The organism is Leptotrichia sp. oral taxon 221 (assembly GCF_018128245.1).
In the GTDB taxonomy this organism is placed as follows: Bacteria; Fusobacteriota; Fusobacteriia; order Fusobacteriales; family Leptotrichiaceae; genus JABCPH02.
Genome location: NZ_CP072378.1, coordinates 1,903,157 through 1,960,827, shown reverse-complemented (window position 1 = coordinate 1,960,827; position 57,671 = coordinate 1,903,157). Strand labels below are relative to the sequence as shown.

At 28.8% G+C, this 57,671-nt stretch carries 60 protein-coding genes, 6 tRNA genes and 1 pseudogene (2 of these 67 running past the window's edge); 63 read left to right on the top strand and 4 right to left on the bottom strand.

Annotation, left to right across the window (positions count from 1 at the left end; genetic code table 11):
* The 17 genes from J4863_RS08875 to J4863_RS08795 form a co-directional block, all read left to right on the top strand.
* Positions 1-442, top strand: partial view of an acetate/propionate family kinase gene (locus J4863_RS08875; protein ID WP_211618366.1) — the 3' portion only. The gene continues 755 nt to the left of window position 1, outside the view; only the last 442 of its 1,197 coding nucleotides appear in the window; its start codon lies beyond the left edge, outside the window; it ends in the stop codon at positions 440-442.
* A gap of 82 nt (positions 443-524) precedes the next feature.
* Positions 525-947: a flavodoxin domain-containing protein gene (locus J4863_RS08870; protein ID WP_211618365.1), complete on the top strand. Its 423-nt coding sequence runs from the start codon at positions 525-527 to the stop codon at positions 945-947.
* A gap of 164 nt (positions 948-1,111) precedes the next feature.
* On the top strand, positions 1,112-1,735 hold the full coding sequence (locus J4863_RS08865; protein WP_211618364.1) for a DUF445 domain-containing protein: 624 nt from the start codon (positions 1,112-1,114) through the stop codon (positions 1,733-1,735).
* Between the two features lie 102 nt (positions 1,736-1,837).
* The gene (ruvB, locus tag J4863_RS08860) at positions 1,838-2,839 is read left to right on the top strand and encodes a Holliday junction branch migration DNA helicase RuvB (protein ID WP_211618363.1); all 1,002 of its coding nucleotides are present in this window, start codon (positions 1,838-1,840) and stop codon (positions 2,837-2,839) included.
* Between the two features lie 50 nt (positions 2,840-2,889).
* A complete protein-coding gene (locus J4863_RS08855; protein ID WP_211618362.1) occupies positions 2,890-3,597 on the top strand; it encodes a 16S rRNA (uracil(1498)-N(3))-methyltransferase in 708 nt (235 codons plus the stop codon).
* Between the two features lie 94 nt (positions 3,598-3,691).
* Positions 3,692-4,039 (top strand): ribosome silencing factor, encoded by a 348-nt coding sequence (gene rsfS / locus J4863_RS08850; protein WP_211618361.1) that lies wholly within the window; start codon positions 3,692-3,694, stop codon positions 4,037-4,039.
* 30 nt (positions 4,040-4,069) lie between these two features.
* Entirely contained in the window at positions 4,070-6,052 is a 1,983-nt protein-coding gene (gene mrdA, locus J4863_RS08845) for a penicillin-binding protein 2 (protein ID WP_211618360.1), read from the top strand.
* A 73-nt stretch (positions 6,053-6,125) separates the two neighbouring features.
* Entirely contained in the window at positions 6,126-8,012 is a 1,887-nt protein-coding gene (locus tag J4863_RS08840; RefSeq protein ID WP_305798604.1) for a ribonuclease J, read from the top strand.
* A 3-nt stretch (positions 8,013-8,015) separates the two neighbouring features.
* Positions 8,016-8,348 (top strand): ribosome assembly RNA-binding protein YhbY, encoded by a 333-nt coding sequence (gene yhbY, locus J4863_RS08835; RefSeq protein ID WP_211618359.1) that lies wholly within the window; start codon positions 8,016-8,018, stop codon positions 8,346-8,348.
* Entirely contained in the window at positions 8,348-8,809 is a 462-nt protein-coding gene (locus J4863_RS08830; protein ID WP_211618358.1) for a divergent PAP2 family protein, read from the top strand. The genes yhbY and J4863_RS08830 overlap by 1 nt, the downstream gene beginning before the upstream one ends.
* 181 nt (positions 8,810-8,990) lie before the next feature.
* On the top strand, positions 8,991-9,734 hold the full coding sequence (locus J4863_RS08825; protein WP_211618357.1) for a TlyA family RNA methyltransferase: 744 nt from the start codon (positions 8,991-8,993) through the stop codon (positions 9,732-9,734).
* A 36-nt stretch (positions 9,735-9,770) separates the two neighbouring features.
* Positions 9,771-11,117, top strand: a complete 1,347-nt coding sequence (locus tag J4863_RS08820) for a S41 family peptidase (protein ID WP_211618356.1) — start codon at positions 9,771-9,773, stop codon at positions 11,115-11,117.
* 95 nt (positions 11,118-11,212) lie between these two features.
* The gene (rsmI, locus tag J4863_RS08815; protein WP_211618355.1) at positions 11,213-11,875 is read left to right on the top strand and encodes a 16S rRNA (cytidine(1402)-2'-O)-methyltransferase; all 663 of its coding nucleotides are present in this window, start codon (positions 11,213-11,215) and stop codon (positions 11,873-11,875) included.
* An 83-nt stretch (positions 11,876-11,958) separates the two neighbouring features.
* Complete coding sequence (ylqF, locus tag J4863_RS08810) at positions 11,959-12,837, top strand: ribosome biogenesis GTPase YlqF (protein WP_211618354.1); 879 nt, start codon at positions 11,959-11,961, stop codon at positions 12,835-12,837.
* Positions 12,838-12,840: 3 nt separating this feature from the next.
* Positions 12,841-14,103, top strand: coding sequence for a glycosyltransferase (locus tag J4863_RS08805; RefSeq protein ID WP_211618353.1), 1,263 nt, complete (start codon positions 12,841-12,843; stop codon positions 14,101-14,103).
* Positions 14,006-15,028: a glycosyltransferase family 4 protein gene (locus tag J4863_RS08800; RefSeq protein WP_211618352.1), complete on the top strand. Its 1,023-nt coding sequence runs from the start codon at positions 14,006-14,008 to the stop codon at positions 15,026-15,028. The genes J4863_RS08805 and J4863_RS08800 overlap by 98 nt, the downstream gene beginning before the upstream one ends.
* A gap of 25 nt (positions 15,029-15,053) precedes the next feature.
* Positions 15,054-15,698, top strand: coding sequence for a hypothetical protein (locus J4863_RS08795; RefSeq protein ID WP_211618351.1), 645 nt, complete (start codon positions 15,054-15,056; stop codon positions 15,696-15,698).
* Positions 15,699-16,019: 321 nt separating this feature from the next.
* Here the strand turns inward: J4863_RS08795 and J4863_RS08790 are convergent, their stop codons facing one another.
* Both J4863_RS08790 and J4863_RS08785 read right to left on the bottom strand, forming a co-directional pair.
* Positions 16,020-17,228, bottom strand: coding sequence for a MalY/PatB family protein (locus tag J4863_RS08790; protein WP_211618350.1), 1,209 nt, complete (start codon positions 17,226-17,228; stop codon positions 16,020-16,022).
* A 30-nt stretch (positions 17,229-17,258) separates the two neighbouring features.
* Positions 17,259-18,233 (bottom strand): type I phosphomannose isomerase catalytic subunit, encoded by a 975-nt coding sequence (locus J4863_RS08785; RefSeq protein ID WP_211618349.1) that lies wholly within the window; start codon positions 18,231-18,233, stop codon positions 17,259-17,261.
* A 172-nt stretch (positions 18,234-18,405) separates the two neighbouring features.
* Between J4863_RS08785 and J4863_RS08780 the strand changes: the two genes are divergently transcribed.
* The 8 genes and pseudogenes from J4863_RS08780 (at position 18,406) to J4863_RS08745 (ending at position 24,974) form a co-directional block, all read left to right on the top strand.
* Positions 18,406-18,552, top strand: a complete 147-nt coding sequence (locus J4863_RS08780) for a hypothetical protein (protein ID WP_211618348.1) — start codon at positions 18,406-18,408, stop codon at positions 18,550-18,552.
* 103 nt (positions 18,553-18,655) lie between these two features.
* Positions 18,656-20,089: a glycoside hydrolase family 1 protein gene (locus tag J4863_RS08775; RefSeq protein WP_211618347.1), complete on the top strand. Its 1,434-nt coding sequence runs from the start codon at positions 18,656-18,658 to the stop codon at positions 20,087-20,089.
* Positions 20,090-20,249: 160 nt separating this feature from the next.
* Positions 20,250-21,176 (top strand): cation:dicarboxylate symporter family transporter, encoded by a 927-nt coding sequence (locus tag J4863_RS08770; RefSeq protein ID WP_211618346.1) that lies wholly within the window; start codon positions 20,250-20,252, stop codon positions 21,174-21,176.
* 151 nt (positions 21,177-21,327) lie between these two features.
* Positions 21,328-22,425 carry an RNA-guided endonuclease TnpB family protein gene (locus J4863_RS08765; RefSeq protein ID WP_211618345.1) on the top strand — a complete coding sequence of 366 codons (1,098 nt, stop codon included), beginning with the start codon at positions 21,328-21,330 and terminating at the stop codon, positions 22,423-22,425.
* Between the two features lie 112 nt (positions 22,426-22,537).
* Positions 22,538-22,828 (top strand): annotated as a pseudogene (locus tag J4863_RS08760) (cation:dicarboxylate symporter family transporter); the annotation flags it as partial.
* 182 nt (positions 22,829-23,010) lie between these two features.
* On the top strand, positions 23,011-23,640 hold the full coding sequence (locus tag J4863_RS08755) for an adenylate kinase (protein WP_211618344.1): 630 nt from the start codon (positions 23,011-23,013) through the stop codon (positions 23,638-23,640).
* 15 nt (positions 23,641-23,655) lie between these two features.
* Complete coding sequence (gene map, locus J4863_RS08750; RefSeq protein ID WP_211618343.1) at positions 23,656-24,429, top strand: type I methionyl aminopeptidase; 774 nt, start codon at positions 23,656-23,658, stop codon at positions 24,427-24,429.
* A gap of 164 nt (positions 24,430-24,593) precedes the next feature.
* Positions 24,594-24,974 (top strand): DUF1304 domain-containing protein, encoded by a 381-nt coding sequence (locus J4863_RS08745; RefSeq protein WP_211618342.1) that lies wholly within the window; start codon positions 24,594-24,596, stop codon positions 24,972-24,974.
* Positions 24,975-25,132: 158 nt separating this feature from the next.
* Here the strand turns inward: J4863_RS08745 and J4863_RS08740 are convergent, their stop codons facing one another.
* Positions 25,133-26,515, bottom strand: coding sequence for an MATE family efflux transporter (locus J4863_RS08740; RefSeq protein ID WP_211618341.1), 1,383 nt, complete (start codon positions 26,513-26,515; stop codon positions 25,133-25,135).
* Between the two features lie 205 nt (positions 26,516-26,720).
* Here J4863_RS08740 and J4863_RS08735 point away from each other — a divergent pair, with 205 nt between their 5' ends.
* The 18 genes from J4863_RS08735 (at position 26,721) to J4863_RS08650 (ending at position 38,793) form a co-directional block, all read left to right on the top strand.
* Positions 26,721-27,449 (top strand): bifunctional 2-polyprenyl-6-hydroxyphenol methylase/3-demethylubiquinol 3-O-methyltransferase UbiG, encoded by a 729-nt coding sequence (locus tag J4863_RS08735; protein WP_249111522.1) that lies wholly within the window; start codon positions 26,721-26,723, stop codon positions 27,447-27,449.
* A gap of 250 nt (positions 27,450-27,699) precedes the next feature.
* A complete protein-coding gene (gene infA / locus J4863_RS08730) occupies positions 27,700-27,918 on the top strand; it encodes a translation initiation factor IF-1 (protein WP_006807623.1) in 219 nt (72 codons plus the stop codon).
* A gap of 26 nt (positions 27,919-27,944) precedes the next feature.
* Positions 27,945-28,058 (top strand): 50S ribosomal protein L36, encoded by a 114-nt coding sequence (rpmJ, locus tag J4863_RS08725; protein WP_015770204.1) that lies wholly within the window; start codon positions 27,945-27,947, stop codon positions 28,056-28,058.
* Between the two features lie 179 nt (positions 28,059-28,237).
* On the top strand, positions 28,238-28,603 hold the full coding sequence (rpsM, locus tag J4863_RS08720; RefSeq protein ID WP_211618340.1) for a 30S ribosomal protein S13: 366 nt from the start codon (positions 28,238-28,240) through the stop codon (positions 28,601-28,603).
* A 23-nt stretch (positions 28,604-28,626) separates the two neighbouring features.
* Positions 28,627-29,016, top strand: a complete 390-nt coding sequence (rpsK, locus tag J4863_RS08715) for a 30S ribosomal protein S11 (RefSeq protein ID WP_211618339.1) — start codon at positions 28,627-28,629, stop codon at positions 29,014-29,016.
* Between the two features lie 28 nt (positions 29,017-29,044).
* Complete coding sequence (gene rpsD / locus J4863_RS08710; protein WP_211618338.1) at positions 29,045-29,632, top strand: 30S ribosomal protein S4; 588 nt, start codon at positions 29,045-29,047, stop codon at positions 29,630-29,632.
* Between the two features lie 30 nt (positions 29,633-29,662).
* Entirely contained in the window at positions 29,663-30,631 is a 969-nt protein-coding gene (locus tag J4863_RS08705; RefSeq protein ID WP_211618337.1) for a DNA-directed RNA polymerase subunit alpha, read from the top strand.
* 31 nt (positions 30,632-30,662) lie between these two features.
* Positions 30,663-31,037, top strand: a complete 375-nt coding sequence (rplQ, locus tag J4863_RS08700; protein ID WP_211618336.1) for a 50S ribosomal protein L17 — start codon at positions 30,663-30,665, stop codon at positions 31,035-31,037.
* Positions 31,038-31,159: 122 nt separating this feature from the next.
* Positions 31,160-31,236: transfer RNA gene (locus tag J4863_RS08695), tRNA-Arg, on the top strand.
* A 45-nt stretch (positions 31,237-31,281) separates the two neighbouring features.
* Positions 31,282-31,965 (top strand): DNA repair protein RadC, encoded by a 684-nt coding sequence (radC, locus tag J4863_RS08690; protein WP_211618335.1) that lies wholly within the window; start codon positions 31,282-31,284, stop codon positions 31,963-31,965.
* Positions 31,966-32,048: 83 nt separating this feature from the next.
* Complete coding sequence (locus tag J4863_RS08685) at positions 32,049-33,863, top strand: DUF2207 domain-containing protein (protein WP_211618334.1); 1,815 nt, start codon at positions 32,049-32,051, stop codon at positions 33,861-33,863.
* 45 nt (positions 33,864-33,908) lie between these two features.
* Entirely contained in the window at positions 33,909-34,460 is a 552-nt protein-coding gene (locus tag J4863_RS08680) for a LemA family protein (RefSeq protein ID WP_211618333.1), read from the top strand.
* A gap of 85 nt (positions 34,461-34,545) precedes the next feature.
* Positions 34,546-35,148, top strand: a complete 603-nt coding sequence (locus tag J4863_RS08675) for an IS607 family transposase (protein WP_211618332.1) — start codon at positions 34,546-34,548, stop codon at positions 35,146-35,148.
* Positions 35,135-36,316 (top strand): RNA-guided endonuclease TnpB family protein, encoded by a 1,182-nt coding sequence (locus J4863_RS08670; protein WP_211618331.1) that lies wholly within the window; start codon positions 35,135-35,137, stop codon positions 36,314-36,316. The genes J4863_RS08675 and J4863_RS08670 overlap by 14 nt, the downstream gene beginning before the upstream one ends.
* Before the next feature lie 230 nt (positions 36,317-36,546).
* Positions 36,547-37,062, top strand: coding sequence for a PSP1 domain-containing protein (gene ricT, locus J4863_RS08665; protein WP_211618330.1), 516 nt, complete (start codon positions 36,547-36,549; stop codon positions 37,060-37,062).
* Between the two features lie 11 nt (positions 37,063-37,073).
* Positions 37,074-37,736, top strand: coding sequence for a tRNA1(Val) (adenine(37)-N6)-methyltransferase (locus J4863_RS08660; protein WP_211618329.1), 663 nt, complete (start codon positions 37,074-37,076; stop codon positions 37,734-37,736).
* A gap of 109 nt (positions 37,737-37,845) precedes the next feature.
* A complete protein-coding gene (locus J4863_RS08655) occupies positions 37,846-38,313 on the top strand; it encodes a thioredoxin family protein (protein WP_211618328.1) in 468 nt (155 codons plus the stop codon).
* Positions 38,314-38,430: 117 nt separating this feature from the next.
* Positions 38,431-38,793, top strand: coding sequence for a response regulator (locus J4863_RS08650; RefSeq protein ID WP_211618327.1), 363 nt, complete (start codon positions 38,431-38,433; stop codon positions 38,791-38,793).
* A 100-nt stretch (positions 38,794-38,893) separates the two neighbouring features.
* On the opposite strand, the gene sppA is transcribed toward J4863_RS08650, so the two are convergent.
* Positions 38,894-40,678 carry a signal peptide peptidase SppA gene (gene sppA / locus J4863_RS08645; RefSeq protein ID WP_211618326.1) on the bottom strand — a complete coding sequence of 595 codons (1,785 nt, stop codon included), beginning with the start codon at positions 40,676-40,678 and terminating at the stop codon, positions 38,894-38,896.
* A 209-nt stretch (positions 40,679-40,887) separates the two neighbouring features.
* Here sppA and J4863_RS08640 point away from each other — a divergent pair, with 209 nt between their 5' ends.
* From J4863_RS08640 to J4863_RS08545, 20 genes are all read left to right on the top strand, one after another.
* Entirely contained in the window at positions 40,888-41,436 is a 549-nt protein-coding gene (locus J4863_RS08640) for a hypothetical protein (protein ID WP_211618325.1), read from the top strand.
* A 410-nt stretch (positions 41,437-41,846) separates the two neighbouring features.
* Positions 41,847-41,921: transfer RNA gene (locus J4863_RS08635), tRNA-Glu, on the top strand.
* A gap of 10 nt (positions 41,922-41,931) precedes the next feature.
* A tRNA-Val gene (locus tag J4863_RS08630) sits at positions 41,932-42,007 on the top strand.
* Positions 42,008-42,011: 4 nt separating this feature from the next.
* A tRNA-Asp gene (locus tag J4863_RS08625) sits at positions 42,012-42,088 on the top strand.
* 37 nt (positions 42,089-42,125) lie between these two features.
* A tRNA-Thr gene (locus tag J4863_RS08620) sits at positions 42,126-42,201 on the top strand.
* Between the two features lie 15 nt (positions 42,202-42,216).
* Positions 42,217-42,301, top strand: a tRNA-Tyr gene (locus J4863_RS08615).
* A 177-nt stretch (positions 42,302-42,478) separates the two neighbouring features.
* A complete protein-coding gene (locus J4863_RS08610; protein WP_211618324.1) occupies positions 42,479-42,838 on the top strand; it encodes a YbaB/EbfC family nucleoid-associated protein in 360 nt (119 codons plus the stop codon).
* A gap of 296 nt (positions 42,839-43,134) precedes the next feature.
* Positions 43,135-44,853 (top strand): phospho-sugar mutase, encoded by a 1,719-nt coding sequence (locus J4863_RS08605; protein ID WP_178937141.1) that lies wholly within the window; start codon positions 43,135-43,137, stop codon positions 44,851-44,853.
* A gap of 321 nt (positions 44,854-45,174) precedes the next feature.
* Entirely contained in the window at positions 45,175-46,761 is a 1,587-nt protein-coding gene (locus J4863_RS08600) for a PAS domain-containing protein (protein WP_211618323.1), read from the top strand.
* 276 nt (positions 46,762-47,037) lie between these two features.
* The gene (locus J4863_RS08595) at positions 47,038-47,664 is read left to right on the top strand and encodes a MotA/TolQ/ExbB proton channel family protein (protein ID WP_211618322.1); all 627 of its coding nucleotides are present in this window, start codon (positions 47,038-47,040) and stop codon (positions 47,662-47,664) included.
* Between the two features lie 28 nt (positions 47,665-47,692).
* Positions 47,693-48,112: a biopolymer transporter ExbD gene (locus tag J4863_RS08590; RefSeq protein WP_211618321.1), complete on the top strand. Its 420-nt coding sequence runs from the start codon at positions 47,693-47,695 to the stop codon at positions 48,110-48,112.
* Between the two features lie 58 nt (positions 48,113-48,170).
* Entirely contained in the window at positions 48,171-50,246 is a 2,076-nt protein-coding gene (locus J4863_RS08585) for a TonB-dependent receptor (RefSeq protein WP_249111521.1), read from the top strand.
* Positions 50,247-50,298: 52 nt separating this feature from the next.
* On the top strand, positions 50,299-51,366 hold the full coding sequence (locus tag J4863_RS08580) for a TonB family protein (RefSeq protein ID WP_211618320.1): 1,068 nt from the start codon (positions 50,299-50,301) through the stop codon (positions 51,364-51,366).
* Between the two features lie 157 nt (positions 51,367-51,523).
* Positions 51,524-52,693: a radical SAM family heme chaperone HemW gene (gene hemW / locus J4863_RS08575; RefSeq protein WP_211618319.1), complete on the top strand. Its 1,170-nt coding sequence runs from the start codon at positions 51,524-51,526 to the stop codon at positions 52,691-52,693.
* A 72-nt stretch (positions 52,694-52,765) separates the two neighbouring features.
* Positions 52,766-53,458, top strand: a complete 693-nt coding sequence (locus tag J4863_RS08570) for a YggS family pyridoxal phosphate-dependent enzyme (RefSeq protein WP_211619362.1) — start codon at positions 52,766-52,768, stop codon at positions 53,456-53,458.
* 12 nt (positions 53,459-53,470) lie between these two features.
* A complete protein-coding gene (locus tag J4863_RS08565) occupies positions 53,471-54,001 on the top strand; it encodes a cell division protein SepF (RefSeq protein WP_314045755.1) in 531 nt (176 codons plus the stop codon).
* 177 nt (positions 54,002-54,178) lie between these two features.
* Complete coding sequence (locus J4863_RS08560; protein ID WP_371815590.1) at positions 54,179-55,366, top strand: RIP metalloprotease; 1,188 nt, start codon at positions 54,179-54,181, stop codon at positions 55,364-55,366.
* A 228-nt stretch (positions 55,367-55,594) separates the two neighbouring features.
* Positions 55,595-56,692 carry an RNA-guided endonuclease TnpB family protein gene (locus J4863_RS08555; protein WP_211618318.1) on the top strand — a complete coding sequence of 366 codons (1,098 nt, stop codon included), beginning with the start codon at positions 55,595-55,597 and terminating at the stop codon, positions 56,690-56,692.
* Between the two features lie 337 nt (positions 56,693-57,029).
* A complete protein-coding gene (locus tag J4863_RS08550; RefSeq protein WP_211618317.1) occupies positions 57,030-57,629 on the top strand; it encodes a TetR/AcrR family transcriptional regulator in 600 nt (199 codons plus the stop codon).
* Between the two features lie 17 nt (positions 57,630-57,646).
* Positions 57,647-57,671 carry the 5' end (the start) of a TolC family protein gene (locus tag J4863_RS08545; protein WP_211618316.1) on the top strand. Its footprint extends 1,244 nt past the window's final position, so the window shows 25 of its 1,269 coding nt (coding positions 1-25); it begins with the start codon at positions 57,647-57,649; its stop codon lies off the right edge, out of view.

The following is a 57,671-nucleotide window of genomic DNA, read 5'->3' as shown; positions in this document are numbered from 1 at the left end:
TGTAATGGAAAAAAGAGGACTTGATTTAAAGGGAATCGATACGAGAATGAACAAACAATCAGGAATTAAAGGAATTTTTGGACCAAGTTCTGATTTTAGAGATTTAGCGTCTGAAATGGAAAAAGGAAATGAAAGAGCAATATTAGCATATGATATGTTCTGTTACAAAATAAAATCTTACATTGGAGCGTATGTAGCAGCTATGAATGGTATAGATGCTATTGCCTTCACAGGTGGAATCGGAGAAAATGCATTTTATGTAAGAAGAGATATTTGTAATGATTTAACATTTTTAGGAATCAAATTAGATGATGAAAAAGCTGGAGAATGGTTGCCAGGAAATGTTGAAATTACGACAAAAGATTCTAAAGTTAAAGTTTATAAAATTGAGACAGCAGAAGAATTGGTAATTGCAAGAGATACTTATAGATTAACAAAATAATTTATTTTAAAATTTAAAAGAAAAAATTGGATTTGAAAAAAATTAAAATTTAGGTTATTCAAATTCAAGGAAAGGACGAAAATTGGCAAAATTAAGTATTATTTATTATAGTGGATCAGGGAATACAGAACAAATGGCTGATTTAATTGGAGAAGGTGCAGAAAGTGCTGGAGTAGAAGTAGTGAAAAGTCAAGTTGAAGCAGCAGAAGAATCTTTAGCAGAAGCAGATTTTGTTGCACTTGGATCACCATCAACAGGATCAGAAGAAGTGGCGCCAGAAATAGTTGAGTATATCGAAAGAGTAAAAGACAAATTAGTTGGAAAGAAAATAGGTGTTTTCGGATCGTATGACTGGGGATTTGGTGAATGGATAAATATGTGGATTGAAGAATTGAAAAACGAAAATATTGAAGTAGTTGGCGAAGGTTGCATAGTTCATTTGACTCCAGATGATGATGAAAAAATCGAAAAATGTAAAAATTATGGAATTGAAATTGTAAAATAAAAATATAAAAAAGGTTAGATTAATAAGGGCAAAATCTGACCTTTTTTCAAATGTAAAAACAAATATTTAGATTGAAAAAAATGGTCAAATATGATACCATATAATGAATATTTATGAATTTATCAGAAAACTTTGATAAGTGACGAGGATAATTGGAGGGAAGATTGAAACATTTGATATTACAATTTTTAATGATGGTAGCAGTTGGGACATTGATAGGTTGGTTTACTAATTATTTAGCAATAAAATTATTATTTAGACCTTACAAAGAAATGAATTTTTTCTTTTTTAAAATACAAGGTTTAATTCCAAAAAGAAGAGATGAGATTTCTGAAAATATTGCAGATGTTGTTGAAAAAGAATTAATTTCTGTAGACGATATTGAGAATAAGTTGAAAGAAGTTGAATTTGATGATGGAATGATTGAGAAAGTACTAGATAAATTGGTTGAAGAAAAATTGAAAAAAAGTATTTTGGAAAAAAATCCATTATTGAAGATGATTATTAACGATTCTATGGTTGATAAAATAAAAAAATATTTTAAAAATATGATATTGGAAAACAAAGATGAAATTTTGAGTGAAATGATAAAAATTGGTAAGGAAAAAATTGATTTTAAAGAAATTATTTTGGAAAAAATGAAGAATTTTTCTTTGGAAGAAATCGAGAAAATTATTCTTTCAATATCGAAAAATGAGTTAAAACATATAGAAATAATCGGTGGAGTTTTAGGTGGATTAATAGCAGTGTTCCAATTTTTGTTTATGGTGTTATTGAAACAAATATAGGAAAAATGAATTGATAAAAGGTAAATCAATCTGGAAATTGAGAAATTAATATAAATTTTTAGGTTTAGATTTTAGGTGTTATATAAAAAATGAGGTGTAAAAATGAATGAAGATAGAATATTGGAGTCAGCAGAGTTAAAAGAGGACAATATTCAAAAAAATTTGCGTCCAAAGACGTTTAGTGATTATATTGGGCAAGAAAATTTAAAAGAAAAAATGAATATTTTTATAAAGGCTGCAAAGATGAGAAATGATTCGATGGATCATATTTTGCTATATGGACCTCCAGGACTTGGGAAAACGACGTTGGCAGGGGTTATTGCAACAGAAATGGGAGCTAATTTGAAAATAACGACTGGTCCAGTGTTGGAAAAATCAGGAGATTTAGCGGCTATTTTGACATCTTTGGAAGAAAATGATATTCTATTTATAGATGAGATTCATCGATTAAATACTTCTGTGGAAGAAATTTTGTATCCAGCGATGGAAGATGGAGAATTGGATATTTTGATTGGGAAAGGTCCATCAGCTAGAAGCATTCGTATTGAATTGCCGAAATTTACTTTGATTGGTGCGACAACTAAGGCAGGACAGTTGAGTACGCCATTAAGAGATAGATTTGGTGTGACGCATAAAATGGAATATTACAAAATTGAAGAATTGAAGGAAATTATTCGTCGTGGAGCGAATATTTTGGATATTTCGTATGATGAAGAAGGAATAACAGAGATTGCGAAAAGAAGTAGAGGAACACCGAGAATTGCGAATAGACTTTTGAAGAGAGCTAGGGATTTTGCATTGGTTGAAGGTGTGGGAATTCTAGATAAAAAGAGTGTTGATGGGATATTAAGTCTTTTGGCAGTCGATGAAAAAGGATTAGATGAATTAGATAGAAAAATTTTGAAATCAATAGTAAGTGTTTATAACGGAGGTCCTGTGGGAATTGAAACGTTGTCATTGCTGTTAGGTGAAGATAGAAGGACAGTGGAAGAGGTTTATGAGCCTTATTTAGTGAAAATTGGGTTTATAAAAAGAACACCACGTGGAAGAGTTGTTACAGAATTAGGTTATAATCATTTAGGATTGGAAAAAATATTAGAATAGAAATTTTAGAAAAATAAAGTTGTAAAATGAGTAAATAAGGTAGGTTGAGATTGTTAACGGTTATAGCGGAAAAAGATAATATAAGCAAAAATGAGATTTTAATAAATGATAAATCAGATTGTAATCATATACAAAATGTTTTTAGGCTTAAAGTTGGCGATGAATTAAGAGTTGTCGATGGAGAAAGAGAATATTTGACAAAAATTTTAGATATTTCTAAAAAAGAAGTTTTGCTAGAAATATTGGAAGAGAAGGAAGATGAGTATTCTCTAGGAGTTGAGATTGATATTGCGTTGGGAATTTTGAAAAATGATAAAATGAATTTGGCAATACAAAAACTAACTGAAATTGGAATAAATGAAATAATTCCGTTACAAACAGAAAGAGTTGTCGTAAAAATTAATGAGAAAAAAGACAAATGGGATACGATTGTAAGGGAAACATTAAAGCAATGTCGAGGAGTAAAATTTACAAAAATATCGCCTGTAAAAAAATTGAAAGAAATTGATTACGAAAAATATGAGAAAGTGATTTTTGCTTATGAAAATAGCGATGAAGCGAAATCAGTTGTTAATTTGATAAATGAAAATTGTAAGAAAATATTGTATGTGATTGGACCTGAAGGTGGAATTACTGAATCAGAAGTTGAATTTTTAAAGGAAGTAGGAGCTGTGGAAGTGAGTTTAGGAAAAAGAATTTTGAGAGCAGAAACAGCGGCTATTGTATTAGGAGGAGTGATTGCGAATAGCTTTTTATAAATAAGTAAGTAAAAATGCTTTTTATTAAGCAATAGAGATAAAATTCACAAATAAAAAATTATGTATAAAATATTAAGAAAGGAAAAGTGAGAGAATGAGTTTAACAACAAATTATGGAAAAGAAGTATCTTCAATTATTGATATTATTGAAGACAAAAAAGGACAAGACATTAAAGTTTACGATATGAGAGGAAAATCGCCATTTTTCGATTATTCGATTGTGTGTACAGGTAGTTCGTCTAGAAATATTGAGGCAATAGCTACTGATATTAAAAAAAGTTTGGAAAATATAAGAAATGTGAAAGGATTAGATGAATGTAACTGGGTTTTAATCGATTCAGGAGACATTATCATTAGTATTTTTAGTAAAGATGCTAGAGAATACTATCAATTAGATAGCTTTTATGAAGGTGTAAATAACCACGACGACGAAGAATTTTAAGAAATGTAATTTTTAAGGAAGAGGACGGAAATGAGAGAATTAGATAAAGAGGAGAAAAATCCCCGATATATTGCATTTATTGCCGTAGTGGGTATAGCTTTTTTAATTTTAGTTTCAAAACTATTCACATTACAAGTCTTGAATGCGGCGGTGTACGAGGAGAGAGCTTTACAAAATAGAATTAGAACAAATATTGTAAAGGCGACAAGAGGACAAATTTTTGATAGAGAAGGAAAATTATTAGCAAAAAATATTACTGGTTATCAATTGATTCATACAGATACGAAACCATTGACACCAAAAGATATGGAAATTTTGAATCAGCTTAAAAATATGAATGAGCAACAAATTTCTGAAAGATTGTCGACTGAAAGAAAACCTGTGGCTGAAAAATTATATGATACGATAATGGATGTTAAAAAAATAAGTGCAGTTACGGGATACACTCCAGATTATCTTTTAGATAGATTTTTTAAACAACAAAGAGTTGGTACTGATAAAAAAATATTGGTTATAGAAGATTTGGATAAAAATGTTGCGTTGAAAGCGATTGAAAAATTGAATAACACTGATAGAATTGATATTGTTGAATATAATAAGAGATTTTATCCTGAAAATAATATTGCTTCTAATGTAATTGGGTATGTAAAACCGATTAACGAGAAAGAATATAAAGATCTTAAGGATGAAGGTTATCAAAACAACGATTTGATTGGGAAAAAAGGTGTCGAAAAAAGTTATGATAAAGAAATGAAAGGTCAAGACGGAATGGAAAATGTCGAAGTTGACGCGAAAGGAAACACTGTAAGACAAGTAAATTCGACAGAAAGTACAGCAGGGAAAAACGTTTATTTATCAATTGATTTAGATTTACAAAAATATATGACAGATGCTTTTTCTGGGAAAAGTGGAGCTTTTATCGCAATGGAAGCTAAAACTGGGAAAATTATTACATTTGTAAGTAGTCCAGAAATTGACTTGAATTTATTGAGTTCTAGAATTTCTGATAGCGATTGGAATGCTTTGGCAAAATCTTCATCGAAACCACTTGTAAATAAAGGAATTGCAGGATTATACCCTCCAGGATCAACATTTAAAGCAGTAACAGGAAGTGCTATATTAGAATCTGGAGTGTCACCTTATGCGACAGTAAATTCAACAGGACAATATAAATATGGGAAAGTTATTTTTAGAGATTCACATAAATACGGACATGGTATAACAAATTTTGCTAAATCAATAGAAGAATCAGTAAATACTTACTATTACGTATTTTCTCAAAAAGTAAAAATTCAAAATATTATAAAATATGCTAAAGAATTTGGAATTGGTGAAAAAACAGGTGTAGATATTCCTGGGGAATTAGCAGGAACATTGCCAAGTCCTGAATGGAAAAAGAAAAGATTTAAAAAGGCAAAAGATCAAACTTGGTTGCCTGGAGATTTGATTAATATGTCGATTGGACAAGGTTACGTTTTAGCAACGCCTATGCAAATTGCGAGTGTTTATCAAACAATAGCTAATAACGGTGTAAAAATGAAACCGACTGTTGTAGACAGATTTGTAAGTTACAATGGAAAAGTGGAAGAAAATAAACCACAAGTTGCTAAAAAATTGAATATTAGTGCAAAAACATTGAAATTAGTAAAAGATGCTTTGAGATTACCAGTTGTTGGATATGGTGGAACAGCTAAATTGTTGAGAATAGATGGATATCCAGTTTCAGCTAAAACAGGTACAGCACAAAATACAGGGTTTAGCGATAACCACTCATGGATCGCAGGATTTTTCCCATCAGATAATCCTCAAATTGTATTCGTTTCATTAGTAGAAGGAGGAGGTTACGGAGGAGTAGCTTCTGGAGAAATGGCAAGAAAATTTATCTTGAAATATAGAGAAAAATATGTGTTGAAAAAAAATGTTAATGACGATGGAAGTAAAAAAGACGGTAAAGATGGAAAAAATAATGATAAAAAAGATGATAAAAATAAAAAAGTAGTAGCGAAAAATTAAAATTAATTGAAAAATTTAGATTTTTGTAGAAATAGATAATTTAAAATAAGAGAAAAGAAGGAGGAGCTAAATAATGTCAGATGAAAAGAAAAAAGGGGCAGAAAAATCAGAAAGTCCTTTTAAAAGAAATTTTTCTAAAAATTCTGCCAAAGTAAATAGAGTTAAGGCAGCTGCGAAAAGGAAAAGAATGAATAATGACGAACATTTAGGTGATACAGTAAATTCTAAATATTTACTGAATAAAAAGACGAAACATCACAATAATAATAGGAACGAGAAGTTTGATGCGAGAAAGAAAGATGATAAAATGTATATTATTCCACTTGGTGGGATAGAAGAAATTGGGAAAAATATGACTGCGTTTCAATATAAAGATGAGATAGTTATTGTGGATGCAGGATTAACATTCCCAGAAGATGAGCATTTGGGGATAGATGTGATTATTCCAGATTTTGCTTATTTGGAAAGTAATAGAGATAAAATTAAGGCGTTATTGTTGACGCATGGGCATGAGGATCATATTGGAGCGATACCTTATTTGTATCAAAAATTAGGTTCAGAAGATATTCCTATGTATGGTGGTAGATTGACGCTAGAATTGGCAAAAGCTAAATTTGAGAGAAAAGATGCAAAATTACCAAAAGAAAAAATTATAAAAGGAAGAAGTATTTTGAAAATTTCAAAATATTTTACAGTTGAATTTATAAGTGTAACACATAGTATTGCAGATTGTTATGCAATTTGTATAAAAACTCCAGCTGGAACGATTTTACATTCGGGAGATTTCAAAGTGGATTTAACACCGATTGATGGAGAAGGATTTGATTTTGGAAGATTGGCACAATTGGGAGAAGAAGGAGTAGATTTATTGTTATCAGATAGTACGAATGCATTGATACCAGGATTTACACCATCAGAAAGAACAGTTGGAGAAAGTTTGAAAGAAGAGTTTTCTAAAGCAAAAGGAAGAATTATTTTAGCGGCATTTGCTTCGCATGTACACAGATTACAGCAAATTATTAATATCGCAGAAAAACATGGTAGAAAAATTGCGATTGATGGAAGAAGTATGGTAAAAATATTTGAAATTTGTTCAAATTTAGGATATTTAAAAATTCCTAGAGGAATTATGGTTGATATAAATCGTGTTGAATCATTACCAGCAAACCAAGTGTTAATTATTTGTACAGGAACTCAAGGGGAGCCACTTGCAGCATTGTCGAGAATAGCGAATGGTTCACATAAACATATTTCGTTGAGAGAAGGGGATACAGTTGTGATTTCAGCTACACCAATTCCTGGAAATGAAAAAGCGGCTTATAAAAATATTAATCAATTGATGAAGAGAAATGCAAATGTCGTTTTTGAAAAAGTAGTAGGAATCCACGTTTCTGGACATGGATGCCAAGAAGAACAAAAATTAATGTTAAATCTTGTAAAACCAAAATTCTTTATGCCAGTTCATGGGGAATATATGATGCTTAAAAAACATAAAGAATTAGCTGAAGCAGTTGGAATACCTTCAAACAATATTTTATTAGCAGAAAATGGAATGAAATTAGAGTTGACAAACTCAAAATTTAGATCGGTTGGAAGAGTACCAAGTGGAGCAACTTTAATTGATGGATTTGGAATTGGAGATATTGGTAATGCAGTATTGAAAGATAGACAAAATTTAGCAGATGATGGAATAGTAATAATTTCGGTTTCTCAATATAAAACTGGTAAATTTAGTAGACAAGTTGAGCTAGTAACTAGAGGATTTGTATACAATAAAGATGCAGAAAGTTTATTGGCTGAAACTAAAGAATTGATAAAATTAGAATTAGAAAACATGGAAAGTCAAGAAATAAAAGAAATTGGTAAAGTAAAACAAAAATTAAAAATAAAAGTGGGAGAATTTTTAAATAAGAAAACAGATAGAGAACCAATAATTCTTCCAATAATTATGGAGGTTTAATAAATGCAACTTTCAAGTAAAGAAAGAGCTTTTTTGAAAAAATTGGCACATAATTTAGATCCAATTGTGAGAATTGGAAAAGATGGAATAGATGAAAATGTATTAAAAAGTATTTCTGATGTTATAAATAAAAGGGAATTAATAAAAGTAAAAATTTTACAAAATTCTACAGTTGAAGTGGAAAGAGAATTGGGGACAGAAATTGCTAATAAAACTCAATCAGTTTTTGTGGATAGTATCGGTAAGATTTTGATTTTATTTAAGCCAAGTAAAGCGAAGGATGCTAAAATAACACCAGAGTTTAATGAATTTAAAAAGAAAAAGAGAGGAAAATAATGAGTGGTGGAATTGTCTTTGGAAATAGATTACTTGATGTAGCTTTAATTTCTTGTTTTGCAGCACAATTCTATAAAGTTTTCTCTCCCCTTTTTCGAGGGAAAAAGATACAGTGGATTAGGCTTCTAGAAACAGGAGGAATGCCTAGTTCACATGCCTCAACAGTAGTGTCGCTAGTAACAGGAGTATTTATACTAAAAGGAGCAAGTTCTATAGAATTTGCGATTTCGATGGTTTTTGCTTCAATTGTACTTTATGATGCAACTGGTGTTAGAAGACAAGCTGGGAAACACGCTAAGGCGTTGAATATGCTTATTGAAAGTATTGAAAGAAGAGATGGAATAGAAATAATAAACGAACAATTTAAGGAATTTTTAGGACACACTCCAATTGAAGTTTTAGTAGGAAGTATTTTAGGTATAATTATTGGGTTACTATTTAAAGGATATATTTTAGGATAAAAATTAAATAATAAAAAATAAATAGAAATATAAGATATATGATTTATCATAAAGGATATATTTCTTAATAAATAAGTGAGAATCTTTTTTCTTCTTTCAAGAATTTCAAATAAATAAATTTTGAATAGAAGAAATTGAAATAATAAGAGATTTTTAAATTATAGATAGAGGAAATTTGAGTATGAAAAAAAGGTTAGATTTAATACTTGTAGAAAGAGGATTGTTTGAAACTAGAGAAAAGGCTAAACGAGAAATCATGGTCGGAAATGTAATTGTGAACGAACAAGCAGTTACAAAAGCAGGGACAAACTTTAAAGATGATGAAAAATTAAATATAAGAATAAAAAACAAATTAAGGTATGTGAGCCGTGGTGGATTAAAGTTGGAGAAAGCCATTAAAGAGTGGGAATTAGACTTTAATGATAAATTAGTTTTGGATATTGGAGCTTCTACAGGTGGATTTACAGATTGTGCCTTGCAAAATGGTGCAAAAAGAGTTTATAGTGTCGATGTTGGGACAAATCAGTTGGATTGGAAATTGAGAAATGATGACAGAGTTGTTTCGATAGAAGAGACTCATATAAAGGACTTAACACCAGAAAATATTGAAAACAATAAAGTTGACTATATTGTAATTGACGTATCTTTTATTTCTTTAACAAAAGTTATTCCTTATTTTGAGAAATTTTTAAAAGAAAATGGAAAAGCTGTAATGCTAGTAAAACCACAATTTGAAGTGGGTAGAGAGAAAATAGGACGAAATGGTGTTGTTCAAGAAGAAGAATATCACGATGAGGCTATTAAAAAAATTATTGCTTTTTCAAAAGAATGTGGTTACGAATTAGTAGGCGTTAAAGATTCGCCAATAAAGGGAGCGAAAGGAAATAGCGAATTTTTAATGTTAGTAACAAACAAAAAATGTTAATTTTAAGAAAAAGAGTCGTAAAATAAGGAGGAAACGATGAAAAAAAGTAAATTGCTTCAAGCGGTATTGGGAGTTATCTTAGCAGGAGCACCATTATTTGCAGCAACAACTGTAATAAAATCAGCTGTAAATGATAAAAATGTGAGCGCAGGATATTCAAAAGATTCAATAGAATTGAATAGAATAGTAGATGTAATTAATATTATTGAAACTAATTTTGTTGGAACGAAAACAAATAAAAATGATAAAGGTGAAAAAACAGCAGAAAACGTTGCAACACCAAGTAAAGAAGAGTTGTATAAAGGAGCTGTAGAAGGTGTTGTTAGAAAATTAGATGATCCTTATTCTGAATATTTATCAACAGAAGATTTGAAAGATTTTGCTGAAGATATGGATGGAGAATATGTCGGTGTTGGAATGAGTGTAAGTAAGAAAAAAGGAGAGCCATTAGAAGTTGCATCACCATTTATTGGAAGTCCAGCTGAAAAAGTTGGTATGAGAATAAAAGATAAAATTACCAAAGTTGATGGAAAAGATATATTGCCATTGACAGCTACTGAAACTGTAAAATTATTAAAAGGTAAGGAAAATACAAAAGTAGAAGTAGAAGTTGTAAGAGAAGGTAGAAAAGAACCTTTCAAAGTTACTATGACAAGAGCTAAAATTAAACTTGAAATGGTTGAAAGCAAAATGCTTGAAAATAAAATTGGTTATGTGAGTCTTTTGAGATTTGGAAATAATGTTGGGACAGAAGTTGAAAAAGCTATAAAAGATTTAAAAGCAAAAGGAATGAGAGGGTTGATTTTTGATTTAAGATCTAATCCAGGTGGTTCGTTACAAGAAGCTCAAGATATTACTTCATTATTTGTAAAAGATAATTTGATTGTTTATTTGAAATATAAAGATGGAAGAAGAAAAGATTATAACAGAACTTTACCGTATTTAGGAGATTTCCCATTAATAGTATTGACAAATGAAGGAAGTGCTTCAGCTTCTGAAATTGTTACAGGTGCATTAAAAGATTATAAGAGAGCGACTATTATTGGAGAAAATACATTTGGTAAAGGAATTGTTCAACAAGTTATACCATTGAGAACAAATGATGCTATAAAATTAACTATTGCTCAATATTTCACACCGAAAGGGAACTATATTCATGGAAAAGGTATTGCGCCTGATATAAAAGTGGATATGGAAGAATTATTGACATTAAAAGGTTATGCAAATGATAGTGAACAAGCTATAAAAAATAGACAAAAAGAGATTGAAGATATCTTAATAAAAGATAAAGGTGCAGAAGAAGCTAAAAAAATTATTGCAGCTGGAGATGTTCAAATGAAAAGAGCTATCCAAGAAATGAATAAAAAATTAGGTATAAAATAGTAATTAATTGGATAAATTGTCTTGAATTTAAGAAAGAATTTTTTTGGTTCAAGACAGTTTTTTTTTAAAGAATAAATTAGAAAATGGGAGAAATTATGTTTTATGTTGTTGGTACGCCAATAGGAAATTTAGAGGATATAACGTTTAGGGCCTTGAGAACGTTGAAAGAGGTCGATTACATTTTTGCAGAAGATACTCGTGTTACAAAAAAATTATTGAAATTTTATGAGATTGATAAAATTGTGTACCAGTATCACGAGCATAATAAACTTCATCAAATTCAGAATATTGTTAATTTGTTGAAGGATGAAAAGCAAATTGCGTTGGTAACTGATGCGGGAACGCCTTGTATATCAGATCCTGGATATGAGCTTGTAAATGAAGTCTTGAAAGAAGGAATTAAGGTTGTTGGAATTCCTGGGGCTTCTTCGATAGTTACAGGTGCAAGTGTATCAGGATTGGATATGAGAAGAATGGCATATGAAGGATTTTTGCCAAAGAAAAAAGGAAGACAAACTTTGTTTAATAAACTAAAAGAGGAAGAAAGAACAATCGTAATTCTTGAATCACCAAATCGAATTTTGAAAACATTGAAAGACATACGAGAATATTTAGGTGAAAGATACGTTGTAATTACTCGTGAACTTACAAAAGTGTACGAAGAAATTATACGAGGCGATGTTTCAGAAATAATTGAAAGACTTGAAGAAAAACCTATAAAAGGGGAAATTGTTTTGTTTATTAGAGCAAAAGATTAGTGGAAATCTTATTTTAAAAGCATTTTTTATTATTTTTTGTAATAATAAAAACTAGAAGAAATTTTATTGAAAGAGAGAAAATTATGAATATAAACTGGTATCCAGGCCATATGAAAAAAACTAAGGAACTAATTGTAGAAAATTTAAAAATAATAGATATCGTAATAGAAATTCTGGATGCGAGAATACCGTTATCAAGTAAAAATCCTGATATTTCAAAGTTAGCGAATGGAAAACAGAAAATTGTGATTCTGAATAAGATTGATTTAATTGATGCAAAAGAGTTGAAAAAATGGGAAAGTTATTTCTTGGAAAATCATATTTCAGATTATTTTGTAGCTTTGAGCGTGGAAAAAGGGACGAATTTTAATGAATTGAGAAAAATAACAGATAGAATTTATAACGAAAAATTGGAGAAAGTTAAGAAAAAAGGTTTGAGAAAAACTTCTGTAAGAGCGATGATTGTTGGGATTCCAAATGTTGGAAAATCGAAATTTATTAATAAATTTGTGAATAAAAATAAAGCGAGAGTAGGAAATACGCCAGGATTTACGAAGGGGAAACAGTGGATAAAAATAGACGATAAGCTAGAATTATTAGATACCCCAGGAGTTTTATGGCCTAAATTTGAGGATGAAAAAGTGGCGTTTAATTTGTCGATAACTGGATCGATTAAAGATAATGTGTTACCATTGGAGCAAGTAGCATTGAAATTTATTGATAGATTGAAAGAGTTGGAAAAATTAGAGAATTTGATAAAATCGTATACTTTGAGTGAAACTGTGACGAAAGAAGAAATTTATAAATTGGAAGATCACAAAATTTTAGAAATTTTAGAAAAGAGACTGGGAGTGACAAAACAAGATGAACATAATTATGAAATTATTTCCAGAAGACTTTTAAAAGATTATAGAATGGGAAAAATTGGGAAATTCTTTTTAGAATTGCCAGAAGGAGAGTGAGATATGAGAGTTGGGATATTTACTGATACGTATAGACCGCAAGTAAATGGAGTTGTTAGCTCGATTACAACTTTAGAGCAACAGCTGAGAAAAAGAGGACATAAGGTTTATATCATAACGACAACTGATCCAGATGCACCGACTGTCGAGCCAAATGTGTTGAGAATTCCAAGCGTGGAGTTTAAGCCGGCACCACAGTATAGATTGGGATTGATGTATTCGCCGAAAATTGTTAAGAAGATAAAAAAATTGGAGTTGGATATCATTCATTCGCAGACGGAATGGGGAGTTGGAACTTTTTCGAGATTTGTGGCAACAAAATTGCATATACCATTGGTTCACACTTATCACACGTTGTATGAATACTATACACACTACATTTTTAGAGGACATATGGTAGCTCAAGCAAAAAAAATTGCAGCTGCGATAAGTAAATTTTATTGTGATAAATGTAACGCTTTGATTGTTCCAACAAGAAAAGTTGAAGATATTTTGTATTCGTATGATGTTGAAAAGGAAATGAATGTCATTCCAACGGGACTTGATATTAAGAAATTTTATCGAGAAAATTATACAGATGAAGATAGAGAGTTTATCAAGGAAAATTATAAAATAAAAGACACTGACTTTTTGTGTGTTTACATTGGAAGAGTGGCTGAAGAAAAAAGTATTGATTTATTGATTGAGATGTTTGCAAAAATTGATGATCCTAATTATAAATTTATGATTGTTGGGAAAAGTTTTGGAGATATTGGGGATAAATTGAAGGAACAGGCTGAAAGTTTGGGAATTTTGGATAGAGTGATTTTTGTTGGAGAGGTTCCGCACGAGAATGTTCCGATTTACTATCAAATTGGAGATGTATTTTTGAATGCGAGTATTTCTGAAACACAAGGATTGACTTTTGTTGAGGCGATGGCGGCAGAAGTGCCTGTTAATGCGAGATATGATTTGAATTTGGAAGACTTATTAGTAAAAAATGAAGCAGGACTTGTTTATAAAAATGAGGAAGAATTTATTGCTAATTTAAAAAAATTGAAAGAAGATAAAGAATTTAAAGATAAAATAATAAAAAATGCTTTTAAAGTTTCACAAGATTATACATCTGAAAAATTTGGTGAAAGGGTGGAAGCAGTATATAAAAAAACGATAGAGGAGTATGATGTAGATGAAAGTTTTACTATTTTCAGAGGGGAAAAATTTATTCAGCAAATCCGGCGTTGGGCAAGCCCTAAATCATCAAAAAGAAGCCCTTGGAGCAAATAATGTTGAATTTACTTTGGATGAAAAAGATGATTATGATTTAGCGCATATAAATACGATTGGATTAAAATCTTTTCAAGTGTTGCGACAAGCGAAAAAAAGAGGGATACCAGTAATTTACCACACGCATACAACTTACGAAGATTTTAGAGGAAGTGTGAAATTTAGTAATCAAATTGCACCGATTATAAAATTTTGGACAAAAATATTATACAATAGTGCAGATTATTTGATTTCTCCGAGCGAGTATACAAAAAATTTAATTAAAACGAAGTATTTGAGAAAAGATAAGGAAATACGGGTAATTTCAAATGGTGTCGATACGAAGAATTTTTGTAAAAATGAAGAATTGAAAAATAAATTTTTGGAAGAATATAAGATTGATAAGCCGTTGGTGATTACAGCAGGATTGCCGTTTGAGAGAAAAGGTATCCAAGATTTTATGAAACTTGCAGAAAAAAGGAAAGATTATCAATTTATGTGGTTTGGTTCGTCGAGTATAAAATCGATGTTGCCGAAAAAAATTCAGCATATAATTGAAAATCCGCCTAAAAATATGATTTTTCCTGGATATGTTGAGAAAGATATGTTGATTGGAGCATTTAGTGCTGCAAAAGCCTTTTTGTTTATGACATATGAGGAGAATGAAGGGATTGTTGTGTTGGAAGCGTTGTCTGCTCAATTGCCAATAGTTGTCAGAGATATTCCTGTTTATAATAAATGGCTAAAAGATGGAGTTAACTGTTTTAAAGCTAAGAATAATACAGGATTTATAGAAAAATTGAGAAAAGTTGTTAATGGTGAAGTGGAAAATTTAGATGAAATCGTGAAAAATGCGTATGAACTTGCAAAAGAAAGAGATTTGACAGAAATTGGTAAGAAATATAAAGAATATTATGAATATGTGTTAGAAAATTTTGGAAAATAAATATAGAATAAAAAGGAGAAAATTTATGAAAAAAATTGTAGTTTCACTATTTCTAATGGTTGCGATGTTAAGTTTTTCGGCTAAAAAGAGTAGTGCAGAAAATGAGATTAGAGCTAGTTTCGATAGATTTATGCAAGATTTAAAATCAGAAAAAGGAATAGACGATACAGATAAGTTAACTCAGAGTGATATTGATGAAGCAATAAATGAAATGCCGAAGGAGTTAAGAGGTTTTGTTAAAGAGATGTCACCAGCATTATTACAATTAGATCAAAATAGTGATTTGAAAAATTTTTACAAGAAAGCATATGATAAAATGAGTTATAATATAACAAAAGTTACTCAAAAAGGGAATGAAGGTATTGTGGAAGTATTTGTGAAAATGCCTGATTTTAATTCCTATAGTGGTGAAATTGAAAAGTCTTTTGAATCAAAATTTGGAAATTTAGATAAAAATACAAAACTAAAAGATGTTTTTGGGAATATTATGGATACGACAGTTAAAGAGTTTAGTAAAATTTTAGATAGAAAAGATTTAAAATACACTCAAGAAAATATGAAAATTTATTTTGAAAAAGTTGATGGAGAATGGGTTCCGCAAATGGATTTTAAAAAGAATAAAGATCTAATGAAAATAATGTCATTCAATTTATCAAATGATTTATTTTAAGAAATTTTTTTAAAGAAATTGTAGAGATATGTAAAAATTTTTGTGTAAACCTCTAAATAATATGTAGTAAAAAAACTATATATCATTTGGAGGTTTTTATTATGGCTAAAAAGGAAATTGACAACGAAATTAAAAGAGAGTGTCCTGAAAATGACACTCTCAATAAATTTTTAATTTTTAAAAATCTTCTAAATTTATAGAGAGTGTAAAATTTTTGTCGTAAATAGAATAGCAAAGTACTGAATTTACTAGATTTATCTATTAGTTTACACAAAATTCTGGACACTCTCAATTTACTTTATAATAAAAATTATTTTGAGATTATTTACTTTCTAACTCATTACAAGCTGTTTCCAATTGTTTTAACGCTCTTTCCAATACACTTCTCGGACAAGCAGTGTTAATACGCATAAATCCATTCGAACCATGATTAAATGCACGACAAGAATTTAATCCTATTTTTGCCTTTTGATAAATAAATTTTTCCAATTCATCTTGATTCAAATTATATTTTTCCATCAATTCACGGCAATCTAGCCAAACTAAGTAAGTAGCTTGTGGAACATTAGGCTTAATTAACGGAATATTTTTTTTCATAAAATCATTTAAGAAAAGAATATTTTTTTCCAAATAGTCGATTAATTGAATTAAATAATCTTCACCTTCTGTATAAGCAGCAATAGTTGCAACCAAATTAAAAGGATTATTTCTGTGAACTTCCAAATCTTTCCAAAATCTATCAAATCTCGTTTTATTTTCGATATTATTGAATACAATTGTTGCAGATTGTAAACCAGCTAAATTAAAGGCTTTCCCAGTAGCAGTACAAGTTATCGTATTTTGTCTAATTTCCTCTGAAACACTTGCCATTGGAATATGTTGGTTTCCCCAAAGAGTCAAATCAGCGTGAATTTCATCAGAAATAACAGGTACATTATATTTTATACACAAATTTCCAATCGCTTTCAATTCTTCACGACTCCAAACATGTCCCAAAGGATTATGCGGATTACAAAAGATAAATAATTTTGGATGTTGCTTCAATTTTTCTTCCAAATCTTCCAAATCAACAGTGAAAACTCCATTTTTTTCTTTAAATTTATTTTCTAAAATAATTCTTTTGTTGTCAGTACTAATATCGTAAAATTCCGAATAAACAGGGGGCTGAATCAAAATAGTATCCCCTTCTTTAGAAAATAATTTTATCAACGATCCAAGCGTGGGCACAACACCAATACTAAAGCTCAAAAGCTCTTTTCTAGGCTCCCATCCAAATCTTTTCTTTTGCCAGTTAATAAAAGATTCAAAATATTCATCAGGACGATAAACATACCCAAAAATTCCGTGCTGAGCCTTTTTTTCAAGTGCATCAATAATGGGTTGAGCAGTTTTAAAATCCATATCCGCAATCCACAAAGGAATGAAGTCTTCAGGCTCTTTCCTATGCTCAAATCCAAATCTAGCCAATTCATTATATTTAACAGAATGATTATTTTTTCTATCAATAATTTCATCAAAGTTGTATTTCATAATATCACACCTTTCATTTTTTGTAGAGTTTTATTCAATAATAGTTCTCAAAATCTCCAATTCTCCATTCAATTTAACCTCAATATTTACAGGCACTAACAAACTTTCTCCCTTTTGAATTTCAAGCGAAATAATTTCCCCATTTTCATTTTTATGAGAAATAGTACCTTTCCCCTCTAAAATAGAGTAAATAATCATACTCTCATGACAAACATCATCAAAATTTCCAGAAACTTTAATTCTATCAATCGAATAATATTTTTTCCTAATAATCGTTTTTCTAGTTTCATTACCAACGAAATTTGTATGAGTAATTATAGGTTTTTGATTAAAATCAATAACTTCTGCGGCATCATCCAAATGCAATTCTCTTTTTTTACCATTTTGAATTCTATCAAAATCATAAATTCTATAAGTTATATCAGAATTTTCCTGAATTTCAGCAAAAATTACACTTCCCTTCAAAGAAGCATGAACCATTCCAGGCACAATATCAATTAAATCGCCCTTTTTCACAGTAATTTCATTAAATAATCCCTCAAAATTATTTTCTTTTGTTTTTCTCAAAAATTCCTCTTTCGTAACGCCTTCTTTCATACCCATAATCAAAGTAGCATCATCACTAGCTTCCATAATAAACCAAGATTCACTCTTTCCTAATTCATTATGTTTTTTTAACGCAACTTCATCACTAGGATGAACTTGAATAGAAAGTCGATCATTAACATCTAAATATTTTATCAATAATGGAAATCTATCTTTGTAATTTTGGTAAGGTTTTTCACCAACTAATTTATCTTTGTATTCGGAATAAATTTCTTGTAAAGTTTTTCCCGCAAGAGGCCCATTTTCAACAATTCCCATTCCATTTGGATGTGCTGAAACTTCCCAAGATTCTCCGATATTTTTATCTTTAGGCAATTGCATATTTAATTTTTCCTCAAACGCACGACCGCCCCAAACTTTTTCAATAAAAACTTTTTTAAAACGCATTGGATACAACATAATTATTCTCCTTAACTTTTTTTAAAATTGTTAAGTAAATAATATCATTTTAGCAGTAAAAAGACAAGTAGGGATATTTAAATTTTGGGTTATTGATAAATTTGAAAAAATAGTATAACTTTCTTATAAATGGATTGTTACTGTTAGGCAGGCAAAACCTTGGTTAATAAATATGATTATTTTTTCGTGTTTAATGTTAGAAATTGACATTGATGAAATTAAGAAAGCTGGATATGTATTGACAGAATATTTAGACGTACTTGAAATGAAAAAGAAAAATGTTGAATTTGGAGATGAATTAATTACAATTGTTAAGTAATTAGGTAGTTTTAAAAGTAAAATTCAAAAAATTTTGATATTTTATTAAAAATGATTTAAAATAAAAAAGGTTAGAATTAAAATAAATGATTAGGAGGAGAAAAATGGCTAATAAAAGATTTCCAGAAGGATTTTTATGGGGAGGAGCTACTGCTGCAAATCAGCTTGAAGGAGCATATAACGAAGATGGAAAAGGGTTATCAGTACAAGATGTAACTCCAAAAGGTGGAGCAAATGTTGGTGGAGAAGTGTTGATTACGAAAGAGCCGACAGAAGATAATTTGAAATTAAAAGGAATTGATTTTTATCACAGATATAAAGAAGATATAGCTTTGTTTGCAGAAATGGGATTTAAAGTATTTAGACTTTCAATTGCTTGGAGTAGAATTTTTCCAAAAGGAGATGAATCGGAACCAAATGAAGAAGGACTAAAATTTTATGATGATGTATTTGATGAAATGGCAAAATATGGGATTGAACCACTTGTAACATTGTCACATTATGAAACACCACTTCATTTGGCAAGAGAATATAATGGATGGACAAATAGAAAATTAATTGAATTTTTTGAAAGATATGCTCGTACAGTGTTTGAAAGATATAAAGATAAGGTAAAATACTGGTTGACATTTAATGAGATAAATTCTGTTTTACACGCTCCATTTATGAGTGGAGGAATTCCAACTGATGGAGAAGTGAAACCTACTAAACAGGAATTGTATCAAGCAGTTCACAATGAATTAGTGGCTTCTGCACTAGCTACAAAAGTTGGACATGAAATTAATCCAGATTTCAAAATTGGATGTATGATTCTATCAATGCCAGCTTATCCAATGACATCGCATCCACTTGATACATTAGCAGTAAGACAATTTGAGAGAGAAAATTATTTATTTGCTGATGTGCATGTGAAAGGAAAATATCCAGCATATGCAAGAAGATATTTTAAAGAAAATAATATAAATATTGAATTTGCTGAAGGTGATGAAAAATTATTAGCTGAAAATCCAGTTGATTTTGTATCGTTCTCGTATTATGTGAGTGTTGCTGCAGCACATAATCCGCAAGATTATCAAGGTGGAAAAGGTAACTTGCTAGGTGGATTGAAAAATCCATATTTAGAATCAAGTGAATGGGGTTGGCAAGTTGATCCAGTTGGACTTAGAATTGTATTGAATGATTTTTATGACAGATACCAAATTCCATTATTTATCGTAGAAAACGGACTTGGAGCAAAAGATGTTTTAGTTGATGGACCTAATGGCCCAACAGTTGAAGATGATTATAGAATTGATTATTTGAGAAGACATTTGGAACAAGTGAGAGAAGCGATTGAAGACGGAGTAGAAGTGCTAGGATATACTTCTTGGGGTTGTATTGATTTAGTTTCTGCATCAACAGCTCAAATGAGTAAAAGATACGGATATATTTATGTAGACAGAAATGATGATGGAACTGGTTCATTAAATCGTTATAAAAAGAAATCATTTGACTGGTATAAAAAGGTAATTGCAAGTAATGGAGAAGATTTAGATTAATGTTTTTTGAATAACAGGGTGGTAATTTTATCATCCTGTTTTTTAAATTTTTTTCAAAAAAAACTCATATAAGTTTTAGGATAAAATATTGAGATTTTATGATATAATTTATTTAAGAAAAAATTTTAAAATTAATAAAAATAATTTGAAGGGAGAAAAAATGAAAAAATTTAAAATAGGATTGGTATCGAGGCTTTTGATTGCGATAGTTCTTGGTATTGGAGCAGGATTAGTTTTGCCAGAACCGATTATTAGGATAGCAGTAACTTTTTCAGGACTGTTTAGTAAATATTTAACATTCATTATACCGTTAATGATTATTGGATTTGTAGTAATTGGAATTGCAGATTTAACACAAGGTGCAGGGAAATTGTTAGGAATCACAACACTTATTGCATACACTTCAACAGTTGTCGCTGGATCACTTGCCTACATAATGGCATCGACAGTCTTTCCACACATCATTGACGGAAGTGTTTTAATAAAAATTGGAAATCCAGAAGAAAACATGCTAAAACCTTTTTTTGAAATAAGTTTGCCACCGTTATTAGATGTAACTTCAGCCGTTGTATTTTCGTTCATAATGGGACTAGCAATAAGCTGGTTACGAACAACAGGATATCAAAAAGGTGAAACAATTTATCAATTATTCTCTGATTTTTCAGAAATAATAGTAAAAGTTTTGTCAACATCAATTATTCCAATTTTGCCACTTTACATTTTTGGAACTTTTGCGAATATGGCTCATAGTGGAAGTGTTTTCACGGTAATGTCAATATTTATTAAAGTTTTTATTTGTGTATTATTGTTGCATATTGCATATTTAATAGCGCTTTTTGTAGGAGCAGGTGCGATTGGAAAGAAAAATCCAATAAAATTATTGAAAAATCAAATTCCTGGCTATATCACAGCTTTAGGAACACAATCATCAGCCGCAACAATTCCTGTAAATGTGGAATGTGCAAGAAATAATGGTGTTTCAGAGCAAATAAGAGATTTTGTCGTACCACTTTGTGCAACAATTCATATGGCAGGAAGTATTATCACAATAACAAGCTGTGTTACCGCCGTTTTAACAAAAAGATAGCAAGAAGTCTCCGACTTCTATAAGTGGGAGATGAATTGCTTTTTTTGTAAAAAAAATTGAAAAAAGGATATGCCTATGATACAATTTTTGTATAAAATATCGAAGAGAAATAATTAAAAATGATATTCAAAATCAAAAGGAGGTGTAATTTATGAAATATAATTTAGCATTCAAATACAGAATTTATCCAAATAAGGAGCAGGAATTATTGATAAATAAGACTTTTGGATGTGTCCGTTTTGTTTACAATACGATTTTATATATTGCTAATAAAATTTATGAAGAAACTGGAAAAAATAAAATAATTACACCTGCCAGTTTGAAAAGTGAAAACCAATTTTTAAAAGAAGTGGACAGTTTGGCACTTTCAAATGCTCAATTGAATGTGAGACGATCGTTTACGAATTTTTTTCAAAAGAGAGCAAAGTTTCCAAAGTTCAAATCTAAAAAGAAAAGTGTTAAAAGTTACACGACAAATTGTGTGAATAATTCGATAAGAATTGAGGAAAACAAATATTTGGTTTTGCCAAAATTGAAAAGAATAAAATTAAAATATCATAGAGAAATACCGAAGGATTACAAGATAAAGTCGGCAACATTGACAAACAGCAATGGAAATTATTATGTTTCTATTTTGACGGAATTTGAAAAAGAAATTCAAAAAATGCCAAGTAGCAATAAAATAATTGGACTTGATTTTTCAATGTCTGAATTATTTGTCAGCTCTGAAAACCAAAGGGCTGATTATCCAAGATATTTTAAGATGTTGGAGAAAAAATTAAAAAAATTACAAAAATCCTTATCAAGGAAAGTAAAATTTTCTAAAAATTGGTATAATCAAAAAGCGAAAATATCAAAATTGCATGAGTATATCAAGAATTGTCGAAGAGATTTTCTACATAAATTGTCGAAAAAATTGTCTGAAGAATATAATGCTGTGGTTGTTGAGGATTTGAATATGAAAGGGATGAGCCAGGCATTAAATTTTGGGAAAAGTGTAGGAGATAATGGATGGGGAATGTTTTTGAGAATGCTTGAGTATAAACTGATGTTTTTAGGGAAACAATTTTTGAAGATAGATAAGTGGTTTCCGTCATCGAAAACTTGTAGTAGATGTGGAAATGTTAAAGATGAACTGAAATTATCAGAAAGAAGTTATAAATGTGAGTGCTGTGGAATTGAAATTGATAGGGATTATAATGCGGCATTGAATATAAAAAACATTGGAAAAGCAATGTTGAAATATTAAAAAATAAAAGAAGACAGGGTAGGAACTACCCGAAGAGCTTGGTAAATATATTTGGCTAACAAAAGCAGATACTTCCCAAGAAGCTCCCGCTTCTACAAGCGGGAGTAGTTCACTGATGAATAATATGTCACATAGTTTAGCAATCATTGTTCCATTCATAATGACTCTAGGAGTCGCAATGGTAGCAGCCCCAGGAGCCCCAGGAGGAGCAATAATGTCAGCATTACCATTTTTAGGAATGGTTGGAATTAATTCAGCAGGACCATTAGGAACGTTACTTATTGCTTTGTATATAACTCAAGATAGTTTTGGAACAGCAGCTAATGTTTCAGGAGATAATGCGATTGCAGTGGTTGTAGATACAATTTATCACAAGTTTATAAAAAAGGATATTACAAAATAATCCAAAAAACTATAATTTAGAGATGAGGTACTAAATTTTGTATAAAAAGCAAAGTTTAAGTCTAGTAATCTAAATATCAAGAAAAATGCAATTCAAATTTACTAAAAAATATGGTAAAATTATTAAAAATAGAAATTAAAGAAAGGAGAGTATGTTTTCGACCAAACATACTATGAAAGATAATGAATATAATATTATTTGGTGCTCCAGGAGCAGGAAAAGGAACTCAAGCGAAAGAATTAATCAAAAAATATGAAATTCCTCAAATTTCAACAGGGGACATTTTAAGAGGTGCGATTGCAAATAAAACTCCACTTGGATTGGAAGCTAAAAAGTTAATGGATCAAGGTCAATTGGTTTCTGATGAAATCGTAAATGGATTAGTAGAAGCTAGATTGCAAGAAGCTGATTGCGAAAAAGGATTCATTTTAGATGGATTTCCAAGAACTGTTGCACAAGCAGAAGAATTAGACAAAATTATGAAAAAAATTGGAAAAGAAATTGATAAAGTAATTGCTTTAGAAGTAAGCGATGATGAAATTATTGAAAGAATTACTGGAAGAAGAGTATCAAAAGTGACTGGAAAAATTTATCACATTAAATATAATCCGCCAGTAGATGAAAAATTAGAAGATTTAGAACAAAGAGCAGATGACAACGAAGAAACTGTTAAAAAAAGATTGGCAGTTTATAACGAACAAACAGCACCTGTGTTAGATTTCTATAAAAAACAAAATAAAGTTTATGAAGTAGACGGTGCACAAGGATTAGAAAATATTACAAAAGACATTATTGAAATTTTAGAAAAATAGGAAAGAAGTATTAAAATGATAATTTACAAAACATTAGATGAAATAAAAAAAATAAAAGCTGCAAATCACATTATTGCACAATTATTTGAAGAAGTATTGCCTAAATACATAAAAGCAGGAATTAGCACTTACGAATTGGATCAAATATCAGAAGATTTTATAAGAAGTAAAGGTGCAATTCCAGGAACAAAAGGATATGACATTGGAAGACCTTACCCACCATATCCAGCAGCAACTTGTATTTCTGTAAACGAAGTTGTTGTACACGGAATTCCTAGCAAAAAACAAATTTTAAAAGAAGGGGATATTTTGACAATTGATACAGTTACTGTTTTAGATGGATATTTTGGAGATGCAGCAATAACTTATGCTGTAGGTGAAATTGACGAAACTTCTAAAAAATTGATGGAAGTAACTGAAAAAGCAAGAGAAATTGGAATCGAAGCATCAAGAGCTGGAAACAGAATAGGAGACATCGGAGCTGCAATTCAAGAATACGTTGAAAAATATGGATTTTCTTTAGTAAGAGACTTTGCTGGACACGGTTGTGGAAAAGAAATGCACGAAGACCCAATGGTACCAAATTACGGAAGAGCTGGAACTGGTGCAAAAATTGAAGATGGAATGGTAATCACAATCGAACCAATGGTAAATGTAGGAACTTACAGAGTAAAAATCTTGCCAGATATGTGGACAGCCGTAACAAAAGATGGAAAAAGATCAGCACAATACGAACATAGTATCGCCATTATTGATGGGAAGCCAGTTATTTTAAGTGTAAATGACTAAATTATTTTAGAATTTAAAATTAAAAAATTTTTTGATAAATTTATTAAATTAAAACTAAAACTAAAAATAATGAAAACTGTTTAAAAATAGAGCTATTTTTAGACAGTTTTTTCATATCACTAGAAAAAATTAAAAATTTTGCTTTTGCAAAGAAAGGAGGAAAAATGTTGTTATTAATATTATCAGCACTTTTAACGTTATTCATAGCATTGGAACATATTTATATTTTTGTATTAGAAATGTTTTTCAATGAAAGTGAAACTGCTCAAAAAGCTTTTGGATTAGATTCAGAATTTCTAAAAGATGAACGTGTTAAAAATTTATTTTCAAATCAAGGTTTGTATAATGCTTTTCTTGCAGTAGGACTGTTGTGGAGTTTGACAGAAACAGGTATTTTTAGATATCAGTTATCATTTTTCTTTTTGACTTGTGTTCTTTGTGCTGCAATTTATGGTTCTATAACATCTAATAAGAAAATATTTTACATTCAAGGAATTCCAGCACTTCTAGCACTAATATCTACAGGGATGTATATAATTTTGTAGAAATGAATTTATGAGTATGTATGACGTGATTATTTAGAAGTATTGAGATAGCTTTTTATTTTAAAAGTTAGATATTTTAATAAAAAAAAACGGTCTCTATGGGAGATATTATATCCTTAAAAGACCGTTTTTTATTCTATAAATTTATTTTTCTAATTTTATCTATGACGTTTAATATTTCTCTTCATTATCTCATTTTTATAAAGTTTTCTTAGATAAATAGTTGTTAAAATTCCAGCAACAATTTCTGCTATCGGAAAAGCAATCCAAACACCTTTCATTCCCATTACTCTAGAAAGTAAATATGAAAGTGGAAGAATTACAATTAATTGACGAATTAGTGAAATAATAAGACTAAATGTACCTTTACCTAAAGATTGGAAAGTCCCGCTCGAAACAATTGAAAAAGGTGCGATAAGGAATGAAAAACTTATTATTCTAAGTGCAGGAACTCCAATCGCAAGCATATTGTCTGACGCATCAAATATTTTCAAAATTTGAACTGGCAAAATCTGGCAAAGCACAAATCCAGCAAGCATAATACTAAATGCATAAATATTTGCAACTTTCACAGTTTTCAAAAGTCTTTTTATTTTCCCAGCACCGTAGTTGTATGAAACAATGGAAATAACTGAATTATTCAATCCAAAAACTGGTAAGATAACAAAACTTTGTAATTTAAAATACACTCCTAAAACCGCTGTTGCCGTCGTAGAAAACGAAGCTAAAAGATTATTTAGCTGGAATATCATAAATGATGCTGCAGATTGCATAACTATTGATGGAAATCCAATTTCATAAATATTAACAATTGTTTTAAAATCCACTGCAAATTTCTTAATAGAAATACGAACTTCATGATTTTTTACAACATTAAAATATAAAGCCATAAACATTGCTACAGTTTGTCCAAAAATTGTAGCTACAGCCGCTCCAACAATTCCCATTTTTGGAAATCCAAAAAGTCCAAAGATAAAAATCGGATCAAAAATAATATTTATGATAGCTCCTGTACTTTGAGTAATCATCGTATAAATCGTTTTCCCCGACGCAATAAGCATTCTCTCAAAAGTAATTTCCATAATAATTGAAAACGCAAAAATAGAACAAATACTCAAATATTGGATTCCGTATGTTTCAATAATTCCTGAAGCTTTTTGAAATTCAAAATAAAATTTTGCCAAAAATATTCCAAAAAGTGCAAACAAAATAGAATTTAAAATCCCTAAGAAAATCCCATTATGTACAACACGAGTTATCCCTTTTTCATCATGAGCTCCTAAATATCGAGCAATCAAAGCAGTTATCCCAACTCCAACACCAACTCCAGCTGAAATCATAAGATTTTGAGCAGGAAACGACATTGAAACGGCAGTAAGAGCATCCTCGTTAATTCTAGCCACAAAAAGGCTATCTACAATATTATAAAAAGCCTGTACAAACATCGAAGTTATAAGAGGCAGTGACATATTAATTATAAGTTTATTAATGGGCATAGTCCCCATTTTGTTTTCTGGTCTTTTTCTTTTCGTTAAAGTCATTAAAAATTTTCCTTTCTATAAATTATTTATTTTTAAAAAAATAAAAATAATACTGCACGTCATTGTTATAAAAATACGGCTGTATTATTCACTTCTAAACATTATAGCAAATTTTTTTTTACTTTGTAAAGAGAAATATTGCATTTTTATCAATAAAAAAAGTATAATATATTTGAAAAAATAAAATTAAAAAGGAGCTGAGTTTATGTTAAAAAAAATCGAAAATGAAAAAAGTATGAAAAAGTTTAATGATACAATTGCAGATAAATACGACTATATTTTTCCATTGTCACCAATGCAGAAAAAATTTTTGGATGAAGAAGTAAAAGGTAAAAAAATATTAGATGTTGGAGCAGGAACAGGAAAAGTGACAAAATATTTGAGTGAAAAAGGTATGGATTTGACTTCAATTGATTTAAATGAAAGACTTATAAAAAAAGCATCTGAAAAGGGAATTAAAATTTTAAATGAAAATATGCTAAATATTGATAAATTCTCAAAATTTGACACAATAATAAATATAGGAAATGCATTGCCACATTTAAACGACAAAAAAGAAATCTACGAATTTCTAGAAAAATCCTACAAACAATTAAATATTGGTGGGAAAATAATAATTCAAATTATAAATTTCGTAAAATTTATAAAAAATAAAAATGAAAATAATTTTCTTGGAAATCTTCCATTAATTGAAAATGAAAATGTAAAATTTGAGAGGGCCTATTATCTAAATGAAGAAAATAACATCATTTTCAAAACAATACTCGATAACGAAATAGAAAACGAAGAAATACTTCTAAACATCTCATTTGATGAGCTAAAAGACTATTTTGAAAAAGTAGGATTTAAAAATATAAAAATTTATGGTGGATTTGATAAGTCAAAATTTGATGCTAATAATTCGATGCCAGTTGTAGTGACAGGAGAAAAATAATTTTACAAATTTAGCAAAAAATATAAGTTTTTTAATATTTTTAAGTAGACAAATCCCCAAAAATATCGTATAATTAAAAAACATGGATAAAATTAGATTTTATGAATTTAATTTTACCATAATTTTTAAAATAAAAACTTTTCAAATGAAGTTAAAAAAATTTTTAGCAATTTGAAAAGATGAAATGTTCAAAAAAACTAGACATTTTTTAAAAATTTTGTTATAATTGAAAGGATCTGAGGTGATTTTTATGGCAAAACAAGATGTTTTAGAGTTGGAAGGTGAAATTTTAGAAGCCTTACCAAACGCTATGTTCCAAGTAAGATTGGAAAATGGTCACGAAGTGTTAGGACATATCTCAGGAAAAATGAGAATGAATTACATCAAAATTTTACCTGGTGATAAAGTAACGGTAGAAGTTTCACCGTATGATTTATCAAGAGGTAGAATAGTTTACAGAAAAAAATAAACTAGTATTTGAAAGGAGGGTTTTTAGTGAAAGTAAAAGCTTCAGTAAAACCTATTTGTGACAAATGTAAAATCGTTAAACGTCACGGGAAAGTAAGAGTAATATGCGAAAACCCTAAACATAAGCAAATACAAGGATAATTAAGATTGACAAATAAACAAACTATAAAGATTTTTATTAGATATACTTATATTATAAAAGATATTGAAGGTAAAAATTGTAAAAGTATGTTTGGCTGTAGAGCTTATTCCTTATAAAACTTATGTAAGGGCATATTGAAGAAGATTTAAAAATATCAAAAAAATGAGGAGGAACGAATTTGGCTAGAATAGCAGGAGTTGATATTCCAAGAAATAAAAGAGTTGAAATTTCATTAACTTATATCTTTGGAATCGGGAAAAGTACTTCAAACAAAATTTTAGAAAAAGCAGGTGTTGATAAAAACATCAGAGTTAAAGATTTAACTGAAGAACAAGTAGCACAAATCAGAAACTTTGTAGAAGAATATAAAGTTGAAGGAGAATTAAGAAAAGAAATTAGACTTAATATAAAAAGATTACTTGACATTAAGAGTTACAGAGGATTAAGACATAGAAATGGATTACCTGTAAGAGGACAAAAAACTAAAACAAATGCAAGAACAAGAAAAGGGCCAGTTAAAATGGCAGTTGCTAAGAAAAAATAATTAAGTTAAGGAGGAAACCATAAGTGGCTAAAAAACCAGCAGTTTCAAAAAAGAAAAAATTAAAAAACATTCCTAATGGAATAGCATATATACACTCTACTTTCAATAATACTGTTGTAACTATTACAGATGCAGAAGGAAAAGTAGTAATTTGGAAATCAGGAGGAACTTCAGGGTTCAAAGGAACTAAAAAAGGAACTCCATTTGCAGCTCAAATAGCAGCTGAACAAGCAGCACAAGTTGCAATCGAAAACGGAATGAAACAAATCGAAGTTAAAATTAAAGGACCAGGATCAGGAAGAGAAGCTTCTATAAGATCAATCCAAGCGACTGGATTAGAAGTAACTAGAATAGTTGACATTACTCCAGTACCTCACAATGGTGCTAGACCGCCTAAAAAGAGAAGACCGTAATTTTATAAACTAAGGAGGAAATAGATAAATGGCAAGAGATAGACAGCCGGTTTTAAAAAGATGTAGAAATCTTGGTTTAGATCCTAGTGTTTTAGGAGTAAACAAAAAATCAAATAGAAATATTAGACCAAATGCAAATAGAAAATTAACTGAATATGGAACACAGTTAAGAGAAAAACAAAGAGCAAGATTTGTTTATGGAGTACAAGAAAAACAATTCCATAAATTATATGAAGAAGCAACAAGAAAAGAAGGAGTAACAGGGGTATTATTACTTCAATACTTAGAAAGAAGATTAGATAACGTAATCTATAGATTAGGATTCGGTTCAACTAGAAGACAAGCTAGACAAATAGTTAGTCATGGACATATTTTAATTAATGGAAAAAGAGTAGACATCGCTTCATACAGAGTAAAACAAGGTGATGTAATTACTGTTAAAGAAAATTCAAAAGAATTATCTGTAATTAAAGAATCTGTTGGACAAAAAACAGTTCCAGGATGGTTATCTTTAGAAGAAGGAACTTTAACTGGTAAAGTTTTAGAAAATCCAGGAAGAGATGCTGTTGATTTTGAAATCGACGAAGCGATGATTATCGAGTTCTATTCTAGATAATAATATTTTAATCCAAGGAGATGAATTAGCTTGTTAAAAATTGAAAAAATAGCTAAAGATGTTAAATTAACAGAAGAAAAAGAAAGCGATTATTCAGCTAAATATATACTAGAACCTTTATACAGAGGTTATGGTAACACTATTGGAAATGCTTTAAGAAGAATATTATTATCATCAATACCAGGTTCTGCCATAAAAGGAATCAAAATAGAAGGTGTTTTAAATGAATTTTCTACAATGGAAGGTGTAAAAGAAGCTGTAACTGATATTATTTTAAATGTAAAAGAAATAGTAGTAGAAGCAGATGAGCCAGGTGAGAAAAAAATGACACTTTCTGTTAAAGGACCTAAAGTTATAACGGCAGCTGATATTAAAACAGAGCCTGGAGTGAAAATTATAAATCCAGACCAAGTTATTGCTACGGTTACTACCGATAGAGAAGTTGATATGGAATTTTTAGTAGATTCTGGTGAAGGATTTGTAGTTTCTGATGAAATTGACACTGAAGGATGGCCAATAGGGTATTTAGCAGTAGATGCTATATATACACCTATTAGAAAAGTTAATTATACTGTTGAAGATACAATGGTAGGAAGAGTTACAAATTATGATAAATTAGAATTAGAAGTAACTACAGATGGTAGTATTGAAATTCATGATGCATTATCATATGCAGTAGATTTATTGACAGCTCATATTAAACCATTTACTAATATTGGAAATAGTATGAATAAATTTAGAGGTAGTGAAGACGAAACTACAGAAACTAATACTGAAGTAGAAAATAATATTGAAGATATGAAGATTGAAGAATTAGATTTCACAGTAAGATCATATAATTGTTTGAAAAAAGCAAATATTAATACAATTTCTGATTTAACTTCAATGTCATATGTTGAATTATTAAAAATTAAAAATTTAGGGAGAAAATCTCTAAATGAAATCATTGATAAAATGAAAGAATTAGGCTACGATTTAAGCGAAGAAGCCGGAGAATAATATAATTTTGTATCAAGGAGGGAAGGAATAGATGAACCATAATAAATCATATAGAAAGTTAGGTAGAAGAACTGATCATAGATTAGCTATGCTTAAAAATATGACAATTTCTTTAGTAAAAGCTGAAAGAATCGAAACTACGCTTACTAGAGCTAAAGAATTAAGAAAATTCGCTGAAAAAGCAATAACTTTAGGGAAAAAATATAATGCTTCAACTGATGCTGCAAGAAGAGTACATTTAAGAAGACAAGCATTCGCTTTCTTAAGAAATGAAGAAGCAGTTGTTAAAATCTTTAATGATATAGCACCTAAATACGCTGAAAGAAATGGTGGATACACAAGAATCATTAAAACAGCAGTAAGAAGAGGAGATTCAGCTGAATTAGCTATTATCGAATTAGTATAATAATTTTAAATTACTAAATTTATATTTTGGAGTTTTTCCATAAGTTGAAATTCGAATATTTGTAATTTGCTTATGGATAGCTCCGTTTTTTCTTTAAAAGTTTAATATAAAATAATTAATTTGCATCTGTAGCTCAACTGGATAGAGCGTCTGACTTCGGATCAGAAGGCTTGGGGTTCGATTCCTCACAGGTGCGCCATTTTTTTTAAAAGAAAAAATTATTTTATAATGACTTGGGGGAAAAATGAGGGGGAAAAATGAAAAATTTGGACATAGGGAACGTTTGAGGAAAAGGTTTCTTATGTCGGGGATTGCAGGATTTCATGATTATGAGATTTTGGAATTACTTTTAACATATGTAGTTGTGCGTAAGGATTGCAAAGGTATTGCGAAGGAATTATTGGGGAAATATGGAGATTTGTATACTTTATTGAAGCAACCTGAAGATGAATTGAAGAAAAACAGTTTTGTGACAGATAGAACTGTAGTATTTTTTAAAGTGATATTTCAAATTTTGGAAAAGGAATTGTATAAAAAAATTCATAATGAAAAAATAACGATATCAAGTAATGTACAACTATTGAATTATTTAGAGTATTCGTTACTAAAAAGGGATATAGAAGTATTTAAAGTTTTGTTTTTAAATACGCAAAATGAGCTTTTGAAGGAGGAGGAACTATTTAAAGGCACTTTGGATAGAAGCACAGTTTATATTCGGGAATTAGTAAAAAAAATATTAGATTACAATGCAAAATCAGTGATAATTGTTCACAATCATCCGTCGGGATCATTAAAACCATCCCAATCAGATATTACTTTAACACAGAAATTAAAGGATACTTTTGAGAGAATAGAAATTCGATTATTGGATCATTTAATTATAAGTGAGAAGGGATATTTTAGTTTTTTAGAAGGGGGATTATTGTGAATTTTGTAGTATATAAATTATTTTGTTTCTAGAAATTGAGTGATGTGAATTTGTTCATAGGTTTTGAAAGTAGATGGTGATTTATGAAAAAATATATATTGAGAATTTTTTTATTTTTTGTTATTTCAATTGTAAGTTTTTCGGCGAATTACAGCATTAAAAATTTAGATGTAAGAGCGGTTTTGAGAAAAGATGGTTCGATGCTTGTAAATGAGGCTGTGACTTATAAAATAGGCGATATAAATGGAGTATATTTTGATATTGATGCAAAAGGATATGGTGGCGTAAAGTCTTTAAAAGTTTTTGAAAATGATATAAATTATCCAGAAAATAAATTTAAAGAAGTGAATGCTTCGAATTTTGAGGTTACGGAAAATGATGGAGTGTATCGATTGAAACTTTATTCAAAAAATAAAAATAATACTAGAATTTTTAAATTTTCTTATGAATTATCAGAAGCTATAAAAGTTTATAATGATGTAGCTCAATTGAATAGAAAAATGGTTGGGCAAGATTGGCAGAAAAGAATAGGTCATGTGACTGTTGAAATTACAATTCCTGTGGATAAAAATTATGATAATTCAAAAATTTTGGTTTTTGGACATGGACCGCTTACAGGGGAAGTTGATAAAGTAGGGAATACGGTTATTTATAAATTGAATGACTATACTCCAGGAAATTTTTTAGAAGCACATATTTTAATGGAACCTGAAATTTTTTCAGAGTATGATAAGTCTAAGATAATCCATTTGAATGAGAAACAAGAATTATTGAATATGGAAAAAAGATTAGCAGATTCTGCTAATAATGAGAGAAAAAGACAACAAACTAAAAATAAACTTTTTAAAAAATCAAATTTTCTATTTGGTGGATTAGTTTCTATTTGGGGATTTATGATATTGTATATTTGTGGGATATTTAGAAGAAAAAATAAATCAAAAGAAATAGTTGGAAAATATTTGAGAGAATTGCCTAATGATTTTTCACCTGCGATTGTTGCTGGATTTATGACAAAAAATATTTATAAAAATGCAATTTTAGCAACTATTGTTGATTTGATTAGAAAAAAAGTTTTAACTCTTAATAATGATAATGAAAGGACTGTAATAACTTTAACTGGAGATATAGAAAAATTGAGTCCGCAAGAGAAATTATTGGTGGAAATTTATATAAATGATCTTGGAGATGGAAAGTCTGTAGATTTAAAAAGTTTTGGATTTTTTCATAAAGTTCCTTTAAAAGTTGCTAAAAAATTTGAAAATTGGAAATCAATGATTCAAAATGAAATAAATCAAAAAAAATTAAACTATGAAACTTTTGGAAGTGTTACTTTGATGTTCTTTATTTTATTTTCGATAATTTTTTTTATGTCAAGTTCGAGATTATCTTTATTAATAAGTAATGAAGGAAATCCATATTTAATTTTAATTGCAGTAATTTTAAAAGTAATTTTGATTAGTGTGATTGGTGTAGTTAGAATTCCAAAAAGAGAATTGATTGACGCTAGAAAAAAATGGAAGGCATTTAAAAATTTTTTATCAGATTATTCTCAGTTGGAAGAGGCAAAAATAACATCAGTGTATCTTTGGGAGCAATACTTTGTATATGCGATAGCATTGGGTGTGTCTAAAAAAGTAGTAAAGGCGTATAAAAAAGCACTTGATACAGGATTAGTTAAAAATGTTGATGGAGCGAATGGTTTTGTGTATTCTCCTGTATTTAATAGAGAATTTCATAGTTCATTTGATAATTTGGAAAATTTTGTTACTAAAACAAACGAAAAAGCAAGTCGTGCTGTGGCTGCTAGCAGATCTTCTAGTTCATCTGGAAGAGGTGGAGGATTTAGTTCAGGTTCATCAGGTGGAGGAGGTTCACACGGTGGTGGAGGAGCTTTCTAGCTTACATAGTTTTTTATAAATTCTGTAAAGAATTAGGAGGATAAAATGTTAATAATAGGAATAATACTAGGAATTATTGTAATTTTAGCTATATTGGCGATAATTTACAAAAATAAATTTGTAATTTTAGATAATAGAGTAAAAAATTCTTGGAGTCAAATTGACGTACAAATGCAAAATAGATTTAGTCTTGTTCCAAATTTGGTTGAGACGGTAAAAGGTTATGCTAAACATGAAAAAGATACTCTTGAAGGTATTTCAAATGCGAAAACTAAATATATGTCAGCGAGTACAACAGAAGAAAAAATGGAAGCAAACAATCAATTAAATGAACTTTTAGGGAAATTTTTTGCTATATCTGAAGCTTATCCTGAATTAAAAGCAAATACGAGTTTTGAAAAGTTACAAACTCAACTTATGGAAATAGAAGATAAAATCAGATTTGCTAGACAGTTTTACAATGATACAGTAACAGAGTATAATCAAGCTATACAAATGTTTCCAGGAAATTTGTTTGCAGGAATGTTTAATTACAAAAATATTGAGTTGTTTAAAGCAAATGAGATGGCAAGAGAAGAAATTAAAGTGAAATTTTAATAAAAAATTTTTGGAAAATGAAGGAGATAAAAACAGTTTTTAAAAATATATTGATAAATATTTAAAAGTATGTTATTATATTGATATGAATAAAATATATAAGCCAAATGAATTTGGTAAAATGATAGGGAGAACTGTAAATACGTTGCAAAGATGGGATAGAGAAGGCATATTAAAAGCACGTAGAACCCCAACAAATAGAAGATATTATACAGAAGAAGATTATTATAATATTATGGGTATTCAACAAGAAAATGCTGAAAATCAAGTAAACGATGTAATTATATATGCTCGTGTTTCTAACCAAAATCAAAAAGATGATCTAAAAAATCAAGTAGAATTTCTAAAAACATATGCTAATGCTAAAGGCTATATTATTTCGAGCATTATAACAGATATTGGAAGTGGGTTAGATTACAACAGGAAAGGATTTAATTCCATTTTATATTCTGAAAAAAAACAAAAAATATTAATTTCTTATAAAGATAGATTTGTTAGATTTGGTTACAGTTGGTTTGATAATTTTTTAAAATCAAAAGGAAGTGAAATTATTGTAGTAAATAATCAAACTTTATCACCAAAGCAAGAACTTGTAGAAGACTTAATTTCAATTATTCAAATCTTTTCTTATAGAATAGATGGACTTAAAAAATATAAAAAAAAGATAAAAAATGATGAAGAATTATAAAGGAATAAAAATTGAAATTAAACCTACAGCTGAACAGATTGAAAAAATTAACAGAACTATTGGGACAGGAAGATTTTTATATAATTTTTACATAGCATATAACAAAGAAATTTACGAAAAAGAAAAAAGATTTGTTACAGGATTTGAATTTTCAAAATATATAAATAATATTTTTATAAAAGAAAATCCTGATAAATCTTGGATAAAAGATGTTTCATCAAAATCTAATAAACAAGCTATAATGAATAGTGAAAAAGCATTTAAAAGATTTTTTAACAAAATATCGAGCTTTCCAAAATTTAAAAAGAAAAGTCATAATAATCAAAAATGCTATTTTTTTAAAAATAATAAAACTGATTTTGAATTTTATAGGCACAAAATAAAAATTCCTACTTTAAAATTTGTAAGATTAAAAGAATATGGATATATTCCTAAAAATACAAATATAAAAAGTGCTACAATTTCAAAAGAAGGAAATCGTTATTTTTTATCGCTTATTTTAGAAATGAAAAAAGAAATTGAGAAAAATTCAATTCAGAAAAATTTACAAACTAAAGAAGGAATAGGAATTGATTTAGGAATAAAAGATTTTGCAATTTGTTCTGATGGACAAGTTTTTAAGAATATTAATAAAACTTTTAAAGTTAGAAAAATTGAAAAAAAACTAAAAAGAGAGCAAAGAAAAAAATCAAGGAAATATTTGTCTTGCAAAAAAATGGAAAAAAATCTTTATGAATGTAAAAATTTTCAAAAACAAAAATTAGTGATAGCTAAATTGTTTTTTAAATTAAATTGTATTAGAAATGATTATATTAATAAAGTTGTTAATATGTTAACAAAAACCAAGTTAAAATGTATAACAATAGAAGATTTGAAAGTTTCTAATATGATGAAAAATAGGCATTTGTCAAAGGCAATTTCACAACAAAAATTTTATGAATTTAGAACAAAACTTTTGAATAAATGCAAAGAAAAAAATATTGAATTAAGAATTGTAAGCACATTTTATCCGAGTTCTAAGTTATGTAGTAACTGTGGAAACAAAAAACAAGATTTTAAATTAAAAGATAGAATTTATAAATGTAGCTGTTGTGGAATTGAAATAAATAGAGACTACAACGCAAGTCTTAATTTGAGAAATTCTACACAATATACAATATTGACATAAATAATATATTCTAAATAAAAAAAGAAGGAGAATGCTACGATTTAGCGAAACAGAATATATTATATGTACCGATGGCTAGTCGGGAATTCACGGCTGTGGAGAGCAAAAACAAATACAAGTAGATATTTTATCAAAAGTATGTTCGTTGAATCAGCAACATTCTAGTGTGTTGATAATAATTTAACACATTTTTAGTAGCAGGTTACGAAATTTAAAAATTTCTGAGAATTATGAAAATAATGAATATTAAATTTAGAAAAACAAAAAAAGTTTATCCTTTTTTGATAAATGATGAAAAAAACTACAAAAAGGGAGACTATGTAATAGTAGATACAATAAGGGGAGAGCAGATTGGTATTGTTTTGGGGACGACAGATAAAAAACTTGAAGAGGATAACGAAGACAGAGATGAAGTTAAAATAAGAGAGGTTAAAAGGAAATTAAGCGATTCAGAAGTTGAAAAATTGAAGGATTTAGATAAAAAAGCGGATGAAGCTTATTTTAAGTGTAAAAAAATCGTGAAAAGAATTTTACCTGAAATGAATTTAGTTATAGGTGAGTATACTTTTGATGAAAGTAAATTGATATTTTATTTTACTGCTGAAAATCGTTTGGACTTTAGGGAATTGGTAAAAGAAGTGAATAAAACTTTTAAAAAGAGAGTGGAATTTTATCAAATAAAATCAAATGATGAAGGTAGAATTTTGTGTGCATTTGGAAAATATGGAAGAGAGATTTACTGGTAAATAGGAGAAAGATGGCTTATATCGAAAAATTAGAGAGTGTGAATAAAGAAATTGTAATTGAAGATGAAGGGTTAAAGATTACAAATGATGCTTTATTATTAGCAAAATTCATTAAAAAGATATTTTTGAAAAAAAGAGAAAATGTGAAAAAAGCATTAGAAATCGGTGCTGGACAAGGAATAATTTCAATATTGCTGTCTGATTTGGAAAATATTTCTCAGATTGATGCTGTGGAAATTCAAGAAAAAATTTTTAGATATCTTGAGAAAAATATTAAAAATAATGAGTTGACGGATAAAATTATTCCGATTTTTTCAGACGTGAAGGAACTTGAAGGAGAATATGATTATATTTTTTCTAATCCGCCTTACATGAAAACAAATTCTGGGAAAATGCCTAACACTGAAGAAGAAAAAATTAGTAAGTATGAAATTACATTGAATTTAGAAGAATTAACTTTGGAGATAAAAAGGTTATTGAAAAATGGAGGAGAATTTTTTGTTATAGTGCCAAATGATAGGTTGAATGATATTTTTTCATATATTTATCAAAATAAGTTGAATATTTTGGAGATTGAGATTAATCAATACAAAAAGAAGGATTTGGTAATTATTTACGGAAAAAAAGGTGAGAAAAAAAATTCAAAAATTATTATAGGCTTAGAAAAACTCTAGAAGTAGCTAAAAATGCGATAAAGGACTTTATTTTTTTGATATTTTAGTTTATAATGTATCTATATCGAATTATCAAAAAGATAAAAAATTAAAAAGAGGTGATAGAAATATGTCAACATTTAATGATTATTTAAAGTATGACCAAAATGAGGAGTATGAAAGAAAACAATTGAGAATAATGGAAAAAATTACTTTTTCAGACGAAACTTTAAAGAAAATTAAAACTATACATAATGAAATTAGAATTATAGCAGTAGCGCAAGTTTACTGTCCAGATTGTCGTGCAATAATTGCGTTTATGCAAAAATTTGCTGAATTGAATCCGAATATTAAAATTAAATATAAAACAAAAGAGGATGCAAAAGATTTAAAATATGGAAATATAGAAAGAATTCCTACATTGATAAGATACACAGATGATACAGATGAAATTTTCTTGTCAGAATTTCCAAAAGTAGTAAAAAAAATGATGGAAGAAGAACCAGAAAAATTTGAAGATATAAAATATAACTTTAGAACAGGAAAATACAATACTGAAATTGAAAAAGAATTAGTAGATTATTTATCGGTTCTGTAATATAATAATAAATATTGGATTTTTGATTAAGTCCAATTTTTATTTTATAAAAATATTATTTTTTCAACTAGAATTAGGTCAATAAATATTAAAATTAATAAATATGGAGGAATTATTATGGGAAAAGTAGCATTAGTTGTGGATGATGCTCCTTTTATTAGAGCAGAAATAAAAGAAATACTAGAAGAACAAGGATACAAAGTGTATGAAGCTGGTGATGGATTGGAAGCGGTAACAATATACAAAATGCACAACCCAGATATTGTGACTATGGATGTTAATATGCCAAAAGTTCACGGATTAAAAGCGACTCAAATAATAACAGAATACGATAAAAATGCGAAAGTTATGCTTTGTAGTACAATGATGATGTTTCCAAATTATCAGAAAATGGGAAAAGAAGCTGGTGCAAAAGCCTTTTTATCAAAACCATTTACGGATATTGAATTTATGGAAGAATTATCAAAATTATTTGTATAATTGAAATTAACAGAAATAAAAAAATTCGATAAAACTAATTTTTTAGATTATCGAATTTTTTTTGTAAAGAGATAATGTTTATAATTTTTATGTAATAAAATTAATACATTTTCAAGCTATAAGGCAAGTAATATAAAGGTTTATTAACATTTTTTGTAGCAAGTTCATAATCTTCAAATACTTTTTCACTTTCAGGAATTGTCTCTTTAATTTGTGATTTTATATTGAATTTTTCCAAAACAAAGGCTGATAACGCTTTTAATTTTTGAGAGAAATCTTCTTCAACAAAAATATCACTAACACCGTAACTATCTCCTAAATTTAAATCATTAGCCATTCTTTTTATAACTTCATCAAGAGAAGCAATATCATCAACTAAACGAATATTTTTCGCTTCATCTCCAAGCCAAATTCTCCCTTGAGCATATTCTTCCAATTTATCATCATTAATTTTTCTATTTTTAATAACTCTCGATTTAAACTCATTGTAAGTTTCATTCATAGACGCTGAAATTTTTGCTTTCGATTCTTCAGACAAAGGAGTAAAACTATCGTTAATATCAGCATATTTACCTTTTGAAATAGAATTTGAAGTTACACCAAATTTATTTTGTGCATTGTATAATTTAGGAATCATTGAAACAACACCAATAGAACCAGTAATTGTAGCCTTATCAGCAAAAACTTTTGAACCAACCATCGAGATGTAATAACCACCAGAAGCAGCTGTATCACCCATTGAGACATAAATTGGTACATTTACTTTAGAAAACTGTTGATAAATAATTTCTGAAGCAAGTGCTGATCCACCACCAGAGTTAACTCTTAAAACGATACCACGTAAATTCTTGATTTCAAGAGCTTTGTTAATTTTTGTAGAAATATTATTTGGGGAAATAATATTTTTTTGAGTTCCGTTATCATCATAAACAATCGAACCTTCTGCATAAATAACTGCGATAGTACCGTTTTTTCCTTTAATTTCAGTGTCTTTAACATTATTATCATAATAATCATAAATATCAGAAATATTTTTATCAGTAATACCCAATCTAGCCATAAAATCTTGATAACTTTCTAATTTATCCACTAAATTTTTATCTCTAGCAGTAAATGGTGACATATTAACCGTATTTCCATTTACGATATCAGAATTAATAGAATCTCTATTAATTTTACGAGTTTTTACAATATTAGATACAAAATTATTGTATCTATTTTCAAAAATTCTCGTTAAATCAGCTTTAAGTTCAGGCGACATTTGATTGCTAGTATAATTTTCTCCATAAGATTTATGAGAACCAATTCTAACAATTTCCATATTTACTCCGATTTTATCTAATAAATTTTTTAAATACAAATCAGAATACTGATAACCAATCAACGAAAGACTAGCTGAAGCAGATGGTGTCATAATAATTTCGTTTGCAACAGAAGCTAAAGTATAGTTACTATTTTCTATGTATGCACCATAAGCATATATTTTTTTACCACTTTTTTTCAATTCTTCCATTTTTTTGGAAATTTCTTCAATTTTACTCGATGATAAGTTAGTTTGATCCAAATCAATTATAATCCCTTTTACTTTTCTATCATCTTTTATTCTATCCAAACTATTCAGCAAATCAGAATAAGAAATACTGTATTTATCATTAAAAAATGATGCTCCAAGTACTTTATCCTCACTAATTTGTGAAACATTAAATAACACATAATCAGATTTTTTTTGTTTACTTTCAGATTTAATTTTTGAATTTATTATAGAAGTTACCGATAACCCCAAAATAAAAATTATTAAAAAAAACAACATTAATTTTAAGAAAAAAGAATAAGTTTCTTTTAAAGTAAATAGAAAAAATCTTTTTAAGAAATCAGAAAATTTCATAAATTACCTCCTTTAAATGATAAAAATTATAGCACTTTAATTTTAAAATAGCAATATTTTGAAAAAATCAAAAGGATTAAATATAAAAAAATTTGAATGTACGAATTTGTTAAAATATGCTATAATAAAAAACAGAATGTCAAATAAATCAAGATTTATTAAGACTATAGAGATGGAAAAAATTATCAAAAAGAAAGAAGGTTTAAATTATGAAAAAAATTATTTTAATGTTAATGTTCATTTTGGGAACATTTACTTTTTCTGAAACTACAACTAGTGAAGTGCAAAGTTTTTTCTCATCAAAGGCACAAATTTATGTTTCAAATCAAAAAGATTGGTTTTGTACTGAAGTACCAGGAACAGACGAAACAGAGTGCAGAAAATTTAACTATCTTGTCAATGTAGTACCTGTTGGAAACAAATATAGAATTTCATACACACCAATTGACAATGTGAAATCTTATGACAGAGAAAAATATCCTGTATTAAGTTACAAAATTGGGAAAAAATATTATGTAAACAGTAGAAAAAATCAAAATACACCAGTTACTGATTCTTATGACATTACAGTTGATTATGTATTTAGTGCAGGGACAGAAATAAAAAAAGGTAAAAAATATGAAAGAACTGATTTTCAAATGCTTTCAGAAAGTGAATTAAACGCTTTATTAAAATCTAAAAGTGCAAAAAGACTTAATTCTGAAACAGAAAAAAATACAAAAGCATATTTAGATTGGTTATTTCACAACAATAATTAAATGATGTATTATCAAATAAAGTATAACAAAGAAATTTAAAAATAAAAAATGTCTTTTTAAGAGTGGAATTTTTTCTACTCTTAATTTTTTTATTAGTATTTTTTGATATATTATTTTTGGTATATTGTAGTAAAACTACCTTAAAATTGAACTCAAAAAGCTATAACTATTTTATTCAACTCCAAAATTTATATAATTTTTAGTAGTTTAATTTTAAATAGAGTTGAGTATATTAAGTGTGATTTTTGATTTCAAAGTATGTTTTTTATACGTTTTTAAAAGTTTTTTTGAAAAAAATAAAAAAATCAAAAAAAAGTGTTGACATTTATTTTGAATTATGATATTATATTTCTTGTCCGTAAGAGGAAACGGAAAAGCAAGAAAAATAAACGAATAAAAATTTAAAGTGTGCGGCCTTCGTCTAGTGGTTAGGACTCCAGGTTTTCATCCTGGCAACAGGGGTTCGATCCCCCTAGGCCGTACCAACCAAGAAACGGTCGCATAGCTCAGTTGGGAGAGCACCTGCCTTACAAGCAGGGGGTCACTGGTTCGAGCCCAGTTGTGACCACCATTATGGAGGTGTAGCTCAGTTGGTTAGAGTGCTTGCCTGTCACGCAAGATGTCGCGAGTTCGAGTCTCGTCACTTCCGCCATTAATTTTTTAAAAGTACAAAGATGCTTAACAATTTAGCCGCTTTAGCTCATCTGGTAGAGCAACTGACTTGTAATCAGTAGGTGGTTGGTTCGAGTCCGACAAGCGGCACCATTTTAATAATGTTGTGGAGAGGTTCCCGAGTGGCCAAAGGGATCAGACTGTAAATCTGCCGGCTCAGCCTTCGAAGGTTCGAATCCTTCTCTCTCCACCATTTTTTTATTATATAGGGGAAAAATTTAGTTTGTAAATAAATTAAATGATATAAAGTAATAGAAAAATATATAGATATTAAATATAAATTAGTGAAATAAATAAAATATAAAATAAATAAATAAATAAATAAATATTATAAATAAAATGTATGAATTTCGTAGGAGGAATTATAAATATGGTTAGAAAAATAAAAGGAGCTAATAAATCAGCTGGAGGAAGTCAACAAGATATAATTAGACAAGCTCAAGTAATGCAACAAGAAATGTTAAAAATCCAAGAAGGATTAAAAGATAAATTTGTAGAATCTTCAGTAGCAGGTGGAGGAATTACTGTAAAAGCAAATGGTCAAAAGAAAATAGTTGATTTATCTATTTCTTTAGATGTATTAAAAGATGCAATTGAAGAAAATGATTCAACAATCGTATCAGATTTAATAGTAAATGCTATTAATGAAATTTTAGATAAAGCTGAAGAAATGGCTGAAAAAGAAATGGAAGTAGTTACTGGTGGAGTAAGTATTCCAGGATTATTCTAATAAGAAATCATATTGTAAAAAATGTATATATTATGTGTTTTTCGAAAAGTAAAAGCAATACAAAAACGAGCCGATGAGTTTGGAAGAATATCAGATTAATTAATTGTAAGAAACTGTTTCATATGAGAAATTTATGAAACAGTTTTTTTTGTAAAAAATTTAATTTATCAATTTTTACAAAAATAAAAAAATTTTATTTTATTATAAAAAGAGGTTGTATAATTTAATAAATGTGGTAAAATTATAGTAGAAGGAAATTTTTAGTTAGAATAAAAATATGGGAGGAAAATATTACTATGGGATACAAAGAAAAATATGAGTATTGGTTAAATTCGCCTGCTATTGACGAAAAAGACAGAGAAGAATTGAAAAGCATTGCAGGGAATGAAAAAGAAATAGAAGATAGATTTTTCAAAGATTTGAGTTTTGGAACTGGTGGAATTAGAGGAGTTCGTGGAATTGGAACTAATAGAATGAATAAATATGTAATTAGAAAAGTAACTCAAGGACTTGCAAATTATATGTTGAGTTTTGATGAAAAAGCGGCAAAAGAAAAAGGAATCATAATTGCTCATGACTGTAGAATAGGTTCGAGAGAGTATGCACTAAATACTGCAAGAGTAATGGCTGCAAATGGAATTAAAGCATATATTTATGAAAGTTTACGTTCAACTCCTGAATTGTCATTTGGTGTAAGATATAAAGGATGTATGTCAGGAATTGTTGTTACAGCTTCTCATAATCCTGCAGAATACAATGGATATAAAGTTTATTGGGATGATGGAGCACAAGTTGTTGACCCACATGCACCAGCAATTGTTGATGAAGTAAATAAAATTTCTACATTGGAAGAAATAAAAGTTATTTCTGAAGAAGAAGGAAGAGAAAAAGGATTAATTATTCAACTTGATCATAAAATTGATGATGACTATATAGCAGCGATTAAAAAACAAACTATACATACAGATATTCCAGGAAAAGAAGATTTCAAGATTGTTTATACTCCGCTTCATGGAACTGGTGGAAGACCAATGAAGAGAATTTTATCTGATTTTGGATACAATTTTGAAGTTGTAAAAGAACAAATTGAACCAGATGGAAACTTCCCAACAGTAGTTTATGCAAACCCAGAAGAAGTGGCAGCATTTAAATTGGGAACAAAATTAGGAAATGAAATTGGAGCACAATTAATTTTGGCAAATGACCCAGATGCTGATAGAATCGGTATTGCGATAAGAGATGACAAAAATGAATGGTATTATCCAAACGGAAACCAAGTAGGATTATTGTTATTGCAATATTTATTGAATTACAAAAAAGATATTCCAGCTGATGCACAAGTTATTACAACTGTTGTTTCTACACCAATGATTGATGTTGTTGCACCTGCTAAAAATGTTGGAGTTATGAAAACATTGACTGGATTCAAATATATCGGACAAAAAATTAGACAATTTGAAAATAAAGAATTAAAAGGATCATATTTATTTGGATTTGAAGAAAGTTACGGATATTTGATTGGAACTCATGCAAGAGATAAAGATGCGTTGGTAACTTCAATGGTTATTTCTGAAATGGCAACTTATTACCACTCAAAAGGAACTTCTATTTACAAAGAATTGCAAAAATTATATGAAAAATTCGGATATTATTTAGAAGGAATTAAATCAGTAACATTGAAAGGTAAAGACGGAATTGAACAAATGGCAGCATTGATGTCTAACTTGAGAGAAAATGTTAAAGATGAATTGCTTGGTAAGAAAATTAAAATTAAAAGAGATTTCTTCTCACACAAAGAACATAACTTGGAAACTGGTGAAGAAAAAGAAATTAATTTACCAAAAGAAAATGTATTACAATTCGTGCTTGAAGATAATACATTTATTACAGCAAGACCATCTGGAACTGAACCAAAAATTAAATTCTATTTCAGCGTAAATGCAGATTCTAACGAAAATGTCAAAGCTAAACTTGATAAAACAATGGAAGAATTTTCTAAATTTATTGGATTATAATTTTTTGAAGTAAATATTTTGAGAAATTTGATAGACTTAGAGAAAATAAAAATTTTATACAAAGTTTATAAAATTGAATAAGAATTGAAGTAAATAAATAGATGAAAACAGGGAAATTTCTTGTAGCGAGAATGATTTTCCTGTTTTTTTATTTGTAATGGAAAATATTTTTGAAAAATGTACCATAAGTTACACGTTTTAGAAATAAAAACATGATAGAATAAAAGAAAATTTTATAGTCAAATATTTTTTAAACAAAATTAAGTTATGATAGTTTTAAAATTGAATTTAGAAGAAACGAAATATGAGGTGATATGTTTTATGGAAAAAGCAAATATGAAGGATCATTTGAATATAAATTTTGATTTGATTGAGAAAATGACGAAAATTAAGAAAAATTATATAGAAGGAAATGTTGATGTAGAGACTACGAGAAAATTGATAAGGGAGACTTTTAAAGATAAAAAGATAACTCCTGCTGAGTTTGCCTATTCTGAGCAGAAAATAAAAGATTTAGGATTTGATGATGCGACTGTTCATGATAAGATGAATGATGTGCTTGATTTGTTTGATGAAATTATTGAAAGAGAGGACTCTTCGTTGCCTGAGGGACATCCGATAAAAACTTATTTGAAGGAAAATGAAGCGGCTAGAAAGTTGATTGCTGAAATGAAGGAAGAATTGAATAAGAAATTTATAAAAAATAGATGGCTGGAGTTTTACGATAAACTTTATACATTTAATTTGACACATTTGGCTAGAAAACAGCATCAATTATTTTCAATATTAGAAAGAAAAGGATTTGACAGACCGTCTAAAATAATGTGGACTTTTGATAATGCGGTTAGGGATAATATAAGTGAGGCTAGAAAACTGTTAATGGAAGATAAAATGGAAGAATTTTATGCGAAACAGGAAATTGCTTGGGAATTGACGTTGGATATAATGCATAAGGAAGAAGAAATCTTATTTCCAACTTCACTTAAAATGATTACTGAGGAAGAATTTAGGAATATGAGAAGTGGAGATGATGAGATAGGATATTTCTTGATTGATAAGCCTAAAGGATTTTTGCCTGAGAAAAAAGAAGAAAAAGCTGAGGAAAATGAAAATTTGAATGAAAATATGTCTCAAACAGGTAATTTTATGAATGATTTAGCTGGGCTTCTTTCAAAATATAATATGAATACAGGTGGAGGAAAGTCTGATGTGTTAGATGTTAAGCAAGGAAAACTTACTTTGGAGCAAATAAATTTGATTTTTCAACATATGCCAGTAGATTTGTCTTTTGTAGATGAGAATGAGATTGTTAAGTTTTACACTGATACAAAACATAGAATTTTTCCTAGAAGTGCAGGAGTTATAGGAAGAGATGTTAAAAACTGTCATCCGAGAGAAAGTGTTGCTTCGGTTTTGGAAATAATTGATGCATTTAGAAATAATGAGCAAGATGAAGTTGACTTTTGGCTTGAAATGAATGGGAAATTTATTTATATTTATTATGTTGCTGTGAGAGATGAAAATGGTACATTTAAAGGGGTTCTTGAGATGATGCAAGATGTTACGAGAATAAGAAGTCTTGAAGGAAAGAGAACGCTTGTAACTTGGGAAAAACCTAAAAAATCTGAAATTAATCAAGAGAATGAAAAAGATTTTGAAGAAAATAAAAATCCTTATGGACTAACAGAAAATACAGTAATAGGAGAAATAATAGATAAATATCCCTACATAAGAGAATTTATGCCAACATTATCGCCTACATACAAGAAACTGCTTGATCCAATTCAATATATGATAATGTCTAAAGTTGCGACACTTGATATGATTTCAATGCGTGGTGGGTTTCCTTTAGACGAATTGATAGAAAAAATTTCTGATGAAATTAGAAGAAATGAAGCTGAAAAATAATTATTATAGATAAATTGCTAAGTAATAGTAAAAGGTTTTTGTTTTTAGAATAGAAATCAGAATATTTAGATAAATTTTTAGAATAAATTTTAAAAAAGTTGTGGAACTTGCTAAAAAAGTTGTAAGGATAACAGGAATTTTATTATTTGTACAATTTAATTTGGCAGTTCCATTTTTTATTTTTAAAATTGGTAGAATAAAAAAATATTTGACTAACATAAATTTTTGATATAAAATATTATTGTTATCAAAATAATTTATAGAAAGGGAAAACGGATGTTGTTACATTATTTTATCGCAGGTGGAATATTTATGTGGGGAATACTGCTGGCTTCTATTTGTGGAGTTGCAGTAATTTTAGAAAAATTATGGATTTTTTCTACGAAAGAGAGGGAATTTACAAAAGAGTATAGGAAACAGCTGTTTAAAGCGTTGAAAACAGAAAGTAGGGAAAAGATTATCGAAATTGTAAAACCAAAAAGAGATTCGGTTTCTAGAATTGTTACAAAAACGATGGAAAATATAGATTTGGAGTTGGATAAGATTGAGGAATCAGAGAGGGAGTATCTTGAGGAAATAATAAGGGAAGCTGTTTTGGCACAAACAGGGAAATTGGAAAAAGGAATGTGGCTTTTAGGAGCAGTTGTAAATACGGCACCTCAGTTGGGGCTTCTTGGGACAGTAACGGGAATGATAACATCGTTTTCGGCGTTATCTGCGAGTGCTGAAAGTTCAAAAATAGTTGCAGCTGGAATATCTGAGGCACTGTATACTACGGCGTTTGGTCTAATTGTAGCGATACCTTCTTTAATTTTTTATAATTACTTTAATAGAAGAATAGATGCAATAGCGTTGGAAATGGAGAGGACAGCTTTGCATATTATGGGAAGAGTGAAAAAATAGAATTATAAAGTATTGAAAGGAATAAAAAATGAAATTTTCTAATAGAAGAAGTAGGCAGAATGTAGAAATATCAATGCTTAATCTTATTGATGTCATATTTATGTTATTAATATTTTTTATGATTGCCACAGCATTTAATAAATATTCACAATTTCAACTTTCTGTTCCAAAATCGAATGCTAAATTTGATAAGAAGGAAGAAACGAAGGTAGAAATAATAGTAAATAGAAACAAGAAATATTTTTTAAAGGTGGGTAATGATACTAAAGAAATTTCAGAGGAGAATATCCACGGTGAAATTTTGAAATTACCTAAAGAAATGCTTGAAAATGTGACATTGACGGCGGATGAGCATCTTGAATATGGATATATTGTAGAAGTAATGTCGAAATTACGTAATGAAAATGTAAAAAATGTTAGTCTTAATATACAAAAAAATGATAAATAATAAAATAGAGAAAGGAGAGCGTGGCAAAAAATACTGATGTCATGCGAGAATAGAGTTTATGTTAAAAAAAATTACAATTTTAAGTTTAATTTTAGCTAGTTTATCTTTATATGCAGAGGGAAAATATGAAGGGAAACTTGAAAAAACAGTTGTGACGGCGACAGGATTTAGTGATAATGTTGATAATCAGATAAAAAATGTAACTATTATTACATCAGAGGATATTAAAGAAAAAGGATATAATACGGTAGAAGATATATTGAAACAGGCACCAGGAGTCAATATAACACAAACTGGATTTGGTTCAGCAGTAGATATTAGAGGGCAAGGTAGATTTGGATTGGGGACAAGTGCGAATATTTCTAAAGCAGTTTCTTCGGTAAAAATACTTATTGATGGGGATGTTGCGATGGATACGATTGACACTTCTCATGCGTATATTCCTTTAAATACAATATCTGTTAATGATGTAGAAAGAGTGGAAATAATAAATGGTGGAGGAACAGTTCTGTATGGAAGTGGAACTCGAGGTGGAGTTGTAAATATCATTACAAAAGATAGAACAAAAGAAGGAGCTTCTGGTAAAGTTTATTATCAAAATAGTTCTTATGGGACAAATAAATTAGGATTTGATGCAGGAATCAATTACGGGAATAAAGTTATTATTGATTTAGGATATGAAAATGTTAATGGAAAAGGTTATAGAAGAGGTTCAAAAGAAGCAAATGAATATTTGAATGGGAGTTTGAAATATAATATAACAGATAATCATAGTTTGAAATTTAAAGCGTCGAGATATGATTCAGAAGAAACATTGGCGTCAGATTTAACAAAATCACAACTTTTGAGTGATAGAAGACAGTCTGGAACTTTGAGTGATATTGATGTTGATAGAAAAGAGTATAGCTTGGGATACGAAGGAAAAGTTACTGATAATTTGAAATTGTCATTGACAGGATATAAACAGGATACAAATAAAACTATGTATGGAATGCCTAAAACGAAATTTGAAGATAATAAAAAAGGAATTAATTTTAAGGGAAATTATGGACTTGAAAATGGGAATATAATTTTTGGATATAACTACATTAATCATAAGGGAAGTAGAGAACAAACTATATTTGGAACACCAATTATGAATGTTGATTTAGCGAAAGAAACGAATTCATTTTATTTGTTAGGGCGTCATAAACTTGTTGGTAATTTAGAAGGGACAGCAGGGTATAGATTTGAAAGAGCAGAATATAAAACAAATAAAGAAGTTCCGTCTACAAGAATGCCGATACCTGGGGGAAGAGGTTTTGTAACTATTCCAGCAAGAGAAATGCACGGTTCGAGAAAAGATAGTAATAGTGCTTATGAAGTGGGACTTAATTACAAATATTCTGATACAGGAAATGTTTATGCGAAATATGAAAGAGGATTTAGATCACCAGCTGCAACAGAATTTGTTGATTATGCACCAGGTGCTAGAAATTATACTTTAAATAATTTAAAAACAGAAAAATTTAATACATATGAAGTAGGATTTAAAGATATGTTGTGGAATTCATTTGTAAGTGCTACAGCATTTCATACACGAACAAATAACGAAATATACTTGAATATGGATCACGGAGTGTTAGGAGGACCAAGTACAGCAAGATGGACATTCCATAATTTAAAAGCTACCGAAAGAACAGGTGTAGAGCTATTTGCTGAACAATATTTAGGTAAATTGAGAGTAAATGAATCATTTACATATGTAAATGCCAAAATTAAGAAAGTTGGAGATGATGTATTAGCTTCAACAACTTATAATTTCAAAGATGGACAAAAAATACCAGGAGTTCCGTCTACAAAAGTTACATTAGGACTTGATTATGAAATAGCAGATGGTTTGAGAACGACTGCTAACTTAAATTATTACTCAAGTTCAGTGGATACCTACAATGAAAAAATACCTTCATATTCTACAACAGATTTAGGATTGAAATATAAACATAAAAATGGATTTGGACTTAATGCAGGAGTAAAAAACGTATTTAATAAAAAATACAATGTTGCTCAAGGGAAAGATCCTCTTACAGGAAGTACAGTGTATTCACCAGCTGATGAACGAACTTATTACGTCGGAGCAAGTTATGAATTTTAGAAAAGTGAGTTTGTTTCATAAATCTGTTTAAAGCGTTAAAGAAAGGGAAAAAATGAAATTTTATATAATTTCAATTGTTTTAAATGTTATGGCTTTATTTATTCCTGTAGCCTATTATGTTTCAAATAATAATGAAAAAGAAAATAAGAAAAATGAGCCAATGACGGTAAATTTGAGTGAAAGTGTGTTTACAAATGTTTCAGATGTTCCAGAAGGAGTGGCTGGAAATAAAAATAATGGAGAGGAAAATGATAAATCTGTAAATGACAAATTTGTAAATAATGAGAGAGTGAAGGATGTTCATAATACTAAAAATATTAGAAATTCTGAGAAAATAGAAATTTCACAAAATGATGGAATTTCAAACTCAAGATTTGAATCTAACTCAAAGAAAATTAGTAACTTGAATGATCAGAAGGAAATTAAGTACACTGAAAAAGTTTTGCAAAAAAATGAGGATGTGAAAGTAGTTTCAAAAGAAAAGGCGGTAGATACAACATCAACACCTACAAATATTTCAAAAAATGTTTCAGAAAATACTGTTGGAAATAATCAAAATGATTCTCATATTAATAAGACAAGAACTAATATTTTTAGTGGAGAAATTGGGAATCATGGAGATGGTGTTAATAAAAATGTTAAAAGTGATTCTTTTGTTAAGAAATTAGGTAATGACGGTAACAGTGGAAAAGATGGTAGTAACAGAGGAAATATTAATAGGAAAGCTGAAGATAGTGGTAGTTCAAAGGTAAGAAATTTAGAAAAAATTAGCAAAAAATCTAGCAAAAATGATGATAATGAACAGAAAAGAAATAATGAAAAAGATAAAGAAAAAAACATAAATGTTTGTAATGAGGGAAAAGATTTTACAGTTTCGTATAATCCGAATTTAAGTTATCCTATTGCAGCACGAAGGCTTGGGAATAAAGGAGTTGTTACTGTTTCAGTAAAATTTCATTTCAATAGTAGTGGTTCTGTTAGTGTGATTTCGGCTTCAGGAGGAAGTGCAATTTTTCAACAAGAAGCAAGAAAGGCTGCTAGTAAAATAAGAGTAAAAGTAAAAAATCCAGAAACTTTGAAATGTACAATATCAAAATCGTTTGAATTTGAACTTAAATAACTAAAAAGAAGGTTAGAGAGGGAGTTGTATTTCTCCCTTTTAAAATATTTAATATTTTCTCAATTTTTATTTTAATATCATTACAAAAAGTTTGAAATTACGTTTCACATATGGTAAAATATATCAAGCAATTTAAAGAAAAAAAGGTAAAAATAAAATGACTGAAACGAAAAACATAGATGCGATATATTTGCATATTCCTTTTTGTGATAAAAAGTGCGAGTATTGTGACTTTTGTACGTTTGTAAAAATGGAGAGAGAATATCAGAAATATACAGATTATTTGATAAAGGAAATACGGATGCATCCAAAATATGAGTATGATACGATTTATTTTGGTGGTGGAACGCCGTCATTATTGACGATAGAGATGTTGGCGTCGATAATGGGAGAGTTGAAGTATAAAGAAAATTCAGAGATAACTTTGGAGTTGAATCCGTATGATATGTCGTTTGAAAAATTGAAGCAGATTAGGGAATTGGGGATAAATAGACTAAGTATTGGTATTCAGAGTTTTCAGGATCATGTCTTGAAGTTTATTGGAAGGCAGCATAGTGGAGAGGAAGCAATTCAAGTATTTAAAGATGCGAGAAAAGCAGGATTTGATAATATTACGATAGATTTGATGTTTGGAATTCCGAATCAGAGTTTGGATGATTTGAAAAAGGATTTAAAGAAAATATTGGAGATATCGCCAAATAATGTTTCGATATATTCGTTGATTTGGGAAGAAGGGACGATATTTTGGAGTAAGTTGCAAAAGGGGATTTTGTCTGAGATTGATCAAGATTTGGAAGCGGAAATGTATGAAGAAATTATTGATTTTTTTGAGAAAAATGGATATTGTCAGTATGAAATTTCTAATTTTGCGAGAATATATGATAAAGATGTTGAAGTTTATAAAGTGAAAAATTTTGAAGATTTAAAAAAATTGCAAAAAAATGCCGGGAAACATAATTTAAAATATTGGCGGAATAAGGAATTCGTTGGTGTTGGAATGAGTGCGGCTGGGTATTTTGATGGGGAAAGACACAGTAATGTACGGACATTTAGGAAATATTATGCGAGTATTGACAAAGATGAGTTTCCAGTAGATGAAAATTCGATTGAGATTGTGGATAAAGAAGAGAAAATTAAACTTGAGAGAATGCTTGGATTGAGGCTGATTCAAGAAGGAATTGAGTATTTTGAGGATGAGAGAGTGGAGAAACTTTTGAAAGATGGTTTGATTGAAAAAGTTAAGTTTGAGAAAGGAATAGATACTCGAATTAGGCTTACGAAAAAAGGAATGTTACTTGCAAATAATGTATTTATTGAATTTGTATAAAAAATAGGTTATAATTAAGTGAAATAAAAAATAATTGAAAGAATTATTTAGACAAGGAGTATAAAATTGGAAATGCAAAAAGAGATTAGCAAAGAAGTGATTGATAAAAATTACAATCAAATTTTAGAAGATATAAAAAGATATTCTCCTTACCCAGAAAAAGTAAAAATTCTATTTGTGAGTAAATATTATGACATTGAAGAACATAGAAAAATAATAGAAATGGGCTACAATTATTTTGGGGAAAATCGAGCACAAGTTTATCGAGATAAATTAAAAGAATTTTCAGGAGAAAAATATAAAAATATAGTTTGGGATTTTATTGGAAGGTTGCAAAAAAACAAAATAAAGTATATAATAAACAACGTAAACCTTATTCATTCAATAGATTCTTATGAACTTTTAGAAGATATTAATAAAAAAGCCATTGAAAATGGGAGAACTGTTAATGGTTTAATTCAAATTAATGTATCAAAAGAGGAATCAAAAACAGGTATTTATGTGGAAGATTTTGAAAAAGATAGTAATAAATATTTTTTAATGGATAATGTAAAAATCATTGGGTTTATGACGATGGCTCCTTTAGGTGCTAGTGAAGAAGAAATAAGCAAATATTTTTCAAAAATGTTAGATTTAAAAAGAAAGTATGCAGAGAAATATGATTATTTGACTGAGCTTTCTATGGGAATGTCTGGCGATTATATAGAAGCATTAAAAAATGGTGCGACTATAATAAGAATAGGAAGTAAATTAATTAGTAAATAAGGAGGTAAAGTCTTGAGTGGATTTACAAAGAAAATAATGGAATTCTTCGGTGATGATGTTGAAGAAGATGATGACGAAGTAGAAAACGATTTTGAAGAGACAAAAGAGAATACAACGCAACAACCAGTAAAACCTCAAAATAAGGTTTTTGAAAAACCACAACAAGAAGAAAAAGAGAAGGAAAAGAAAGTAATGAGTATTTTTGGAGTAGGAAGTAAAAAGGAGGAAAGTGCAAAAATGTCAACAACAACAACGGCATCAAAAGTAAGTTATGTCTCGATTATTAGACCCAAAGTTTTCGAGGATTCAAGATTGATTGCTGATTCAATAAAAGAAAACAAAGTGGTTACATTTAGTTTGGAATTTTTAGAATTTGAAATAGGTCAAAGGGTGATAGATTTTGTTAGCGGAGCTGCTTATGCAATGAATGCTCATCTTTCAAAAGTAACTGATAAAGTATTAACATCAATACCTCATGGAATTGAATATGAAGATATTGATACTGCTTTAGAAGAAGAAGATAAAGATAACAAATTATTATAATATTTAAAAAGATGTTGTTATAGTATAGAAGTTTTTCTATTAACAACTCTTTTTTATTAGGAATTAGGCGATTATGATGGTAAAATATGGTAAAGTTTTGGAAAAATTATTGAATTTTTGCTATATTTTGATAGGAAAAGGATTGCTAGAAAAAAGGAGGAGTTAGTTATTTTTAGTATAATTTTATCAATTGTGATTTTGGGAATAATTGTATTTATACACGAATTGGGGCATTTTTTGACGGCGAAATTCTATAAAATGCCAGTTTTTGAATTTGCGATTGGAATGGGACCAAAATTATTTTCAAAAAAAATTAATGGGACTGTTTATTCTGTGAGAATGCTTCCACTTGGGGGATTTGTAAATATAGGTGGGATGCAGCCAGAAGAATTTGATATGGAAGAGTTTAGGAAAGAGAAAATTGACGAAATAACGAAGGATTTGAAAGAGGATTTGGAGATAGCTGAAATTGAAATCTCGGATGATGAGTTTGTTGAGAGAGCTGAAAGACGGTTGAATATTGAGATGGAAGAAGAGCTTGAAAGGCAAGTAGCTATTTCAGAAAATGGATTTTATAAGAAATCGGCGTTTAGTAGATTTGTTGTTTTAATTGCTGGGATTGCGATGAATTTTATTTCTGCAATTTTAGTGATTTTCTTAATATTTTCGATTACTGGAATAGTACCGTCAAAACATACGAAACCAGTTATAAATGTGATTCAAAATGATTCGAAAGTAAAAGACATATTGCAGCCGAATGATGAGATTGTAGAATTGAACGGTAGAAAAATTTCTGAATGGGGAGAGCTTTCAGAGGAAATTCAGAAAATAAATGGTGAAAAGTATGCGAATCAGGATATTGACGTAAAGGTACTTAGAAATGGGAAAATGTTAGATAACAAGGTTAAATTGACGTATTACAAAGATTTGAAGACTTATGTTTTAGGAATCCAAGTTAAAATGAAAAAATCTACATTTTCTGAAAGAGTAAAATATAGTTTTGTAGTATTTGGTGATTATTTTGTAATGATGTTAAAAGGTGTTAAAATGCTGATAACAGGGAAAGTTCCTTTTAAAGAAATGACAGGGCCTGTAGGTCTTCCAAAATTAATAGGAGCAGCGTATAATTCAGGTGGGATGTTATCGTTGTTAAATATTTTTATAATTTTGTCGATAAATATTGGATTAATGAACTTGTTACCAATTCCAGCTTTAGATGGTGGACGAATTTTATTCGTTTTGCCAGAATTTGTGGGAATAAAAGTGAATAAAAAAATAGAAGAAAGAATCCATATGGTTGGAATGATATTGCTAATGATATTAATGGCGTTGATGATGTTTAGTGATATTACAAAGTATTTTTAGAAAAGTGAAATTTTGAGAACAATTTAAATTAGGTTGTTCTCAATTTTTTTTTGCTAATTTTTTAACAAAAAGATAGCAAGAAGTCTCCGACTTCTATAAGTGGGAGATGAATTGCTTTTTTTGTAAAAAAAATTGAAAAAAGGATACTCTTATGATACAATTTTTGTATAAAATATCGAAGAGAAATAATTAAAAATAATATTCAAAATCAAAAGGAGGTGTAATTTTATGAAATATAATTTGGCATTCAAATACAGAATTTATCCAAATAAAGATCAGGAATTATTGATAAATAAGACTTTTGGATGTGTTCGTTTTGTTTACAATACGATTTTGTATACTGCGAATAAAATTTATGAAGAAACTGGAAAAAATAAAATAATTACACCTGCCAGTTTGAAAAGTGAAAATCAATTTCTAAAAGAAGTAGACAGTCTAGCACTTTCAAATGCTCAATTAAATGTAAAACGATCGTTTACGAATTTTTTTCAGAAGAGAGCGAAATTTCCGAGGTTTAAATCTAAAAAGAATAGTGTTAAAAGTTACACGACAAATTGTGTGAATAATTCAATACGAATTAAGGAAAATAAATATTTGATTTTGCCAAAATTGAAAAAAGTTAAATTAAAATATCATAGAGAAATACCAAAGGATTATAGAATAAAGTCGGTAACATTGACAAACAGTAATGGAAATTACTATGTTTCTGTTTTGACAGAATTTGAAAAAGAAATTCAAAAAATGCCAAGTAATGATAAAGTAATTGGACTTGATTTTTCAATGTCTGAATTATTTGTCAGTTCTGAAAACCAAAGGGCTGATTATCCAAGATATTTTAGGATGTTGGAGGAAAAATTGAAGAAATTACAGAAATCATTATCGAGAAAAGTAAAGTTTTCTAAAAATTGGTATAATCAAAAAGCAAAAATATCAAAATTGCATGAATATATTAAAAATAGTCGAAGAGATTTTTTACATAAATTATCGAAAAAATTGTCTGAAACATATAATGCAGTAGTTGTTGAGGATTTGAATATGAAAGGGATGAGCCAGGCATTAAATTTTGGGAAAAGTGTAGGAGATAATGGGTGGGGAATGTTTTTGAGAATGCTTGAGTATAAACTGATGTTTTTGGGGAAACAATTTTTGAAGATAGATAAATGGTTTCCGTCATCGAAAACTTGCAGTAAATGTGGAAATGTTAAAGAGAAATTGAAATTATCAGAAAGAAATTATAAATGTGAATGCTGTGGGATTGAAATTGATAGAGATTACAATGCAGCATTGAATATAAAAAACATTGGAAAATTGATGTTGGAATATTAGGAAAATTAAAAAAACAGGGCAGGGACTGTCCGAAGAGCTTGGTAAATATATTTGGCTAGCAAAAGCAGATACTTCCCAAGAAGCTCCCGCTTCTAAAAGCGGGAGTAGTTCACTTATAATAATTTGGAAAAAGGAAAATTAATATTATTTAAAATAAAGAAAAATAAAGATTGACAAAAATGTAAAAAAGTACTATTATATTTAATAAATTGACTTGGAAGTCATTTTTGAAAAATTAAAAAAAGGGGTTAAAAAAATTAGAAAAATAGGAGGTTTTATTTAGGGTAAATAAATAATAAATAGTATAAAATAGATAAATAGGAGTTAACGACAACAAATGAAATCAAATAAAAAAACGATGATATTGGAAAAGGCTTTTGAATTGTTTAGAAAAAATGGGTACACAGATACAAAAGTTGAGGATATAACGAAGAAACTAGGAATTTCAAAAGGAAGTTTTTATACGTATTTCAAGACGAAAGAGGAACTTTTATGTGAATTATTAGAAAGTAAAAAAAAATCTGAAATGGAAAAATATTCGAAAGTAAAAATTGATGAAAATCCGAAAAAAACTTTAGAAAATTTTATTAAAGAAAGATTTAAAAGTATTCTAGAACTTTTGAACAATGTGGATATTGGAATAATGAATTCTTTTACTCAGAATACAAATGTAGGTAAATTTCATGAAGAAATGACAAAATTTTTTAAGAGTTTTATTAAAGAAAATGTACTTTTAAGATATGAAAGTAACAGGGAATACGATATAGAAATTATTTCAGATTTTATAATTTCGGCAATTAATAATTATTTGATTAAAAAAATTGTATGTAAAAAAGAATATACTTTTTCTTCAAAGGAAGAGTTTGATGGGATAGTAGAGGATAATCAGAAATTAATTAATGAAATTTTAAAATTCATCGATAATGCATTAAAATAGATTAAATAGGAGGAAAGATGAAAAAAAATAAATTGAGAATAA

Coding starts and splice junctions, on each gene's coding strand:
- ruvB (WP_211618363.1), top strand. CDS start 1,838: ATGAATGAAGATAGAATATTGGAGTCAGCAGAGTTAAAAGAGGACAAT.
- rsfS (WP_211618361.1), top strand. CDS start 3,692: ATGAGTTTAACAACAAATTATGGAAAAGAAGTATCTTCAATTATTGAT.
- mrdA (WP_211618360.1), top strand. CDS start 4,070: ATGAGAGAATTAGATAAAGAGGAGAAAAATCCCCGATATATTGCATTT.
- J4863_RS08840 (WP_305798604.1), top strand. CDS start 6,126: ATGTCAGATGAAAAGAAAAAAGGGGCAGAAAAATCAGAAAGTCCTTTT.
- yhbY (WP_211618359.1), top strand. CDS start 8,016: ATGCAACTTTCAAGTAAAGAAAGAGCTTTTTTGAAAAAATTGGCACAT.
- J4863_RS08830 (WP_211618358.1), top strand. CDS start 8,348: ATGAGTGGTGGAATTGTCTTTGGAAATAGATTACTTGATGTAGCTTTA.
- J4863_RS08825 (WP_211618357.1), top strand. CDS start 8,991: ATGAAAAAAAGGTTAGATTTAATACTTGTAGAAAGAGGATTGTTTGAA.
- J4863_RS08820 (WP_211618356.1), top strand. CDS start 9,771: ATGAAAAAAAGTAAATTGCTTCAAGCGGTATTGGGAGTTATCTTAGCA.
- rsmI (WP_211618355.1), top strand. CDS start 11,213: ATGTTTTATGTTGTTGGTACGCCAATAGGAAATTTAGAGGATATAACG.
- ylqF (WP_211618354.1), top strand. CDS start 11,959: ATGAATATAAACTGGTATCCAGGCCATATGAAAAAAACTAAGGAACTA.
- J4863_RS08805 (WP_211618353.1), top strand. CDS start 12,841: ATGAGAGTTGGGATATTTACTGATACGTATAGACCGCAAGTAAATGGA.
- J4863_RS08800 (WP_211618352.1), top strand. CDS start 14,006: ATGAAAGTTTTACTATTTTCAGAGGGGAAAAATTTATTCAGCAAATCC.
- J4863_RS08795 (WP_211618351.1), top strand. CDS start 15,054: ATGAAAAAAATTGTAGTTTCACTATTTCTAATGGTTGCGATGTTAAGT.
- J4863_RS08790 (WP_211618350.1), bottom strand. CDS start 17,228: ATGAAATACAACTTTGATGAAATTATTGATAGAAAAAATAATCATTCT.
- J4863_RS08785 (WP_211618349.1), bottom strand. CDS start 18,233: ATGTTGTATCCAATGCGTTTTAAAAAAGTTTTTATTGAAAAAGTTTGG.
- J4863_RS08780 (WP_211618348.1), top strand. CDS start 18,406: ATGATTATTTTTTCGTGTTTAATGTTAGAAATTGACATTGATGAAATT.
- J4863_RS08775 (WP_211618347.1), top strand. CDS start 18,656: ATGGCTAATAAAAGATTTCCAGAAGGATTTTTATGGGGAGGAGCTACT.
- J4863_RS08770 (WP_211618346.1), top strand. CDS start 20,250: ATGAAAAAATTTAAAATAGGATTGGTATCGAGGCTTTTGATTGCGATA.
- J4863_RS08765 (WP_211618345.1), top strand. CDS start 21,328: ATGAAATATAATTTAGCATTCAAATACAGAATTTATCCAAATAAGGAG.
- J4863_RS08755 (WP_211618344.1), top strand. CDS start 23,011: ATGAATATAATATTATTTGGTGCTCCAGGAGCAGGAAAAGGAACTCAA.
- map (WP_211618343.1), top strand. CDS start 23,656: ATGATAATTTACAAAACATTAGATGAAATAAAAAAAATAAAAGCTGCA.
- J4863_RS08745 (WP_211618342.1), top strand. CDS start 24,594: ATGTTGTTATTAATATTATCAGCACTTTTAACGTTATTCATAGCATTG.
- J4863_RS08740 (WP_211618341.1), bottom strand. CDS start 26,515: ATGACTTTAACGAAAAGAAAAAGACCAGAAAACAAAATGGGGACTATG.
- J4863_RS08735 (WP_249111522.1), top strand. CDS start 26,721: ATGTTAAAAAAAATCGAAAATGAAAAAAGTATGAAAAAGTTTAATGAT.
- infA (WP_006807623.1), top strand. CDS start 27,700: ATGGCAAAACAAGATGTTTTAGAGTTGGAAGGTGAAATTTTAGAAGCC.
- rpsD (WP_211618338.1), top strand. CDS start 29,045: ATGGCAAGAGATAGACAGCCGGTTTTAAAAAGATGTAGAAATCTTGGT.
- rplQ (WP_211618336.1), top strand. CDS start 30,663: ATGAACCATAATAAATCATATAGAAAGTTAGGTAGAAGAACTGATCAT.
- radC (WP_211618335.1), top strand. CDS start 31,282: ATGAGGGGGAAAAATGAAAAATTTGGACATAGGGAACGTTTGAGGAAA.
- J4863_RS08685 (WP_211618334.1), top strand. CDS start 32,049: ATGAAAAAATATATATTGAGAATTTTTTTATTTTTTGTTATTTCAATT.
- J4863_RS08680 (WP_211618333.1), top strand. CDS start 33,909: ATGTTAATAATAGGAATAATACTAGGAATTATTGTAATTTTAGCTATA.
- J4863_RS08675 (WP_211618332.1), top strand. CDS start 34,546: ATGAATAAAATATATAAGCCAAATGAATTTGGTAAAATGATAGGGAGA.
- J4863_RS08670 (WP_211618331.1), top strand. CDS start 35,135: ATGAAGAATTATAAAGGAATAAAAATTGAAATTAAACCTACAGCTGAA.
- ricT (WP_211618330.1), top strand. CDS start 36,547: ATGAAAATAATGAATATTAAATTTAGAAAAACAAAAAAAGTTTATCCT.
- J4863_RS08660 (WP_211618329.1), top strand. CDS start 37,074: ATGGCTTATATCGAAAAATTAGAGAGTGTGAATAAAGAAATTGTAATT.
- J4863_RS08655 (WP_211618328.1), top strand. CDS start 37,846: ATGTCAACATTTAATGATTATTTAAAGTATGACCAAAATGAGGAGTAT.
- J4863_RS08650 (WP_211618327.1), top strand. CDS start 38,431: ATGGGAAAAGTAGCATTAGTTGTGGATGATGCTCCTTTTATTAGAGCA.
- sppA (WP_211618326.1), bottom strand. CDS start 40,678: ATGAAATTTTCTGATTTCTTAAAAAGATTTTTTCTATTTACTTTAAAA.
- J4863_RS08640 (WP_211618325.1), top strand. CDS start 40,888: ATGAAAAAAATTATTTTAATGTTAATGTTCATTTTGGGAACATTTACT.
- J4863_RS08610 (WP_211618324.1), top strand. CDS start 42,479: ATGGTTAGAAAAATAAAAGGAGCTAATAAATCAGCTGGAGGAAGTCAA.
- J4863_RS08605 (WP_178937141.1), top strand. CDS start 43,135: ATGGGATACAAAGAAAAATATGAGTATTGGTTAAATTCGCCTGCTATT.
- J4863_RS08600 (WP_211618323.1), top strand. CDS start 45,175: ATGGAAAAAGCAAATATGAAGGATCATTTGAATATAAATTTTGATTTG.
- J4863_RS08595 (WP_211618322.1), top strand. CDS start 47,038: ATGTTGTTACATTATTTTATCGCAGGTGGAATATTTATGTGGGGAATA.
- J4863_RS08590 (WP_211618321.1), top strand. CDS start 47,693: ATGAAATTTTCTAATAGAAGAAGTAGGCAGAATGTAGAAATATCAATG.
- J4863_RS08585 (WP_249111521.1), top strand. CDS start 48,171: ATGTTAAAAAAAATTACAATTTTAAGTTTAATTTTAGCTAGTTTATCT.
- J4863_RS08580 (WP_211618320.1), top strand. CDS start 50,299: ATGAAATTTTATATAATTTCAATTGTTTTAAATGTTATGGCTTTATTT.
- hemW (WP_211618319.1), top strand. CDS start 51,524: ATGACTGAAACGAAAAACATAGATGCGATATATTTGCATATTCCTTTT.
- J4863_RS08570 (WP_211619362.1), top strand. CDS start 52,766: ATGCAAAAAGAGATTAGCAAAGAAGTGATTGATAAAAATTACAATCAA.
- J4863_RS08555 (WP_211618318.1), top strand. CDS start 55,595: ATGAAATATAATTTGGCATTCAAATACAGAATTTATCCAAATAAAGAT.
- J4863_RS08550 (WP_211618317.1), top strand. CDS start 57,030: ATGAAATCAAATAAAAAAACGATGATATTGGAAAAGGCTTTTGAATTG.